The 54,824-nt window shown below is 54.1% G+C and carries 60 protein-coding genes and 1 other annotated feature; of the genes, 6 read left to right on the forward strand and 54 right to left on the reverse strand.

The window, feature by feature from the left end:
- From BRO54_RS08175 to BRO54_RS08340, 33 genes are all read right to left on the reverse strand, one after another.
- On the reverse strand, positions 1-577 hold a 577-nt coding region (locus tag BRO54_RS08175; RefSeq protein ID WP_139268050.1), incomplete at its 3' end, for a class I tRNA ligase family protein.
- A 41-nt stretch (positions 578-618) separates the two neighbouring features.
- Positions 619-839, reverse strand: a binding site (T-box leader).
- 97 nt (positions 840-936) lie between these two features.
- Positions 937-1,449 (reverse strand): DivIVA domain-containing protein, encoded by a 513-nt coding sequence (locus tag BRO54_RS08180; RefSeq protein WP_025949776.1) that lies wholly within the window; start codon positions 1,447-1,449, stop codon positions 937-939.
- A 77-nt stretch (positions 1,450-1,526) separates the two neighbouring features.
- Positions 1,527-2,300, reverse strand: coding sequence for a YlmH family RNA-binding protein (locus tag BRO54_RS08185; RefSeq protein ID WP_042380000.1), 774 nt, complete (start codon positions 2,298-2,300; stop codon positions 1,527-1,529).
- A gap of 120 nt (positions 2,301-2,420) precedes the next feature.
- Positions 2,421-2,693, reverse strand: a complete 273-nt coding sequence (locus BRO54_RS08190) for a YggT family protein (protein WP_042380003.1) — start codon at positions 2,691-2,693, stop codon at positions 2,421-2,423.
- Between the two features lie 3 nt (positions 2,694-2,696).
- Positions 2,697-3,125 (reverse strand): cell division protein SepF, encoded by a 429-nt coding sequence (locus tag BRO54_RS08195; protein ID WP_044731803.1) that lies wholly within the window; start codon positions 3,123-3,125, stop codon positions 2,697-2,699.
- A gap of 13 nt (positions 3,126-3,138) precedes the next feature.
- Positions 3,139-3,813 carry a YggS family pyridoxal phosphate-dependent enzyme gene (locus BRO54_RS08200; protein ID WP_074043655.1) on the reverse strand — a complete coding sequence of 225 codons (675 nt, stop codon included), beginning with the start codon at positions 3,811-3,813 and terminating at the stop codon, positions 3,139-3,141.
- Positions 3,810-4,634: a peptidoglycan editing factor PgeF gene (gene pgeF, locus BRO54_RS08205; protein ID WP_042380213.1), complete on the reverse strand. Its 825-nt coding sequence runs from the start codon at positions 4,632-4,634 to the stop codon at positions 3,810-3,812. The genes BRO54_RS08200 and pgeF overlap by 4 nt, the downstream gene beginning before the upstream one ends.
- Positions 4,635-4,770: 136 nt before the next feature.
- Positions 4,771-5,013, reverse strand: a complete 243-nt coding sequence (locus BRO54_RS08210; RefSeq protein ID WP_013145837.1) for a YlmC/YmxH family sporulation protein — start codon at positions 5,011-5,013, stop codon at positions 4,771-4,773.
- Positions 5,014-5,109: 96 nt separating this feature from the next.
- Complete coding sequence (sigG, locus tag BRO54_RS08215) at positions 5,110-5,889, reverse strand: RNA polymerase sporulation sigma factor SigG (RefSeq protein ID WP_011230628.1); 780 nt, start codon at positions 5,887-5,889, stop codon at positions 5,110-5,112.
- 119 nt (positions 5,890-6,008) lie between these two features.
- Positions 6,009-6,728: an RNA polymerase sporulation sigma factor SigE gene (gene sigE, locus BRO54_RS08220; RefSeq protein ID WP_025949771.1), complete on the reverse strand. Its 720-nt coding sequence runs from the start codon at positions 6,726-6,728 to the stop codon at positions 6,009-6,011.
- A 53-nt stretch (positions 6,729-6,781) separates the two neighbouring features.
- Complete coding sequence (spoIIGA, locus tag BRO54_RS08225) at positions 6,782-7,696, reverse strand: sigma-E processing peptidase SpoIIGA (RefSeq protein ID WP_042380020.1); 915 nt, start codon at positions 7,694-7,696, stop codon at positions 6,782-6,784.
- 273 nt (positions 7,697-7,969) lie between these two features.
- Entirely contained in the window at positions 7,970-9,103 is a 1,134-nt protein-coding gene (gene ftsZ, locus BRO54_RS08230; RefSeq protein ID WP_011230625.1) for a cell division protein FtsZ, read from the reverse strand.
- Between the two features lie 27 nt (positions 9,104-9,130).
- Positions 9,131-10,399, reverse strand: coding sequence for a cell division protein FtsA (ftsA, locus tag BRO54_RS08235; RefSeq protein ID WP_074043669.1), 1,269 nt, complete (start codon positions 10,397-10,399; stop codon positions 9,131-9,133).
- A 196-nt stretch (positions 10,400-10,595) separates the two neighbouring features.
- Positions 10,596-10,958 (reverse strand): small basic family protein, encoded by a 363-nt coding sequence (locus tag BRO54_RS08240; RefSeq protein WP_042380027.1) that lies wholly within the window; start codon positions 10,956-10,958, stop codon positions 10,596-10,598.
- Between the two features lies 1 nt (position 10,959).
- Positions 10,960-11,676, reverse strand: a complete 717-nt coding sequence (locus tag BRO54_RS08245) for a DUF881 domain-containing protein (RefSeq protein WP_074043656.1) — start codon at positions 11,674-11,676, stop codon at positions 10,960-10,962.
- Positions 11,677-11,704: 28 nt separating this feature from the next.
- Positions 11,705-12,409, reverse strand: coding sequence for a DUF881 domain-containing protein (locus BRO54_RS08250; protein WP_042380033.1), 705 nt, complete (start codon positions 12,407-12,409; stop codon positions 11,705-11,707).
- The gene (divIB, locus tag BRO54_RS08255; RefSeq protein WP_193408807.1) at positions 12,390-13,175 is read right to left on the reverse strand and encodes a cell division protein DivIB; all 786 of its coding nucleotides are present in this window, start codon (positions 13,173-13,175) and stop codon (positions 12,390-12,392) included. The genes BRO54_RS08250 and divIB overlap by 20 nt, the downstream gene beginning before the upstream one ends.
- A gap of 216 nt (positions 13,176-13,391) precedes the next feature.
- Positions 13,392-14,492, reverse strand: coding sequence for a stage V sporulation protein E (gene spoVE, locus BRO54_RS08265; RefSeq protein WP_042380039.1), 1,101 nt, complete (start codon positions 14,490-14,492; stop codon positions 13,392-13,394).
- A 53-nt stretch (positions 14,493-14,545) separates the two neighbouring features.
- A complete protein-coding gene (gene murD / locus BRO54_RS08270; RefSeq protein ID WP_042380041.1) occupies positions 14,546-15,901 on the reverse strand; it encodes a UDP-N-acetylmuramoyl-L-alanine--D-glutamate ligase in 1,356 nt (451 codons plus the stop codon).
- Positions 15,902-16,876: a phospho-N-acetylmuramoyl-pentapeptide-transferase gene (gene mraY / locus BRO54_RS08275; protein ID WP_042380044.1), complete on the reverse strand. Its 975-nt coding sequence runs from the start codon at positions 16,874-16,876 to the stop codon at positions 15,902-15,904.
- Positions 16,861-17,316, reverse strand: coding sequence for a hypothetical protein (locus tag BRO54_RS08280; RefSeq protein ID WP_042380048.1), 456 nt, complete (start codon positions 17,314-17,316; stop codon positions 16,861-16,863). The genes mraY and BRO54_RS08280 overlap by 16 nt, the downstream gene beginning before the upstream one ends.
- Positions 17,313-18,782 carry a UDP-N-acetylmuramoyl-L-alanyl-D-glutamate--2,6-diaminopimelate ligase gene (locus BRO54_RS08285; RefSeq protein ID WP_042380050.1) on the reverse strand — a complete coding sequence of 490 codons (1,470 nt, stop codon included), beginning with the start codon at positions 18,780-18,782 and terminating at the stop codon, positions 17,313-17,315. Before BRO54_RS08285 ends, BRO54_RS08280 begins: the two co-directional genes overlap by 4 nt.
- A gap of 112 nt (positions 18,783-18,894) precedes the next feature.
- A complete protein-coding gene (locus BRO54_RS08290; protein WP_074043658.1) occupies positions 18,895-20,829 on the reverse strand; it encodes a stage V sporulation protein D in 1,935 nt (644 codons plus the stop codon).
- Between the two features lie 71 nt (positions 20,830-20,900).
- The gene (locus BRO54_RS08295; RefSeq protein ID WP_074043659.1) at positions 20,901-23,111 is read right to left on the reverse strand and encodes a penicillin-binding protein; all 2,211 of its coding nucleotides are present in this window, start codon (positions 23,109-23,111) and stop codon (positions 20,901-20,903) included.
- 6 nt (positions 23,112-23,117) lie between these two features.
- Positions 23,118-23,474: a cell division protein FtsL gene (gene ftsL, locus BRO54_RS08300; RefSeq protein ID WP_042380219.1), complete on the reverse strand. Its 357-nt coding sequence runs from the start codon at positions 23,472-23,474 to the stop codon at positions 23,118-23,120.
- A gap of 97 nt (positions 23,475-23,571) precedes the next feature.
- A complete protein-coding gene (gene rsmH, locus BRO54_RS08305; protein WP_042380056.1) occupies positions 23,572-24,504 on the reverse strand; it encodes a 16S rRNA (cytosine(1402)-N(4))-methyltransferase RsmH in 933 nt (310 codons plus the stop codon).
- A 277-nt stretch (positions 24,505-24,781) separates the two neighbouring features.
- Positions 24,782-26,410 carry a bacillithiol biosynthesis cysteine-adding enzyme BshC gene (gene bshC, locus BRO54_RS08310; protein WP_042380058.1) on the reverse strand — a complete coding sequence of 543 codons (1,629 nt, stop codon included), beginning with the start codon at positions 26,408-26,410 and terminating at the stop codon, positions 24,782-24,784.
- 82 nt (positions 26,411-26,492) lie between these two features.
- Positions 26,493-26,879 carry a DUF3397 domain-containing protein gene (locus BRO54_RS08315; protein WP_042380060.1) on the reverse strand — a complete coding sequence of 129 codons (387 nt, stop codon included), beginning with the start codon at positions 26,877-26,879 and terminating at the stop codon, positions 26,493-26,495.
- A complete protein-coding gene (locus BRO54_RS08320) occupies positions 26,872-27,792 on the reverse strand; it encodes a 2-dehydropantoate 2-reductase (protein WP_042380061.1) in 921 nt (306 codons plus the stop codon). The genes BRO54_RS08315 and BRO54_RS08320 overlap by 8 nt, the downstream gene beginning before the upstream one ends.
- Positions 27,793-27,860: 68 nt before the next feature.
- Complete coding sequence (locus BRO54_RS08325; protein WP_042380063.1) at positions 27,861-28,439, reverse strand: RsfA family transcriptional regulator; 579 nt, start codon at positions 28,437-28,439, stop codon at positions 27,861-27,863.
- Between the two features lie 69 nt (positions 28,440-28,508).
- A complete protein-coding gene (locus tag BRO54_RS08330) occupies positions 28,509-29,264 on the reverse strand; it encodes an enoyl-CoA hydratase/isomerase family protein (protein ID WP_042380065.1) in 756 nt (251 codons plus the stop codon).
- A 161-nt stretch (positions 29,265-29,425) separates the two neighbouring features.
- Positions 29,426-29,599: a 50S ribosomal protein L32 gene (gene rpmF, locus BRO54_RS08335; protein WP_011230605.1), complete on the reverse strand. Its 174-nt coding sequence runs from the start codon at positions 29,597-29,599 to the stop codon at positions 29,426-29,428.
- 143 nt (positions 29,600-29,742) lie between these two features.
- On the reverse strand, positions 29,743-30,282 hold the full coding sequence (locus BRO54_RS08340) for a YceD family protein (protein WP_042380067.1): 540 nt from the start codon (positions 30,280-30,282) through the stop codon (positions 29,743-29,745).
- 309 nt (positions 30,283-30,591) lie between these two features.
- On the opposite strand from BRO54_RS08340, the gene BRO54_RS08345 reads away from it, so the two are divergent.
- A complete protein-coding gene (locus BRO54_RS08345) occupies positions 30,592-31,812 on the forward strand; it encodes a nucleotidyltransferase (RefSeq protein WP_042380069.1) in 1,221 nt (406 codons plus the stop codon).
- Here the strand turns inward: BRO54_RS08345 and BRO54_RS08350 are convergent.
- Positions 31,785-32,804 (reverse strand): SepM family pheromone-processing serine protease, encoded by a 1,020-nt coding sequence (locus tag BRO54_RS08350; protein ID WP_074043660.1) that lies wholly within the window; start codon positions 32,802-32,804, stop codon positions 31,785-31,787. The genes BRO54_RS08345 and BRO54_RS08350 overlap by 28 nt on opposite strands.
- Positions 32,801-33,589, reverse strand: a complete 789-nt coding sequence (locus tag BRO54_RS08355; protein ID WP_079935674.1) for a patatin-like phospholipase family protein — start codon at positions 33,587-33,589, stop codon at positions 32,801-32,803. The genes BRO54_RS08350 and BRO54_RS08355 overlap by 4 nt, the downstream gene beginning before the upstream one ends.
- A gap of 130 nt (positions 33,590-33,719) precedes the next feature.
- On the opposite strand from BRO54_RS08355, the gene ylbJ reads away from it, so the two are divergent.
- Positions 33,720-34,955 (forward strand): sporulation integral membrane protein YlbJ, encoded by a 1,236-nt coding sequence (ylbJ, locus tag BRO54_RS08360; protein WP_042380076.1) that lies wholly within the window; start codon positions 33,720-33,722, stop codon positions 34,953-34,955.
- 139 nt (positions 34,956-35,094) lie between these two features.
- Here ylbJ and coaD read toward each other — a convergent pair whose 3' ends face one another.
- Entirely contained in the window at positions 35,095-35,589 is a 495-nt protein-coding gene (coaD, locus tag BRO54_RS08365; protein ID WP_042380080.1) for a pantetheine-phosphate adenylyltransferase, read from the reverse strand.
- Positions 35,555-36,151, reverse strand: a complete 597-nt coding sequence (gene rsmD / locus BRO54_RS08370; RefSeq protein WP_042380222.1) for a 16S rRNA (guanine(966)-N(2))-methyltransferase RsmD — start codon at positions 36,149-36,151, stop codon at positions 35,555-35,557. The genes coaD and rsmD overlap by 35 nt, the downstream gene beginning before the upstream one ends.
- Before the next feature lie 396 nt (positions 36,152-36,547).
- On the opposite strand from rsmD, the gene BRO54_RS08375 reads away from it, so the two are divergent.
- The gene (locus BRO54_RS08375; protein ID WP_074043661.1) at positions 36,548-36,937 is read left to right on the forward strand and encodes a DUF7147 family protein; all 390 of its coding nucleotides are present in this window, start codon (positions 36,548-36,550) and stop codon (positions 36,935-36,937) included.
- A gap of 58 nt (positions 36,938-36,995) precedes the next feature.
- Here the strand turns inward: BRO54_RS08375 and BRO54_RS08380 are convergent, their stop codons facing one another.
- The 6 genes from BRO54_RS08380 to BRO54_RS08405 form a co-directional block, all read right to left on the reverse strand.
- Positions 36,996-37,265 carry a YlbG family protein gene (locus tag BRO54_RS08380; RefSeq protein WP_011230596.1) on the reverse strand — a complete coding sequence of 90 codons (270 nt, stop codon included), beginning with the start codon at positions 37,263-37,265 and terminating at the stop codon, positions 36,996-36,998.
- 17 nt (positions 37,266-37,282) lie between these two features.
- Positions 37,283-37,729, reverse strand: coding sequence for a YlbF/YmcA family competence regulator (locus tag BRO54_RS08385; protein WP_042380225.1), 447 nt, complete (start codon positions 37,727-37,729; stop codon positions 37,283-37,285).
- Between the two features lie 141 nt (positions 37,730-37,870).
- A complete protein-coding gene (locus BRO54_RS08390; protein WP_042380087.1) occupies positions 37,871-38,239 on the reverse strand; it encodes a hypothetical protein in 369 nt (122 codons plus the stop codon).
- A gap of 40 nt (positions 38,240-38,279) precedes the next feature.
- On the reverse strand, positions 38,280-38,513 hold the full coding sequence (locus BRO54_RS08395; protein ID WP_013145870.1) for a YlbE-like family protein: 234 nt from the start codon (positions 38,511-38,513) through the stop codon (positions 38,280-38,282).
- Between the two features lie 12 nt (positions 38,514-38,525).
- Positions 38,526-38,909 (reverse strand): YlbD family protein, encoded by a 384-nt coding sequence (locus tag BRO54_RS08400; protein WP_074043662.1) that lies wholly within the window; start codon positions 38,907-38,909, stop codon positions 38,526-38,528.
- Positions 38,910-38,989: 80 nt separating this feature from the next.
- Complete coding sequence (locus BRO54_RS08405) at positions 38,990-39,997, reverse strand: CAP domain-containing protein (RefSeq protein WP_074043663.1); 1,008 nt, start codon at positions 39,995-39,997, stop codon at positions 38,990-38,992.
- A gap of 187 nt (positions 39,998-40,184) precedes the next feature.
- On the opposite strand from BRO54_RS08405, the gene BRO54_RS08410 reads away from it, so the two are divergent.
- On the forward strand, positions 40,185-40,544 hold the full coding sequence (locus tag BRO54_RS08410) for a YugN family protein (RefSeq protein WP_013523323.1): 360 nt from the start codon (positions 40,185-40,187) through the stop codon (positions 40,542-40,544).
- A gap of 26 nt (positions 40,545-40,570) precedes the next feature.
- Here the strand turns inward: BRO54_RS08410 and BRO54_RS08415 are convergent, their stop codons facing one another.
- The 8 genes from BRO54_RS08415 to cyoE all read right to left on the reverse strand — a co-directional run bounded on the left by BRO54_RS08415 (position 40,571) and on the right by cyoE (position 47,613).
- Positions 40,571-40,876: an Asp23/Gls24 family envelope stress response protein gene (locus tag BRO54_RS08415; protein WP_074043664.1), complete on the reverse strand. Its 306-nt coding sequence runs from the start codon at positions 40,874-40,876 to the stop codon at positions 40,571-40,573.
- Positions 40,877-41,172: 296 nt separating this feature from the next.
- Complete coding sequence (locus tag BRO54_RS08420; protein WP_074043665.1) at positions 41,173-41,628, reverse strand: DUF420 domain-containing protein; 456 nt, start codon at positions 41,626-41,628, stop codon at positions 41,173-41,175.
- A 48-nt stretch (positions 41,629-41,676) separates the two neighbouring features.
- Positions 41,677-42,579: a cytochrome c oxidase assembly factor CtaG gene (ctaG, locus tag BRO54_RS08425; protein ID WP_074043666.1), complete on the reverse strand. Its 903-nt coding sequence runs from the start codon at positions 42,577-42,579 to the stop codon at positions 41,677-41,679.
- Positions 42,580-42,682: 103 nt separating this feature from the next.
- A complete protein-coding gene (gene ctaF / locus BRO54_RS08430; RefSeq protein ID WP_042380111.1) occupies positions 42,683-43,015 on the reverse strand; it encodes a cytochrome c oxidase subunit IVB in 333 nt (110 codons plus the stop codon).
- Positions 43,016-43,019: 4 nt separating this feature from the next.
- Complete coding sequence (ctaE, locus tag BRO54_RS08435; RefSeq protein WP_074043667.1) at positions 43,020-43,640, reverse strand: cytochrome c oxidase subunit III; 621 nt, start codon at positions 43,638-43,640, stop codon at positions 43,020-43,022.
- A complete protein-coding gene (ctaD, locus tag BRO54_RS08440) occupies positions 43,640-45,511 on the reverse strand; it encodes a cytochrome c oxidase subunit I (protein ID WP_042380117.1) in 1,872 nt (623 codons plus the stop codon). The genes ctaE and ctaD overlap by 1 nt, the downstream gene beginning before the upstream one ends.
- Positions 45,512-45,533: 22 nt before the next feature.
- Positions 45,534-46,607 carry a cytochrome c oxidase subunit II gene (gene coxB, locus BRO54_RS08445; RefSeq protein WP_042380122.1) on the reverse strand — a complete coding sequence of 358 codons (1,074 nt, stop codon included), beginning with the start codon at positions 46,605-46,607 and terminating at the stop codon, positions 45,534-45,536.
- A gap of 76 nt (positions 46,608-46,683) precedes the next feature.
- Positions 46,684-47,613, reverse strand: a complete 930-nt coding sequence (gene cyoE, locus BRO54_RS08450) for a heme o synthase (RefSeq protein ID WP_042380125.1) — start codon at positions 47,611-47,613, stop codon at positions 46,684-46,686.
- Between the two features lie 381 nt (positions 47,614-47,994).
- On the opposite strand from cyoE, the gene BRO54_RS08455 reads away from it, so the two are divergent.
- Positions 47,995-48,948, forward strand: a complete 954-nt coding sequence (locus BRO54_RS08455) for a COX15/CtaA family protein (protein ID WP_137088723.1) — start codon at positions 47,995-47,997, stop codon at positions 48,946-48,948.
- A gap of 73 nt (positions 48,949-49,021) precedes the next feature.
- Here BRO54_RS08455 and pyc read toward each other — a convergent pair whose 3' ends face one another.
- The 3 genes from pyc to BRO54_RS08470 all read right to left on the reverse strand — a co-directional run bounded on the left by pyc (position 49,022) and on the right by BRO54_RS08470 (position 54,149).
- Positions 49,022-52,465: a pyruvate carboxylase gene (gene pyc / locus BRO54_RS08460; RefSeq protein ID WP_074043670.1), complete on the reverse strand. Its 3,444-nt coding sequence runs from the start codon at positions 52,463-52,465 to the stop codon at positions 49,022-49,024.
- 62 nt (positions 52,466-52,527) lie between these two features.
- Positions 52,528-53,739: a putative lipid II flippase FtsW gene (gene ftsW, locus BRO54_RS08465; protein ID WP_074043668.1), complete on the reverse strand. Its 1,212-nt coding sequence runs from the start codon at positions 53,737-53,739 to the stop codon at positions 52,528-52,530.
- A 122-nt stretch (positions 53,740-53,861) separates the two neighbouring features.
- Positions 53,862-54,149: an Fpa/YlaN family protein gene (locus BRO54_RS08470; protein WP_013145884.1), complete on the reverse strand. Its 288-nt coding sequence runs from the start codon at positions 54,147-54,149 to the stop codon at positions 53,862-53,864.
- A gap of 162 nt (positions 54,150-54,311) precedes the next feature.
- Here BRO54_RS08470 and BRO54_RS08475 point away from each other — a divergent pair, with 162 nt between their 5' ends.
- A complete protein-coding gene (locus tag BRO54_RS08475; RefSeq protein WP_033025024.1) occupies positions 54,312-54,818 on the forward strand; it encodes a molybdopterin-binding protein in 507 nt (168 codons plus the stop codon).
- The last annotated feature ends 6 nt before the right edge of the window (positions 54,819-54,824 follow it).

Consider the following 54,824-nt stretch of genomic DNA (forward strand, 5'->3'; position numbering starts at 1 on the left):
GCGCCGATTCGCTTGACGGCGACCAATAGACCGGCTTCAACCCTTTGTAGATGAGCCCTTTTTTCGCCATTTCGCCAAACACTTTAATTTGCTGGGCTTCGTACTCCGGTTTGAGCGTAATGTACGGGTTGTCCCAGTCGCCGCGCACGCCGAGCCGCTTGAACTGCCGGCGTTGGTTGTCGATTTGTTCATACGCGTATTGCTCGCACAGCTTGCGGAACTCGGCGACGCTCATCGATTTGCGGTCGACGCCTTGCTTGGCAAGGGCCGTTTCGATCGGCAGGCCGTGCGTATCCCAGCCCGGCACGTACGGCGCGCAATAGCCGCTCATTGATTTGTAGCGGACGATGATATCTTTTAAAATTTTGTTCAGCGCATGCCCCATATGAATGTCGCCGTTGGCATACGGCGGGCCGTCATGCAGAACAAACAGCGGCCGTCCTTTCGTCCGCTCCTGCACTTTCCGGTAAATGTCCATTTCCTCCCATTTTTTTTGCATTTCCGGCTCCCGCTTCGGCAAATTGCCGCGCATCGGAAACTCGGTCTTCGGCATGAGCAGCGTTTCTTTGTAATCCATCTTTGCTCCCTCCTCTTCAAATAAAAAACCGTTCTCCCCCGGCAAGGGACGAGAACGGTCTCGCGGTACCACCCTTCTTGGCCATGCAAACGACGCACAGCCCACTTTTCATTCGTAACGGGAATGACGCGCCATGGCCTACTTGATGTTCGGCATGGAACTCCAGGGTGATGTTCACTCTTGCGCCGATGCCAGGCTTCCACCGCCCCTGGCTCGCTGCGACCGGTCGTACAAGAGCTACTGTCCCTTTCATCGTCGATGGCTATTTCGCTATTCATCCTGAAAAAAGCCAACCGCCTCCCACGGCGGCTGGTGCGGCGATTTTTGCCAATTATTATAACCGAAACGGCTTCGGTTCGTCAAGGCTGAGACAGCGGTTCTTTCGCCCCTTCTTCCAAATCCGGCGTCTCATACTCCATCAACTCGTCCCAATCGCGGCTGTTGATCATATCAAGCTGCGCCTCGACAAGCATGCGGAAACGGGCGCGGAACACTTTCGACTGCCGCTTCAGCTCCTCGATCTCGAGGGCGATTTTCCGCGATTTCGCCAATGCATCGCTGATGATGCGCTCGGCGTTTTTTTCCGCCTCTTTAATGATCAGCTTCGCCTCTTTTTGCGCATTCCGCTTCACTTCTTCCGCTGCTTCTTGAGCAACAAGAATCGACTTATTGAGCGTCTCTTCAATGTTCGCAAAGTAGTTCAGCTTTTCCGTCAGTTCCGCCACTTTTTCTTCCAGTTGCTTTTTTTCACGGATGAGCATTTCATAGTCTTTAATGACTTGATCGAGAAACTCGTTTACTTCGTCTTCATCATACCCGCGAAAGCCGCGGCTGAATTCCTTATTGTGAATATCTAATGGCGTCAACGGCACAACGGCCACCTCCGTCTCCATCATTCCTTTGCTTCACTTCATTCGACACGGTTTGCCGATTTCCTGCCGTCATTTGCTTATTTTTGTCGGCCGATCCGGACGAGCCAGCGCTCTTTTTTCGTCGGCCCTTCCACCGAAAACAGCTTGCAGCGGCCAAAGCCCCGCGCCGACAGCACATCACCCGGTCCACAGAGAAAATCAGGCTTGTCCACCACCTTCCAGTTGACTTTGACAAGCCCGCTTTCAACAAGCGCACGCGCTTTCTCGCGCGCAAGGCGAAACGCCTGAGCGAGCACAGCATCGAGCCTTAGAGAAGAAACCGTGACCGTTCCTTCCTCCCACGTTTCGGCAAGCGGCATGGCAGCCGACAACGGAAGCGGCTCAAGCGCAACCGGAGCTTTGCCGATCATTTCGACATGCAGGCGGACGTAGTCGGCGACTTCAGCGGCGGCGAAAAATTGAATCTCTTCATCTTGAACGAGAATATCGCCAAACTTGCCGCGCCGCAAGCCAAGCGACATCAGCGCCCCCAACACGTCGCGATGTTCAAGGGAAACGAATTTCGCCGGATAGCGGACGGCAAACAGTACAATGCCATAATCCTCTTCCTCAGGGTCGATATACGGCGGGGCGAGAAACACCCGCTTCCGCTCGACAAACGGGGCGCCGCCGAAAAAGAACGCGCGCACATCTTCCGCGCCGCCGACGATGCTTTGCACGATTTGCTGCTCACGCGGATCAAGAAAATCGGTCAGCTTCGGAGCGTACTGACGGCTCACCATCTCCTTCCACTCGAGCACTTGATCAATGAACGGATGTTCCTCTTTGCGAAAATGCTGATACAGCTCCACTTGACGTCACCTTGCTTTCATGGAAGAAAGGAACCCACAACGGATTCCTCCCTGCGAGTTCCGCCCATTGGCTTCTTGCCGTCCGACCATAGCGAACGCCGCCGGCGCACAAAACGGCAGCTAAAACTGCGACGCAAGAATGTCAAACAGGGCGTGAAGCCCTCTTGTCGCAAATTCAAGAACGATAAAAGCGACGATCGGGGAGACGTCAATGACGCCAAGCGGCGGAATGACGCGCCGAAACGGCTCCAAATACGGCTCGCAAATGGCGGCAAGCATTTGTCCGAACCGCGTTTCACGCGCATTGGGAAACCACGACATTAAAATATAAATGATCAGCGCATACGAGTACACTTGAATCAATGTCGTCAAAAACGTGAGTACATAATCCAACGGCTACCACCTCTTCATCGGTCTGTCATCCTCGCCGTCGAGCGAAATCGAGCCGCTGACGTCGACGTTTTCCGGGGTGCATAAAAAAATTTTCGTGCCGACTTGCTGAATGTCGCCGCCAATGGCGTACACCGTGCCGCTTAAAAAGTCGACGATCCGCTTCGCCTGCTCATGCTGGATGCGCTGCAAGTTGACGATGACCGCGCGCCGGCTTTTCAAATGGTCGGCGATCTCCTGCGCCTCCGCATACACCCGCGGCTCAGCAAGCACGACTTTCGCCGATTTTTGCACGCTTTGCAAGCTGACGACGTTCGCCTTGCCTGCCGTCTTCGGCGGCGCCTCCTCTTCCGGCTGCGGCGCTTCATATTCTTCTTCATAGTCTTCGTAATCTTCTTCTAAAAAATAATCGCGAAATTTTTTCATCAACCCCATCCGGTTTCACCTCCTACAATGATCCGACAAGCGCGCTGCCGATGCGCACAAACGTCGCTCCTTCCTCGATGGCGATCGTGTAGTCGTTTGACATGCCCATTGACAGTTCGGTGCATGGCGCATGGGCCATTCCCAACGCCTGAACGCGTTCCTTCAGCATCCGCAATTGGCGAAAGCAAGCGCGCAATATCGCTTCGTCGTCGGTGTGCGGCGCCATCGTCATCAATCCGACGACTTCGATGCGCGAAAAGGCGCGAAGTTGTTCAATAAACGGAATCGTTTCTTCGGGGGCGAGCCCGTGTTTGGTCGCCTCTCCTGAGACGTTCACCTGCACAAAACATTTCGCCGGCCTCGCCGCCCGCTTTTCAATTTCTTTCGCGAGCGACAAGCGGTCGAGCGAATGAATGTAATCGACTTTATCAATAATGTCTTTGACTTTGCGCGACTGAAGCGTCCCAATGAAATGCCACGTCGCTTGATTTCCGATCCGTTCATGCTTTTCAATCAATTGGTCAGAGCGGTTTTCGCCGAGATCGGCAATGCCGGCGTCAAGCACCTCGAGCGCCCGCTTTGCATCCACATATTTGGTGACCGCCACGATGCGCACGCCGGCCGGATCGCGGCCGACGCGAGCGCAGGCCGCCTCGATTTCTCGGCGAATGGCCGCCAAGTTGTCGCGCACCGTCATGTCGTTTCCTCCCTTCGGCCAATGAACGCCAACATCCTTCCGGTCGTTCCGCGGTCGCGGCGGTGGGAAAAAAACAACGCTTCCTCACAGCTTGTACAGCGTTCCGACACATAAATATGGCTGTTCGGAACGCCAGCCGCGAGCAACTGAAGCCGGTTGGCTTCCTTTAAGTCGAGCGCATATTGCCCTGGGCTCGTTTCCCGCCATGGCAACGGGCTTTCCGGAGGAAGCGTCGGGCGCAAACTGTCCACGACCCGGTCGTCAACCGTATAACAGCACGGACCGATGGCAGGTCCGATGGCAACATAGATGTCGCTCGGCGCGATGTGTTCGCGCGTTTGCCAAAGCCGCACCATGTGACCAGCGATGCCGCCGGCCGTTCCCCGCCATCCGGCATGAGCAAGGCCGACTAACCCAGCAGATGGCGCCACAAAATAAATGGGCACACAATCGGCAAAACAAAGCGCGAGCAACACCTCCGCTTCGTCTGTATACAACCCGTCGACTCCCGGAACCGCTGTGGCGAAGTCTTGCGCTCCATTCCCCCGTTCGTTTTTGGTCACTTTCCGAATGTCGGCACCGTGCACTTGCTCGCAACCCACCCATCGCTCAAGCGGGAATGCAAGCCATTCCGCCAAGCGCCGGCGGTTGTTGACGACATCCGTGCGATCATCGCCGACATGCAGTCCCATATTCAGCGAGGCGAACGGCCCTTTGCTCTCCCCGCCATGTTTCGTCGTCAATCCAGCGACGGCTCCAGCAAACGGAGGCGCCCCGCAGCGGAGCCAGCCGCGGGCTTCTTGTTGAAAAATGTCCGGCATTCGCGTCAACCTCACGCTGCTTTTTGTAGTTTTTTATCACTTTTTTTCCTATTTTATCATAGTTTGTTTGTCCATGATAACCTTTATTTGCGATTTTGTCGAAACATTGCTGTCAACCCTAGGCCATCCTCTGGATTCAATCCGTATCATGAAGGCGGACTAAAATAACATCGGCTCCGATTTTGACGATGTTCTGCCATGGAATGACGACCGCCTCTTCGCGGCCGAACAGCCCGAGCATCTTTCCGGCGCCTAAAATAATGAGCGAGCGGATTTTTCCAGTATCTAAATCAATATCAATGTCCCCAATATTGCCAAGCTTTTTCCCATTGGCTACATTGACGACATCTTTCGTCTGAAATTCGGAAATTCTCATCACGATTTCTTCCCCCGCCTTTCCTCTCCCTCTTTTTCATCTATATGACGCCGAATGGGCAGTTATGTGCCAAAGAAAAAGGCTGCAACCTGCAGCCTGTCACACTTGGATGTTTTTATTCATTTGCCGGATCGCCGCTTTTTCGAGCCTAGACACTTGCGCTTGGGAAATGCCGATTTCCTCGGCCACTTCCATTTGCGTCTTTCCTTGGAAAAAACGTTTGCGGATGATCATTTTTTCCCGCTCATTCAACCGCCGAAGCCCTTCCTTCAGGGCGATTTCTTCGATCCATTGGCTGTCGCGGTTGCGCTCATCACTCAGCTGGTCCATCACGTAAATCGGATCGCCGCCGTCGTTGTAAATCGGCTCAAACAACGAAACAGGATCTTGAATGGCATCGAGGGCAAAAACCACTTCCTCATGGGCGACGCCGAGTTCTTTGGCAATTTCCTCGGTTGACGGTTCTTTCGCCGTCTCGCTCATGAGCCGCTCTCGCACTTGCAACGCTTTGTAGGCGATGTCGCGCAGCGAGCGCGAAACGCGGATCGGGTTGTTGTCGCGCAAATAGCGGCGGATTTCGCCGATGATCATCGGCACGGCGTAAGTGGAAAACTTCACGTTTTGATTGAGGTCAAAATTATCAATCGATTTCATAAGTCCGATGCAGCCGACTTGAAACAAATCATCGACAAATTCGCCTCGGTTGTTGAAGCGCTGAATGACACTCAACACGAGGCGCAAGTTGCCGTTTACTAATTTCTCTCTCGCCTCCAAATCCCCCTCATGCATCCGTCGAAACAGTTCACGCATTTCCTCATTTTTGAGGACGGGAAGCTTCGAAGTGTCTACGCCGCAAATCTCAACTTTGTTCCTCGTCAAGTTGTTCCCTCCCATCAGGAGATGCTAAGTCGTCAGTTTTCAGTATCTCCTTGGAAGGGAAAAATATGCACAGCCTGTCCGACGCGGAAAAAGCGGCGGAATTTCGCTCCCGCCGCCCGCTACATCATTTTATTGAATTCTTTGCGCAACCGTTTAATGATCCGCTTCTCGAGCCGCGATATGTACGATTGCGAAATGCCGAGCAAATCAGCGACGTCTTTTTGCGTCTTTTCTTCGCCGCCGGAAAGACCAAAACGCAATTCCATAATTTGCTTCTCGCGGTCACTCAGCTGGCGCAAGGCGTTGAGCAGCAAGCGCCGGTCGACATCCGCTTCCAAATCTTTCGTAATCACGTCGTCTTCCGTGCCCAACACGTCGGAAAGCAACAGCTCGTTGCCATCCCAGTCGATATTGAGCGGTTCATCAAACGACACTTCCGCCCGCACTTTGTTGTTGCGGCGCAAATACATTAAAATTTCGTTTTCAATGCAGCGCGACGCGTATGTCGCCAGCTTGATCTTCTTCTCCGGGTTGAACGTGTTGACCGCCTTAATGAGGCCGATCGTTCCAATGCTGATCAAATCTTCAATGTGAATGCCGGTGTTTTCAAACTTGCGCGCAATGTAGACGACAAGACGCAAATTGCGTTCGATCAAAAGCGATCTCGCCGTGTCATCGCCGGCGGCGAGCCTGGCGATCAGCTGCTCCTCTTCTTCTTTTGTCAGCGGCGGCGGGAGCGCTTCGCTGCCTCCGATATAATAAATTTCATCCGCCTTCAAGCCGAGCTTGGCCAAAAGCTTATACAGCCAGTACATGAAGCGAAGTTTCCACTTTTTCATGAAAATCCCCCTTCTAAACGGATCAAAAGCGAGTATGATATACTAAACAAAACCTACGAAGCGGTCAGCTTTCTTCCCGCCTGCACCATTTTCGGATGGACGATGCAGTCGTACTCCCCATCCGTCGACAGCGGATCAGCGCTTAGCGCCACAAGCCCTTGCGCTACTTCCAACCATTCGTTTTCATACCGAAGCATAATGCGGTCTGGCTTGACCGCCGCCATCATTTGCGGACCGCTGCCGACCGCGCGGTACGGAATGAGACGGAGGAGATGGACCCACCGCTCCGGCGGGGAAGCAAGCATCATGTGAGCGCTGAGGCAACCCAATAGCTCTTCAGGAAGCACGGCCTTCGCTTTTTCCTGTTCGACTACCATCACCGGCGTTTTTGTCAACGGATCGACGAGCTGGTTGCCGCTGTCAATCAAGCCGCGCAGCATAAGCGGCCGCCCGTCCCATACGATCTTGACCTCAATGATATGTTCAAACCGCAGTTTTTTTTCGCGAATCGCCTCCACCCTTCGGCGGGAAAAAAACCATAAAACCGGAAACCCGATGACAACAAACATCCAGCTGACCGGATCGCCCGCCCCGGGATGATGCATGAGAAGCATGCCTTGGCGTACGGACAGTTGGTGCGCGAAAAAATAATGAACCGCCAGCATGCCGCCGCCGACGGCGAACGTGGCAAAGTAAAACGCAAGCATATTCTCAAGCAAATAGCGCGGGCGCTTAAAGCCGAAGGCGGCCCACACGATCAACACTGAAACGGCTACTTTTATCAACGGGTGCTGGGCGATGGCGGAAAATGGGGTAAACAGCAATATGACAAGCAACGAACCGATCAACGCCCCGGCCAACAGGCGCCACCAGACGATCGGCCGCTTGAGCATGAGCGCCGTCAGCCAAAGAAGCAACGCGTCAAAACAGACGTTCAACAGCCAAATGACATCGAGATAGACGACCAACCGTCAAGCCCCTCCCCCGCCCATATCGGCTTTGTCTGAAACAAGTATATAGCACCTTGCGAGGGAAAGTCTGTCAATCGGTGGCGGTGAAAAAGGAGATGTTTTGTCAAAACAGGGGGAACCACGGCGGATCAAATCGGCCGGCACGAAAGCCTAGCCCGCCTTCTCTTTTTCGCCCTTTCGTTGCGAGAGAGCGGGCGGCCAACGCGAGAGATTTTTTGGTCCTAATATGAAAAGCGGGCATGAACGTTTTGTTCATGCCCGTTTCGCCATCTAGCGGCGGCGGTTGCGGTTGCGCAAGAAAGCGGGAATGTCAAGCGGATCTTCTGCTTGCCCCGAGCGGAGCGCCGCATAGTCTTGTATCGGCTCTTCGCGCTTTTCCCGCTTTGGCGCCGGCGCCGCTTTCGGCACAGTGCCGATGCCAATGCGCGGCGGCCGCGGCTGCGAAGCGACGTTTTCGTTGAATCCGGTCGCAATGACCGTCACGATGATCTCGTCCTTTAAGTTCTCATTAATAACGGAGCCGAAGATCATGTTCACTTCTTGGTCGGCCGCCGAAGCGACGATGTCGGCAGCCTCCTGCACTTCGTACAAACTTAAGTTCATGCCGCCGGTGATGTTCATGAGCACCCCTTGCGCGCCGTCGATCGACGTCTCCAACAGCGGGCTGGAAATGGCTTTTTTTGCTGCCTCAGCAGCTCGGTTTTCGCCGCTGGCGATGCCAATACCCATCAATGCCGAACCTTTATTCGACATGATCGTCTTCACATCAGCGAAGTCAAGGTTGATCAACCCCGGCACGGCGATCAAATCGGAAATGCCTTGCACCCCTTGGCGCAATACGTTATCCGCTTCACGGAACGCCTCAAGCATCGGCGTATTTTTGTCGACAATCTCAAGCAATCGATCGTTCGGAATGACGATGAGCGTATCGACCGCCTCTTTCATGGCGGCGATGCCGCTTGCGGCCTGCGTCGCCCGCTTGCGCCCCTCAAACGTAAACGGGCGCGTAACAACGCCGACCGTAAGCGCCCCTAACTCGCGCGCAATTTGGGCGATGACCGGGGCAGCGCCAGTTCCCGTGCCGCCGCCCATGCCAGCGGTGACAAACACCATATCGGCGCCGCGAAGCGCTTCTTCAATTTGCTCTTTGCTCTCCTCAGCTGCTTTTTTTCCAACTTCTGGGTTCGCCCCCGCGCCCAAGCCGCGTGTCAGCTTCGCCCCGATTTGCAGCTTGATCGGCGCCTTCGACAAGTTGAGCGCCTGTGCATCCGTATTGACCGCAATAAACTCTACACCTTGCACCCCATGCTCAATCATCCGATTGACGGCGTTGTTGCCGCCGCCCCCGACTCCAATCACCTTGATCGTTGCCAACTGATCGACTGTTGTCTCAAACTCCAACATGGCCAAATCCTCCTAAAATTTCAATCTCTATTCAAAGAAAGAACCAAAAAATCTCTTGACCTTCTTCCCAAAATGGTCTTCTTTCTTTTTCGGTTTCGACTGCTGTTTTGGCGAGGAGCGCTCGACCGGCTCCACCGCAGCGGCAGCCGGGACCGTTTTCCCTTGCAGCTGCGCCTGCCGGTAGGCGAACTTGAGCAAGCCAACGCCGATCGTATACTGCGGGTCACGCACTCCGATATAATCCGGCATGGCAATGCGGACGCTCGTCCCTAAAACGACGTGGGCCAGCTCAAGCAACCCTGGCATATTGGCGACGCCGCCGGTCAGCACATAGCCGCCGGGAAGATCGCGAAACCCGAGACGGCGCACTTCCTGCTGAACCATTTGCAAAATTTCTTCCAGCCTCGCCTCAATAATATCGGCGATCTCCAGCTGGCTGAACTGCTGGTGTTGATCGGTGCCCATAATCGGCACGCTGAACACTTCTTCCTCCGAAGCGTAGTCGTAAAACGCATGTCCGTGCTTCAGTTTGATTTTTTCGGCATCGTCCGTTGTCGTCCGCAATCCAATGGCCAAGTCTTTCGTAATGTGCTCCCCGCCGACCGGCAGCGAAGAGACAGCTTGCAACGCCCCTTGCTCGAAGACAGCGATCGTTGTCGAGCCGCCTCCTAGGTCAACGAGCGCCGCCCCTAGATGCCGCTCGTCATCGGACAGCACGAGCGAACCGGCCGCCAGCGGCTGAAGACAAATGTCGCTGATTTCCAAGCCTGCCCGCTCCACACAGCGAAGGAGATTATGTAATACCGTCTTCGCACCGGTCACCATAGTGCCTTCCATTTCCAAGCGGACGCCAAGCATGCCGCGCGGATCATGAATGCCGTCCAATCCGTCGACGATGAACTGGCGCGGAACGACGCCGATGATTTCCCGATCGGGAGGAATGGAGACGACTTGCGCGGCATCGATGACGCGGGCGACATCTTCATCGCTGATTTCCCGGTTTTCGCTCGCGACGGCGACGATGCCGTGGCAGTCATGGAGCTGAATATGGCTGCCGGCCACCCCGACGATCACGCGGCGGATCGATAAGCCGACCATCCGCTCCGCTTGCTCGACGGCCCGTCTGATCGACTGCACCGTTTTATCTATATCAACAATCGCCCCTTTTTTGAGCCCTTCCGCTTTGACATTGCCCACCCCGATAATGTTGATGGAGCTGCCTAGCATTTCCCCGATGATGACTTTCACGCTCGATGTTCCGACATCCAGGCTAACGACGATCTCATTGCTGCTCATTTTTTGGCATCTGCCTACTAAAAACGCGCCGGTGCCGGCCGGCGTTTCAGTAAGCAGCGACACCTCCTTTTTTGGCTGAAATTTCCCATCTCTTTGTCTATTTGGTCTATGTCTAGTTTGCGAGTTTCGCAACAACACTATATTTTGTTTTACCCCATATAATTCAACACGCGAAAAGACTTTCCCTGTCTTTCGCCTAACTTTTTTCGCGATTTTGCCGCCGCTTGGCCCACTCGGCAAGCCAAAGGCGGCGGATGATGGCGATGTTTTGAAACAAGCGGACGCCGAAGGCGAACACAGCCGCTAAATACAAGTCTACACCAAGATGCACCCCAAGAAAAGTTAAAGTTGCGGCCAGAACAATGTTGAAAAAAAACCCGGTTATAAATACGGTTTCGTCGTACGTCCGCTGCAGGTGGGCGCGCCATCCTCCTATTAATGTATCAAAGGCGGCTAAAATGGCAATCGACAAATAATTGGAATATTCATCGGGAACTTCCCAGCCGGCGAGAACGCCGATGGCAAACCCAAGAAGCAATCCAAAAAGCGGGAGCCACATGCTATTTCTCCTCCTTGCCGCCGTTCGCTGTCTCCATGTATTTCACATCAGGGCGGCTAGCCGCGGGCGGAATGACAACGAGCGGTTGAGGCTTGGATATTGACAGCTCCAAGTTTTCCACGGCGAAATCATCGCGAATCGGCGAAACGGCGAGCCCACTGTATAGCTTGTCCGCATCATCGGCGATTGCTCTCACTTCGACTGGCAGCCTCATTGAGCGGCTCCCGACTTTCGTTGCACCATTGACCTCGCGAATGGCCGTCCGATTCGTCAGCCGCTCACCGTCGATGGCGATTTCTTTCGCCCCGTATTTGTTCAACTCATTCACTAACCGTTGCAATAGCTCAGGCGATACGGTAGCAACGGCCGGACCGACGTAGCCGGCCGACGAAAGCGGAGCGATCGTCAACACGAGACCGCTTCCTCTCACTTCTGTCAGCCCGGCTTCTTCCCTCAGCTCCGCGACCGTCGCCTCAAGCTCCGTGGCGCCGCCCGCCTCGTATTCCTGCCGGTAGCGGCGCAATATTTCCTCGTAACTCTCTAGCTCCTCAAGCAGCCGCTGTTCAAGCTTCTGCTCTTTCGTCAAATCGGCGCGCAGCTCCCAAATGTCGCGCGTGTCGCGCCCTTCCGGGGATAGCGTCGTCCGCAGTCCGACGGCCAGCATCACGCCGAATATGGCAGCTACGCCGGCAAAATAGAATTGACTTCTCCGTTCCAATGCGCTTCACCGCCCTTTCCCGCCCGTTTTACGGCTGGGGCGCAAACACCGGATCCAACACGATAGCTCCTTGCTTTTCCACTTTTACGTCGATATGGTCTTCGACAAGTTCGTCGACGATGCCGCCGGGAAGCTCTAGAGCGGACATGAGCACGTCCGGATTGCCAATGGCCGAAATGACAAACGGGGCGGCATGCTGCGTCCCATCGACCTCAATGACTGGGCCGTTGCAGACGATATATGAACGGTGGGAAATGCGCTGTCCATTAATGGCGACCGCTTCGGCGCCGGAAATGAGCAGCTCGTGAACAACTTTCCATACGTGCTGTTCATGAACGATATAATCGGTAGCGCTCGCTTCAGAGGGGATATAAGAGGAATCGGAAAGGGTGACTGCTACACCTTTCCCTTTCACCCTCGCTTTTCCGACATGCATGCGCAGCTGTTCCGCTTCTTTTGCCAATCCGGCCTCGTTCGCCTGCTCCTCAGCCAGCTTCTTCTCCCATGCGGCCAGCTCCTCCTGCTTTTTGACAAGCTGCTGCTTGAGCGACCGGTTTTCTTTTTGCAAAGCAAGAAGCGCCGAGCGATATTCGTACTCTTTTTTCCACTCGCTGTCGCTCCATTCGCGGCGAGATGCTTCGTTTTTCGCATGTTGGTACGAAAACCCGAGCATGGCGCCGAAGATCAAGCAGATCAACGTCAGCAGGAGGCGGCTACGGGCTTGTCGTTTCATCGCCATCCTCCTTTTTCGGGGGGGTGTAAGGAACAAAATAGTTGCCGACTTCCAAATGAATGACTCCTTTGACGTTTCGGTCAAGCGCGGCGGCAATCGCCGGATAATGCGACAGCTTGTCCGCAAATTGCCGGATTGTCGCGCTTACTTCATAACCGTCATTCATGTAGACGATGACGCGGTCTTCATATTCCCTAGTCGGCTTGTAGTGAATTTCCGACATGGCGCCCAGCACCGCCGCTGGCAGTTCGGCGAGCTGCCCCGTCATTTCAGCAATGGCGTCGCCGTCTTTCCAGCCGACTAACACTGGCGCATCGCTCGGAGCCGTCTTCGTCCCTTCCTGCTTTAACAGCCGCCCATTTTCTAGCAGCGGAAAAAACGTTTGCCGGTCATACACATAAGCGATTCGCCGCCATTCGCGGACGTGGATGGCGATCGTGTTCGGCAGCTGTTTTTCCACTGTGGCCTCCTTAATTTCTGGATGGCGAGTGAGCTTTGCTTCCACGTTTTGTTCATTCACTTTCCAAAAGCTTGTCCGCTTTGTAATGCCGCTTAAACTGATGATGCGCTCCGCTGAGAGATGGCGGTTGCCGCTCACTTCCACATGCCTTACCGCACTGAGCGGCGATTGAAAGTAAAGGACGCACAAGATAAACAGAAAAAAGAAGAACAAGTACGCAATGAGCCGGCGGTTCGCTTTCTGGCGTCGCCGCTCCTTCAGTTTCGGCACGCGGTCCTCCAGGACGACGACTTTTCCTTTTTCCATCGCATTCCCCGCTTTCTTCTTCAACGCCCGCGCTGAAACGATCGGTATAAAAACAAACGGCATCCACTGCCGTTTCTTTGTTTTTTGCACTTGTTTTCATTATATCACAAATAGAATGCAAGAGAGAGCCTGTTTTTATCGCATTTGCCGGCACCGTTCGACGATGGGCTGCGTTCGAGAGACGCCAAGAAAAAATGGCGGACATCCGCCGCTTGCCTAATAGCGGGCATGCCTGCTGATGTTAAGCAGCACGCCGATGGCCATAAGCATCAATGTCAGCGACGATCCGCCGTAGCTTAAAAACGGGAGGGTGATGCCGGTGACGGGCATCAATCCCGTCACAACGCCGATATTGATCATCACTTGAATGGCGATCATCGAAATAATGCCAAGCGCCAAAAAGCTTCCGTACAAGTCAGGGGCGCCAAGGGCGATGCGCACGCCGCGCCAAAGAAGAAGGGCAAAGAGCAGGAGGACGAGCGAACCGCCGATAAAGCCGAGCTCCTCAGCTAAAATGGCGAAAATAAAGTCGGTTTGCGGCTCCGGCAAGTAAAAAAACTTTTGTCGGCTCTGCCCGAGCCCAAGGCCGAACAAGCCGCCCGGCCCAATGGCGTACAGCGACTGGATGATTTGAAATCCGCTTCCGAGCGGATCTTCCCACGGGTTTAAAAACGATGTAATCCGCTTGATTCGATATGGAGCCGACAGGATCAGGGCGGCAAGCCCAGCGAGCCCCAATACGCCAAGCCCGGCAAAATGGCTGAGACGGGCGCCGGCGACGAAAATCATCGTCACGCACGTACCGACCATGACGGTGCCCGTCCCTAAGTCCGGCTGCAGCATAATCATGCCGAACGCAGCAAACACAAGCGCCAGCGCCGGCAACAACCCTTGTTTAAACGACGTAATTTTTTTTTGGTTTTCCGATAAATATTTGGCCAAAAAAGCGATCATGGCCAGCTTCATAAACTCGGACGGCTGGATCGAAAACGCCCCGACGCCGATCCAGCTGCGTGACCCGTTGCGAACCATGCCGATGCCGGGGATGAGCACAAGAACGAGCAACACAAAACAGACGCCAAGCAGCACTTTCGACCAGTCGCGCCACACCCAATAATCGATATTCATGACAAAAAACATAGCGATAATGCCGACACCCGCAAACAATAGTTGGCGCTTGGCGAAGAAAAACGAATCATTGAATTTGTATTCCGCCCAAATGGCGCTCGCGCTGTACACCATAATGAGTCCGATGGCCAAGAGCGAAAACGTCAAAATAATGAGCAAAAAATCCGGCGCAGACTTTTTCCGCGGCAATGCCCAACACCTCTATTTTCGTAAACTAGAGGGAAAGGGCTGTCCCTTTCCCTCTATTTCAACTTATGCACGGCGTTGATAAAAATGTCCCCTCTCTCCTCGAAAGTTTTGTATTGATCCCAGCTGGCGCATGCTGGAGAGAGCAAAATGACGTCGCCCGGCTCGGAAAGCTCGAAAGCAACCGGGACGGCTTTTTCCACATTATCGACATATCGGATCGTTTCTATTCCCGCTTTTTGGGCGATGCGGCCGATTTTGTCCGCCGTCTGGCCGAACAGCACGACCGCCTTCACCTGTTGCAAATACGGGAGGAGATCATCAAACTCATTGCCGCGGTCAAGCCCGCCGGCCAACAAAATGACCGGCTCGCCGGCAAACGCCGAAAGCGCCTTTTGCGTCGCTAAGATGTTCGTCGCCTTCGAATCGTTGTAAAACCGCCGGCCGTCAATTTCCGCCACATACTGAAGCCGATGTTTCACGCCGGAAAACGTCGCCAGCACTTGGCGGATCGCCTCATCACTGGCGCCGGCCAGCTTGGCGGCCGCCACCGCCGCTAAAATGTTTTCCAAATTGTGCTGGCCAGGAAGAACGATGTCAGCGATTCTCATAACTAGATCACCGCTCCAATAGATGGCGCCGTCTTGAACGTACGCCCCTTCGCCGAGAGGCTTCGTCGCCGAAAACAGCACTTTTTGCGATCGAACCGATGAGGCAATGTCCATCACGAGCGGATCGTCGGCATTGACGACGGCATAATCGCGCTCCGTTTGGTTGCGGAAAATGTTCGCCTTTGCCGCTGCATACGCCTCTTTCGTTCCGTGGTAGTCCAAGTGGGCGTCGAAAATATTGAGCAAAACAGCAATGGCCGGGCGAAACTTGTCAATGCCGGCAAGCTGGAACGAAGACAGTTCCGTGACAAGCCATTGCCCCATCTTCGCTTCCCTCGCCACCTCGCAGGCGACAAGGCCGATGTTGCCGGCAAGCAGCGGATCTTGGCCGTCCGCTTTTAACATTTCATAAATGAGCGTCGTCGTCGTCGTTTTTCCGTTGGACCCGGTGATGCCGATAAACGGCCCTTCGGAAATGTGATAAGCAAGCTCCACTTCGGTCACGACCGGAAGCCCCTTCTCAAGCGCCTTTTTCACCATCGGGTTCGTGTACGGAATGCCCGGGTTTTTCACGACAAGGTCAAACGGCTCATCAAGCAGTTCAAGCGGATGGCCGCCGCAAACGACGCGAATGCCGAGCGGTTCAAGCTGCTTGGCCTCCATGTTTTCCGAAAGCGGCTTTTGATCATTGACGACGACCCTAGCGCCTAACTCCGCAAGAAGCCGAGCTGCCGCCGCTCCGCTTTTCGCCAATCCAATGACAAGCACACGACGATGTTGGTAAAAACGAGTCGGTTTCAATTACATCCACACCTCGATATAAATTCCTAGCATCGCAAATAAAAGGCCGACGGCCCAAAACGTCACAACGATCCGCCATTCCGACCAGCCGACAAGCTCATAATGATGATGAAGCGGACTCATGCGGAACACGCGCCGTCCTGTCGTTTTGAACGAAGCCACTTGAATGATGACCGACAGCGTCTCGATGACAAACACACCGCCGATGATGACAAGCAACAGCTCAAGCTTCGTCAGGACAGCGACAGCGGCGATCGCCCCGCCAAGCGCGAGCGAGCCGGTGTCGCCCATAAACACTTTCGCCGGGTGGGCGTTAAACACTAAAAAGCCAAGCACGGCGCCAACAACGGCGACGCAAAATACGGCGACATCGTACTGGCCTTGATTCCAAGCCAAGACGGCATAAGCGCCAAAGGCGATCGCTGCCGTTCCAGCAAGCAGCCCGTCAAGACCGTCGGTCAAGTTGACGGCGTTCGAGCCGCCGACAAGCATGAACAACAAGAGCACGCCGTACGCCCAACCGAGGTCGACCGACCAATCGGCGCCGGGAATATGTAACGCCGTCGAAAAGCCGCTTTGGCGGTAGACGGCAAAAAAGATGGCTGCGATAAGGAGCTGGCCGATAAATTTTTGCCGGCTTGTCAAGCCGAGATTTCGCTTCATCACGACTTTGATCATATCGTCGAGGAAGCCGAGCACCCCATAGCCGACGGTGACCAACAGCAGCAAATACGTCCTCGTCGACAAGTCGGCGATTTTCGGCGTGATCCATAAGGTCGTCGCCACAATCGCCAACAAAATCATGATGCCGCCCATCGTCGGCGTGCCTGATTTTTTTTGATGCGACTTCGGTCCTTCCTCGCGGATGCTTTGTCCGAATTTCAGCCGCCGCAAAAACGGGATGAACAGCGGGGACAACATGACGGTGATCAAAAAGGAAACCACCATCGCAATCACGATCACTCGTTCTGGCATGCATCATCACATCCTTTGGCCGGCCGGGCATCCATCCACCGATTCTTCAATTCGATGAGCCGGCGGCGCACGGCCGCATCAGCAAGGGAGCTGCCTTCGGGGAGCGCGAAGAAAAACTGCGCGTCCCCCTCGCCGCCTTGCTCTAAATACCGCTCAAGCAATGCCGCTGCCGCCTCGAGCGGCGACGGAACGAAAAAGATCGGAAATTGATTTGGAATGTAGCGCGGCAACGGCTCGCCCAGACGCCAAAATGAAGCGATCGCTCCGTGTTCAATCGCCGTTTTCAATGTTTCCGCCCCGTTTTCGAGCGGAACGAACAACCCTTTTTTCACTTGTTTGGCTGGGTTGACGAACACGGCGTGAAAGCGGATCGTTTCATCAACAATGCCGCGCACCTCCACCGCAATCGATTGCACCATCCTGTATGCGATCATCGTCATCCTCTCTCCTTCACCGCTCTCCGGGCGACGGCGCGATCATCAAAGTCGATCACGTCATCGCCGATGATTTGATACGTTTCATGCCCTTTGCCGGCAATCAACACAACATCGCCTTCCTGCGCCTGGCCAATGGCGTAGCGGATCGCCTCTTCACGGTCAGGAATCGTCACATGCATCCCTATCTCAGTTCTTACTCCCGCTTCCATGTCGCACAAAATTTGCTTCGGATCTTCCGAACGCGGATTGTCGGAGGTAAAAACGGCGACATCCGCATACCGCACCGCCACCTGCGCCATGAGCGGCCGTTTCGACCGGTCGCGGTCGCCGCCGCAGCCGATGACGACATACACGTTTCGCTTCGCCAATTGGCGCACCGTTTTTAAGGCGTTTTCTAAACTGTCCGGCGTGTGGGCGTAATCGACGATGATCGTAAAGTTTTGCCCTTCATCGACCGTTTCAAACCGCCCCGGCACCGGCTCGACATCCGCAAGCGCCGCGGCGATCATTTCAAGCGAAAAGCCAGAGGCAAGACAGGCCGCGACAGCAGCGAGAATGTTATAGACATTGAACGAGCCGACAAGTTTCGTTTCGACCGCCGCCGACCCGTGCGGCGTGCAAAGCCGAAACGCCATGCCGCCTGCGGTCATGCGGATCTGTTCCGCCATCACATCGCTTTTTTCCTTCATGCCGTATGTGACGATCGGCGCGGCCGTCATATGTTTATAATATTGCGAAACCGGATCGTCATGATTGAGAACGGCGAATTTCGGCCGCCGTTTGTCGTAGCGGTTGCCGAGCTGGGCAAACAAAAGCCCTTTGGCGTTCCGGTATTCTTCCATTGTCCCGTGATAATCCAAATGGTCTTGCGTTAAGTTCGTAAAGACGGCCACATCGTAATCGCAGCCATGCACCCGACCTTGGTGCAGCGCATGCGACGACACTTCCATGGCGACAAACTCCACTCCTTCATCGACCATCTGTTTAAACGTGCGCTGCAAAATGAGCGACTCCGGCGTCGTATTGGCCGCCGGATAGGAGCGGTCGCCGACCTTGATGTGAACCGTGCCAATGAGCCCTGTTTTCTTGCCGGCTTTTCTCGCGATTTGTTCAATGATCGACGTTGTCGTCGTCTTGCCGTTTGTGCCCGTTACTCCGATTAAATGAAGGCGGTGGGTCGGTTGCCCGTAAAACGCGTCCGCTAAAATCGCCATCGCCCGCCGGCTGTCCGGCACGAGAACGACTGGAACATCGACGGAAAGCGGACGCTCGGCCACGACCGCCGCCGCTCCGCGCGCCACCGCTTCCTCGGCAAAGTCGTGTCCGTCTACTGTAAACCCTTTAAGGCAAAAAAAGAGAGAACCGGGGGCAACGCGGCGCGAGTCCATTTCGAGCGCCACGATATCGGGATTGCCTCCATCGTGCACCCAAAAACCGGGCAAGTGTGACAGCAGCGTCAGCAGTTTCATGTTCGTTCATCCCTTTCGCTTCGAAATCGTCCGCTCCGTTAGGCAGACAGCGGAAAAAGGGGCACAACCAACCCGATGTGTCATCGCATCGGTCGCCCCTTGCACGTTCGTCTTACCGTTCTTCCGCCGCTTCGCGTTTCGCCAAATAAATGCGGACCGTTGAGCCTTCTTTCACTTTCGCCCCTGGCTTCGGGGATTGTTCAACAACGACATCTCCCTCGCCACTAACATCTAATTTTAAGTCAAAAAGCTGCTCTTGCAAATCATTTTTTGTCAATCCGATCAAGTTCGGCACCTCAATCACTTTCGGCTCATTCCAGTCACGCTCTTTCGCAAGCTGGTCTTGGCGCGGTTTCACGCCCATAATCCGCAAGCTGTCTTCCATAATTTTCCCAACGATCGGCGCAGCGACCGTGCCGCCGAACTGAACCGTTCCTTTCGGGTTGTCGACGGCGACGTACACGACAAGCTTCGGATCATCCGCCGGAGCGAAGCCGATGAACGAAACGATATGGTTGTTTTGCAAATAGCGGCCGCCTTGCGCCTTTTGCGCCGTTCCCGTTTTTCCGCCGACACGGTACCCTTCGACATACGCCTTTTTCCCTGTTCCTTGAGCGACGACGCTCTCAAGTGCGTAGCGGACTTGTTTCGATGTTTCCTCGGAAATGACGCGCCGTTTCGCCTTTGGCGTGTTGCGGCGGACGATCTCTCCTGTTTCCGGGTCGACCCACTGCTTGGCAATGTACGGAGTATACAAAATGCCGCCATTGATTGCCGCCGACACGGCAGCGACTTGCTGGATCGGCGTCACCGACACCCCTTGGCCAAACGCCGTCGTTGCCAGTTCCACCGGCCCGACCCGTTTCAAATCAAACAAAATGCCTGTTCCTTCGCCTTGCAAGTCGATGCCCGTTTTCTCACCAAAACCGAATTGCTTAATGTAACGAAACAACGTCTCCTTTCCAAGCCGCTCGCCAAGTTCGACAAACCCCGGGTTGCACGAGTTTTGCACGACTTCCAAAAACGTCTGATCGCCGTGGCCGCCTTTTTTCCAGCAGCGAAGCGTAGCGCCGGCTACTTTGGCGTAGCCCGGGTCAAAGAAATGGTCTTTCAGCAAATTCACCTTATGTTCCTCAAGCGCCGCGGCCAGCGTAATGATTTTAAACGTCGATCCCGGTTCGTACGTGCTCCAAATCGGCAAGTTGCGGTTGTAAATTTCCGGAGGAACGCTCCGGTAATCCGCTGGATTGAACGTCGGCCGGCTCGCCATCGCCAAAATTTCACCCGTGTTCGGGTCCATGGCGATAGCGATGATGCCCTCCGGATTGTATTTCGCCTCTGCGATGTCAAGTTCGCGCTCAATGATCGTCTGAATGCGCGAATCGATCGTCAACACCAAATTCAAGCCGTCAGTCGGCGGCGTATAGTCATCAGCTATATCGGGCATGCGCCGCCCTTTCGCATCGGAATAAAACTGCACGGAGCCGCGCTCGCCCCTCAGTTCCTTGTCATAATACAGCTCCAACCCGGTGAGCCCTTGGTTGTCAATGCCGGTGAAGCCGAGCACGTGCGACAAATAGCTGCCAAACGGATAGTAGCGCTTCGTATCTTCAGCGATATACACCCCATCCAAGTTGAGGGCGCGCACATTCACCGCTTTTTCATCGGAAATTTTCCGCCCTTCTTTCAGGCGGACGATCGACGTTTTTTGCGTGATTTGTTTATAGATGGATTCGACCGAACCGCCCAACACCCCGGCCAGCTTTTTCGCCGCCTCTGCCGGGTTTTTGACTTGCCGCGGAATGACATACACCGTCGGCGCGCTCATGTTCGTCGCCAGCGGGACGCCGTTGCGGTCCAAAATTTCGCCTCGCTTCGGCTCAAACGGAATGTTCCGGCCCCATAGCCCTTTCGCCCGTTCCGCTAACATATCGCCGAGCCAAAATTGGACGTAGCCGAGACGGAGATCGATAATGGCAAAGATCAAAATCCCGATCAAAAACACGATCGTCAACCGCTTGCGCACGGTAACGTACGATACGCGCATATGGCGGAACCTCCTTCATGGTGGGCTCGTTCCACTATATGCTTGTACGCCCCGTTATAGAACGGCAAAAATCATTCGTGCGGCTCGGCTTCTTTCCGCTCGGCCGCCTCTTTCTTCTTCTCCGCCGCCGCTTTCTCCCATTGGCGCGGCGGAGCCAATTCAACGATTAAATAATCGCCTTTGCGCACCTCCGCTCCCGGACGAATGTTTTGGCTGACGACATAGCCGCTCCCTTTCGTGCTCGGCCGCAAGCCGAGAACGTTGGCCACTTTCATAGCGTCGCGCAGCGAGAAGCCGCGCAAATCTGGCATCGTTGCCGCCCCGTCCGTTTTCAACACGACCCGTTCGCCCAAAAGAACGTGATCGCCGCCTTGCGGAAGCTGCTGCTCAACATACTTGCCGCGGCCGATCACGACCGGCACATATCCTTTTTCCTTCAGCTGCTCTGCTGCCGAAGCCGCCGGCTGGCCGATCCATGAATCAAGCGCCTGCGGTTCCGCAGTCTTTGCTTTCATTCGTTTTTCCCCGTTCGGTTCAATATGCAAATATTGCAAACTGCTTTTCATCACCGTCGTAAAAATTTGCGACACCGGCGCCGCTCCGGTTTCGGTCACATCGAGGTGCGGCTGTTGGACAGCGACATACATGAGAAGCTTCGGATCATCCGTCGGCGCCATGCCTAAAAACGAAAAAATGTAGTTTTCCCGTCCGGTCAAATAGCCCCCGGAAGCCGACGGAATTTGCGCCGTCCCCGTTTTGCCGGCGACGCGGTAGCCGTTGATTTGGTACGGACGGCCGGTGCCGTGCTCGGACGTGACGACCGTCTCTAAAATGGCGCGCACTTTGCGCGCGGTTTCCGCCGTAATCGGCTCGCCGACCACGGTCGGCTCATGATCGAGCACGACTTTGCCGCTGTCTGGGTCGACGACTTTCTCGATGACATACGGCTTCATCATTTTCCCATCGTTGGCGATCGCCGTCGCCGCTTGGATTTGCTGGATCGGCGTCACCGATGTCCCTTGGCCGAATCCGGTCGTAATCCGTTCAATCGGATAACGGTAGCGGATTTGCCCGACCGCTTCGTTCGGCAAATCGATGTCCGTTTTCCGGTCGAAATGGAAACGGTGCAAATATTGCAAAAACCGATCTTCGCCAAGCTTTTCTTTCACTAAAATCGAAAAGGCGACGTTTGAGGAGCGTTGCACCCCTTCATTAAACGTGATCGTCCCCCAGCCGACATCGTTATGGTCGCGAATCGTATTCGGCCCCACTTTGTAGGAACCAGAGCGATACGTTTCGTTGCCGTTATACACCCCTTCATTGATGGCCGCCGCGAGCGTGAACACTTTCATCGTCGATCCCGGCTCATACGGATAGGAAATAGCGTCATTTAAAAAGTTCGTAATATCGCGCTTGTTTGGGTCGAAGCTCGGACGCGTCGCCATCGCCAAAATCTTCCCTGTTTTTGGATCGGCGACGATGGCGATCATTTTTTTCGGCTTGTATTGCTTCTCGACACTGTTCATCGCATCTTCCAAAAATGATTGAATCTTTCCGTCAATCGTCAGATAGACGTTTGCCCCATTGTCCGGCTTAACAATGCGCTCCTTTCCCCCCGGAAGGCGGAAGCCGTTTATGTCGCCGGCAAACGACACATAGCCGTCTTCTTCGCGCAAATACCGGTCAAGCTCTTTTTCCACTCCCATTTTGCCGACCGTTTCGTTGGCTGCATCTTTTTGCGCATAGCCGATGACGTGCGACGCAAACATGCCGTTCGGATAAAACCGGCTCGTGTCGCGGATGAAGGCGATGCCTGGCAAATGGAGCGCTTCGATTTTTCGCTTCAGCTCAAAACTGATGTTGCGGCCGTAGGAACCGAACTCGACTTGCTTCGCTTTTTTGGTCAAAATGCGTTCCATCGCCTCGACGTCCATGCCAAGCAACGGGGCGAGTTGTTCCGCTGTTTTTTTCGGATCGACCACATGGCGCGGATGATCCGGATCGGTTGTCATCTTCGGATCCAAAATGGCCACAACCGTATAGGATGGCACATCTTCAGCCAAAATGGAGCCGTTGCGGTCGAAAATCGTTCCGCGCTTCGCCTCGATCGTTCGCGTTTGTTGATGCTGCCGCTCCGCGATCACAGCCAGTGTTTGGCCGTCCGCTTTGCCGGTCCATCCAAGCTGCACAAAGCGGACGAACAACAGAGAAAAGAGGAAGCCGAACAGGCAAAACAGGATGAACGCTCCCTGATGGGTGTTGCGATGCTTTCTTGCCTCCATCGCCGATCATTCCTGCACAACTTTCACATGGTTTTCGTTGAGCGACAAACCAAGCTCTTTCGCCTTTTGCAAAATGCGCTCGTACGCGCTCAGCCGTTGCACCTCGACATATAAGTCATTGTTCTCCTTTTTCTGCTCGTCAATCGACGCCTCGAGCTTTTGCACCCCTTTGTTCAGTTCGTAAATGCGCACTTGGTTCGAGACGATGTGAACCGCCGCATAGAAGACAAACAGGAAAAACAACATAAACAGCAGCTTTTCAGCCAGCGACGGGCGAAAGCGCTGCTTCCGCCGCGGCTTCGGGCTTGGCGGTGCCGCCGGATGTCGTTGTTCACGCGCGGCTTTGACTGCTGCATCATTCACAGCTTTCCCCTCCTGTTTCTCCATTCATTCGTTTTTCGCCGCAATGGGCGGCTCCTGCATGAAAATCGGTTGTGTTTCTCCGCTGTTTTTGTCGTTACTACAGCTTTTCAGCAATGCGGAGTTTGGCCGAACGGGCGCGATGGTTTCGTTCGAGCTCTTCCTCGGAAGGAACGATCGGTTTTTTTGTAATGATTTTCAGCACGGGGCGGTAGTCGTCGGGGAGAACCGGAAGCCCCGGAGGCCATGGCGGGCTTTCGCTCGCCTTTTTAAACATTTCTTTGCAAATGCGGTCTTCAAGCGAATGAAACGTAATGACGCTCACCCGTCCACCGGGTGCAAGCAGTTCGATCGCCTGCTCGAGCGCCTCGCGAAACGCCTCGAGCTCATCGTTGACCGCGATGCGGAGCGCCTGAAAAATGCGTTTGGCCGGGTGTCCGCCGCTGCGGCGCGCCGGTGCCGGGATCGCCTCTTTAATCACCTCAACGAGCTCCCCCGTCGTTTTAATCGACCTCGTGCGGCGCACTTCCTCGATTTTGCGCGCCACTTGCTTCGAAAACTTCTCTTCGCCGTAACGGAAAAAGATGCGGACGAGCTCCTCGTATGGCCAGCGGTTGACAATCTCCGCCGCCGTCAGCCGCTGCTTGCGGTCCATCCGCATATCAAGCGGCGCATCGTGCTGATAGCTGAAGCCGCGCTCGGGTTCGTCGAGCTGCGGCGAAGAAACACCCAAATCAAACAAGACGCCGTCGACGGACTTGACGCCAAGCGCTGAAAGCTCCTCTTGCAAAAACCGGAAGTTCCGGTGCACAAACTGCACTTGCCGGCCGTAGCGGGCGAGCCGTTCGCGCGCATGCATGATGGCGGCTTCGTCTTGGTCAAAGGCAAACAGCTTCCCATGTTCCGACAAACGGGAGAGCAAATATTCGCTATGGCCGCCGCCGCCCAGCGTACAATCGACGTAAATGCCGTCCGGGCGGATGTTCAGCCCATCGACTGCCTCTTTCAGCAACACTGTTGTATGTTGAAACACATGTCCACCACCTTCGTTGCTTCCAACCACACTCACATCGGCCAGTGGCCGCCTCCTTATTATATCGCAAAGATGGACAAAATTTTAGCTTTTTTTGTAAAAAAACGTCCTTTTTTGTTTCTTTTTGTCGGACGGGCCAATCACGGCCATCCTGGCGGCTTCACCCCTTTACTTTTATTTCCATTTAATGAATGTTGTTTTTTACAATTCATTTCACAAAAAAGAAAATCCTGCTCAAAGCAGGATGTTTCTTTTCGACTTTTTCTTTGAAAAAGCCTCACATATATACAATTTTATGCATTCCATTGCCAGGACTAGGAATCGCCAAAAGTTTTTCTACAAAATCAAATCCGTAGCGGTTGATGTAATAAAACACGTTCCAAACCCGCTCCTGGAGCGCGCCGTTCGGCCGAAGCGACGTCTCTATGCGCCAAAATTTCCGCCACTCCGTCTCATGTTTGCGCAACAGCGCCCGCTCGAGCGCGTGCTGAAGAAACTCGATTTGCTCCTGAATGATGGCGGCATTTTTCGCCACCAATCCCTCCAATCCGCGGTCAATCGCCACTCCAAGCTCACGGAGCGGCCGGTGCGCCGCGTCAATGTCCGCCTTCGCTTGGGCAAACACCGAAGCAAGCGGCGCTTGAGCGGTCGCCTCCCGCCACTCCCGCTTTGCTTCATCGAGCCGCCCGGACAATACATCAGCCACCTCAAGGCCGATATCGGACAGGTCGGTTTGCAGCGAACGGCTGACGATCGTCGCCTGCAGACGCGGCACGACCGGAGGCATTTCTAGGTCGAAAAGCGGAAACGCCTCTTTCAATTCCGCCCAATAAGCGATCTCCCCCGGTCCGGCAACGAAAGCGAGCGTCGGCAGCAAATACTCTTGCATGAGCGGACGGGTGACGACATTGTTGCTTAAACGGGCCGGATTCGTTTCGGCCAGCTCAAGCAGCTCTTCTCTTGTCCAAACGAGAGTTCCCGCTTTATTGCGAAACAGGCCGCTCTCCTCGTCATACTGCAAAAGCGAACGTTCACGGCCGTCGTAATAAAACAAGTTGGCCGCGTCACGACCGATTTCAATCAGCGGCGCATATCCGAGCGCGCGCAGCGCCTCTTGCTGAGCAAGCACCGCGGCCGTCACGTCGCGATGGCGTTCAATGAGCGCAGCGAAAAAGCGGCGCTCAAGCGGCCGCACCGCCGCATCGCCAGCGTTAAAGACCACTAAGCCGTGATCAGCGAACAACCGGAGCACAATAACGGCAAAAAAGTCGACAAACGTGCGCGCCTCATCGAGACACGATGACAAAAAGGAGAGCAGCTCATTCGTCACGTCCGTTTCCCCATACGTTTTGACGACGCGCTCGACCCACTCTTTCGCAGCCATCCGGTCCAGCAGCACATCGGCAGCCATCCGCTTTTCGTTCGTTTTGTGCGGGTACGCCGCTTTTTTTACTTCTCCTTCTTCAACAACATAGACATGATCGATTTCCGCGATGTCATGGTCTTCGCCGGCGATCCAAAACAGCGGCACGACCGGCACGCCCAGTTTTCGTTCCTGCTCTTTGGCAAGCTGGATGATGGTGATGATCTTATAAATCGTATACAGCGGCCCAGTCAACAGCCCGGCTTGCTGCCCGCTGACAATGACGACGCTTCGCTCGTCGCGCAGTTTCTCAATTTTTGCCATCGTGGCCGCGCTCGCCGAGAAGCGCCGGTGATAAGCACGCAAATAGTCGGCAAGCCCTTCTCGGTCATAGGTTCTTCCTTGCAAATAGGCCAACCGCCGACAAAACGCTTCATCGTCCGCCTGGGCATAAGCGAAGCCGCTCTCTGCTGGAAACGCGCCGGTTATGTAATCAGCCGCCAATTTCGTCGCCGCTGGCAGCGGAATTTCGCGAACTTCCATGGCTAAAAACTCCCTTTCTTATGTATTCTTTCATGAGTATAGCACGTTTATTGCCAAGAGAAAAAAGGCTTGCTCGGCCGAGCTAAAGGCTCATAGCAACGCGCATGGCCATGCCGTATACAAGCAGCCCGGCGTAAAGGGAGGCAAAAATGAGAAAACTCGCCCGCCAAAAGACGCGGAACACCGTCCGCAAACGAAAGTCCGCCTTTTTCCGCCAATAGCCAAGCGCAATCACCGCGTGCAGACCAACCAAAAAGAGAAGCAGAGGAACGAAGTACGATTTCCCAAACAGCACTGCTAGCAAAAAATAGACAGCGGCGATGAAAAAAGCAGTCGCGGCGTTGACCGCGGCGTAAAACGCTGCCCGCTTCCGCCTGCCGACCAAGCGTGCTCCGAAGTAGACGAGCAAAAACAGCAGAAGCGGCGCGGTCACAAACGTCGCCAGCGTCGAAGCGAGCCAATCATCCATCCGCCTCTCCCCCTTCCTTCCCTTTCACCGCGCAAAAGATAAAGCGAACGACCGGCAGCGCAACGCCGCGCGCCTCCCCTTGTTTCAACACATAGCCCAAAATTGCGTCAATCTCCGTCCGACGCCCGGTCGCCAAGTCCATATACATCGACGAATAGTTGTCCGCCGTTTTTCGGCATATGCGGACGACGCGCTCCCATGCCCGATTGGCATCATCAAGCGGCAGCACTTTCTGCACCTCATCAAACAGCTGCCTCATCATATCGCGGTACGGAGCCGTTTCTAGCAGCGCCCCGTTTTTCACTTGCAATAGAGCGGTGAGCGGATTGATGACTGCGTTGACGACAAGCTTGTCCACAAGAATGCGCTCCCAATCGTCCGCCCATTCGATCGGAAAGCCGCACTCCCCTTCCCGAAGCTCCCGGGCGTCGCCAAGTGAACCGTAGCGGGAAGCGAGCGTCAGCTTTCCGGCGCCCGTATGCGCCACCGTCCGGTCATCTAGCTTCATTGCGCCATGCTCCACGACACCGACGAGAACATTTTTGTCGGCAAACATAGCCAATTGCTCGAGATGCCCCATGCCGTTTTGCAAAAAAACGAGCGTGCGAACGCGGCGAAACGCGTCGATTTGCGCACAGACGGAAGCGAGATCGTACTGTTTGACGGTCACAAACACGAGCGGCTCGTCCAGCTCCACCCCGGCAAACGGCTGCGCGCGCACCGCCACGACCGATGTCTCGCCATCTTTTTTCAGCGCCACACCATGCTCGGCAAGCTGCCTTGCTTGGGACGGACGCCTCGTATAGACCGTCACCCCATGGCGCCGCCCAAGGTAAGCGGCGAGCAGCAATCCGACTGCTCCGCCGCCGACAATCCCGATGTTCAACCCTTCTCCCCCGCTTTCTTGCAACATGGCGTTAGCCTTATTTTAGCAGAGATCTTCTTTTTCCGTTAAGAAAAAAGCCGGCGAAAAGCCAGCCTTTACCCTTCGCCGACGCCCTCAGCCGCTGCATTCGGCGCCGGTTTCCCGCTGTCTGCTACCATTTTGCGCGCCCGCTCCATAATGGAAAGTAGCGTTTTATACTCCTCCTGGATAGCGGCCAGTTGTTTTTGCAGCGCTTCTTTTTCCATTTGCAACTTCGTCACCATTTGCTGCAGCTGCTCCATATCGTTTTTGAGCGCGCGGTTTTCATCGGCCGTCCGTCGGGCGTCGCGCGCCTTTTGCTCCTCAGCTTGCAAAAAGGCCAGCACTTCCGCCCATGACAAATGGCTTTTGACTGCCGTTTCCACCTTCGCCTGCCCCTCGCTTTCCTTTGCCGATGCGGTTTCTTTTTTTCGCATCTTCCGTTCTTGCTTGGCTTGCTCGATCTCCTCCTTGTACTGCTTGCGAACGCACGAATTCCAGCGAAATCCGCACGCCGCGGCTGTCCGCGACAAGCGCCGCCCGACTTCGGCAAACGCCTCAAGCTGGGTGCCGCCTTCGCGAATATACTGAAGCACAACATTCGCTAACAGCTCATCCTCTTCTTTCGTCCATGCATCTTGGCGTACCCCCGTCATCCCCTTCCCCCCTTATCGCCGCTTTGTCATTATATGTATGCGGCTAGTAGAAACGGTAGAAGGAAAAAATTAATTCTTGCGCAAAAAAGGACGCAATGCCTGTTCATGTTCGTCCGACCCCCACAGCTCGGCGCAACGGGCGATCTCGGCGAAAAACTGCTCGCGAAACCAAGTTGTTCGCCATTTTTCGCCGGCGGCGGCTTTATACGCCTGCAAGACGGAAAGCGACCGCGCCGCATAAGGCGCCAGCCGTTCGCGCCATTGTTCATGCCAACGTTCGGCTGATAGGATGGCGTCAATCCAACCGCACGCTTCCATCGCCTCGGCCGTCATCGGCTCGGCGCGCAGCAGTAAGTCAAGCGCCCGCCCGTACGGAAGTTTGGCAAACAGCATCGACGCTCCTCCCCAGCCGGTCGTAATGCCAAGTCGACCTTGCACAAATCCGATCCGGCTTCCTTCTTTGGCAAAGCGAAAATCGCAAGCGGTCGCCAGCTCGCAGCCGCCCCCCATCGCTGTTCCGTTGACAAGGGCGACCGTCGGCTTCGGAAACGTCAGCAGCCTGTACAGCAGCTCTCCCATGCGCATGAGCATCTGTCTTGCCTCCGTGCCGCGCAAATGCCCAAACTCGCTCAAATCGCCGCCGGAACAAAACGCCTCGCTGCCGGCTCCAGTAATGGCGAACACTTTCACTTGCCTATCGGCCGCCGCCTGTTCCATCGCCTCCTCAAGCGCCTCCATCACGGCGAAATTGATCGCATTCCGTTTCTCTGGACGACAAATCGTAAACAGCGCAATACCGTCATGATGCTCCAACATTGCTTCCATCAGCGCGTCTCTCCTTTCTTCATCAATGAATTGGGCGCGTCCTCTTCGATTTCCTGCTTCCCGACGAAAAAAACCGCCGCCTGGACAAACGGCGTCGATTTTTTGCAGACAATCAAAAAGGCTGTCCTGTTTTCGGACAGCCTGTCGTTCGATGTCGGCCATTATTTGTTGACGACATCTCTTCCTTTGTATGTTCCGCATGCTTTGCAGACGCGGTGCGCCAATTTCCATTCGCCGCAGTTCGGGCATTGCACCATACCTGGCACTTGCAGTTTAAAGTGCGTGCGGCGCAGCCGTTTTCTCGTTTTCGATGTTCTTCTAAAAGGTACTGCCATCGTTCCCACCTCCTTGTCGGCGCATTGAGCATATCCATGCCGGCGGATCAGTCAGCCCCGAGGCCGCCGTTCGCCGGCACACAAGGCGGCTGCCGGACGGTGCGCAATATTCGGCGCCATCGGCCGGCAACGCCGACTCACGATCAGTCCTCTCGTGTTTCCTCGAAAAACTTGGCCAGTCCTGCAAGGCGAGGATCTACTTTCTTTTCCCGCTCTTGCATCGCTTTCTCCCATTCTTCTTCCGACAGAACGTCCCATCCTTCCCCGTGTTGCGGTGCTCCGTCAGCAACCGGTCCTTCGGCAATAAGCTGCAACGGGATTTCAAGCAAAATCAGCTCGCGGATGATGGGGTTCAAATCAATCGTGTCCCCCGCCACCATATGGGTGTCCTCATCGGTCTCCACGATGCCGCTGCCATCCGCAAAAAACGTCTCCGTCGTCTGAATGGAAAACGGATACGTCACATCGACAAGCGTCCGCGAACAAGGCAACACCATCGTCCCGGACAACGTCAAATGAAACGTGAATTTTGTCGACCCGACATCCGCTTTTCCTCGGACGTGCACCGGCGAAATATCGCGGATCAACGTGTCAATTTGTTTTAAATCGGACACATCGACCGTCTCATCAATCGCCATTTCCTTATGTTGAAAACGGCGAAGCTGTTGGACCGTCCATTTCATATCATCACCTCAAGGCAACGAATAAAATTATACGTTTCGTTTCTAGTTTTGTCAATGTTTTTTCTTTACAACTGCTCATTCCTTGGGAAAAGAACGGCATACTCCCATCATTTCCAAATGCCGCTCCGAACATGCACGGTCGGCGCGCGGACAGCGGAAAACGGACGGCCGCTTCGTTTCTTTTGATGTTCTCACCGCATGTCGCCGTTGATCTTCGCCGTCGTATATTCCATACTAAGTTCAGATAGAATAGACAGCCATTTCTTTGCGGCCAAGCCGCGCGAATCGCCATGAAAGGAGCGAAAAAAGGTGAAAGCCGTCGGCGTGATCGTGGAATACAACCCGTTTCACAACGGTCATTTCCACCATTTGAACGAAACGAGGCAAAAGACAGGAGCGGACTGTTTGATCGCCGTCATGAGCGGAAACTTCTTGCAGCGCGGTGAGCCGGCCATCGTCTCCAAATGGGCGCGGGCGAAAATGGCGCTAGCCGCCGGCGTAGATGTGGTCATCGAGCTGCCGTACGCCTTCGCTGTGCAAGCGGCTGAACAGTTCGCGCATGGGGCGGTGCAGCTGCTTGCGGCGATCGGCTGTCAAGAGCTTTGCTTTGGCAGCGAATCGGGGGAAATTTCCGCTTTTTTATCCGCGGCGGAAACATGGCTCGAACAGAAGGAAACGTTCGATTCCCTCATCCGCACCGGGCTGGCGCGCGGACAAAGCTTTCCGAAAGCCGCCGCTGAAGCGTGGCAAAAGCTCGGCGCCGCTCCGCTTGATTTGTCGCAGCCAAATAACGTGCTTGGTTTTGCGTATGTGAAAGCCATTCGGCAAAACAGGCTGGCGATTGCCCCGCACACGATTCCGCGGCTGGCCGCCGGCTATCATGACGAATCATTTTCCCACCCGTCGATCGCGAGCGCCACCAGCCTGCGGAAAGCATTGCGACAAACCGGGCAGCTCGAGTCGATCGCGGCGTACGTTCCGCCCGCTGCGCTCGAACAACTCCGCCAATACCGGGAGACATACGGGCGCTTTCACGATTGGGAATTGTATTTTCCGCTCCTAAAATACCGGCTGTTGACCGCCACAGAGGCCGACTTGCGCCGCATCGCCGGCGTGGAGGAAGGGATCGAACACCGGCTGAAGCAACACATCGCCCACGCCGAAACGTTCGCTGCCTTCATCGCCGCCGTCAAAACGAAGCGATACACCTGGACAAGACTGCAACGCCTATGCGCGCATGTGTTGACGAATTTCACAAAGGAAGAGCAAGCCAAAGCGGCCAACCCGACCTATATCCGGCTGCTCGGCATGAGTGAAACCGGCCGCCGCTATTTAAAGCAGGCGAAAAAAAGCGCCGCGCTCCCGCTCGTCGCCAAAGCGGCCAAACTCAACGGCGACCCTCTTTATGAGCAAGAAAAAAGAGCGGCAGCTGTGTACGCCGCCGCTTTTCCGGAGCCGCTCTACAGCGCCGCGCTGAAAGAAGAATACGCCACGGCGCCGATTTACGTTTCCGGCATAGAGCGCAAATAACGGACCGCCTCGTCGAACGTATCGACCGGGACGATTTTCATATGCGTCCCGATTTTTTTCGCCGTCCGCACCGCCTCGCGATAGTTCGACGTCGGCGCACCATGTTCGTTCGGCGCGAAAAACACCTCGGCTCCTTCGCGGTCAGCGGCCACGACTTTTTGCGAAACACCGCCGATCGGCCCGACGTTTCCGTCAAGATCAATCGTTCCGGTGCCGGCGATTTTATGACCTTTTGTAATATCTTCATCGACAAGTTGGTTGTAAATTTCAAGTGAAAACATGAGCCCAGCCGACGGTCCGCCGATTTGTTCCGACTCGACGTCAACCGGCGGGTCGGTGCGGACGTCATAATCGGTCATGAGTGTCACCCCAAGGCCGACTTGGTTCGGGTGCTGTCGAAACGGCTTCAGCTCGAGCTCTGTTTCCTGCCGCTTCCGGCCGCGAATGAATGCGACGCGGACGCGATCACCCGCTTGTTTTCCGCGAATGTAGTTGACCATCTGCTCCGATGTGCCGAGCGGCTTTCCGTCGATCGCGACGATGCGATCGCCGGTCTCTAGACGGCCGGCGGCCGGCATATCAGGGAGGACGCTCATGACATAAACGCCATGAGGTTCATACGACACCGGCTTTCCGGCGTGGCGATAAGCGACGACGATCGCCGCTTCCTTCGACTGTTCCATAAGCTCAAGCTGGCGCATCGTATATTCCTTGTCGCTCTCTCCTTCCTGCTTGATTTCCTCGACCGGATGAAGCTCATAAAACGGGCGGATATGGGCCAACAAATACGCCATCACATTCGCCCGCCCCATCCGCACCGTCGTAAGCATAAACGTTCCCTCATCGCGGTCTCCGCGCTCCACGTGAACGAGCGGCTTTAAACTTTGCGCACTTCCCGGCATCGTCACGTAATACGGCAGCTTCATAAAAATGAGCAAAAAGGTGAGGGCGGCGCCAAAGAAAAACAGCGCAATATACGTCCGTTTCTTCATTCGTGTGATGGCTCCTTCCACTGTTCAATCGCTTGACGGATCGCTCCCACTTGCTTCCGCGCTTCCTCTTCCCCACAAGCGATGATTTCCTCAATATCCGTGAACGCCCGCGAGCTATACTGTTCGACTCGCGGCCGGATCATAACGTCTGAGGCGAGCTGACGGTGAGCTACCAGTTCCGCTTGCAAAATATCGAGGCTCTGCCAAATGACATCGGCGATCGACGCAATTTCCGCCTTCGTGTTGAGCGGAGAGACATCGACGGCGATGACAATATCCGCTCCCATCGCCCGGACGACCGACACTGGCACCCGGTCGACGACGCCACCGTCGACAAGCAGCCTGCCATTCACTTCCGCCGGCACAAAAATGCCGGGAATCGAGATGCTCGCCCGCACCGCCTCGGCTGCTTCCCCTTGCCGAAACACGACTTTCTCCCCCGTCTGCAAATCAGCAGCGACAACGGCCACAGGCGGGGACATCTCCTCGATTCGTTTCCCTTTCGTCAACAAGCGAATGAACTGCGTGATGCGCTCGCCAGCGATCAGCCCCATTTTCGGCACCGTCCAGTCAAGAAAATCGTTGCGTCGAAACGATTGAGCCAACCGATAGAGACGATGGAGGCCATGGCCGCTTGCGTAAAGGACGGCGACGAGCGCGCCGATGCTGCTGCCGGCCAAATAGGAAATCGGAATATGCTCCTCCTCGAGCACTTTCAATACCCCAAGATGGGCGAACCCGCGCGCTCCTCCCGACCCGAGCGCCAATCCGACTTTTGGCGGCACGCCTCCTCCCCCCTTTGTCGCAGCGTTCTCCGCTTTCATCTTATGGTCTAAAACGCCCCCCTATGCTCGTATATTAGGTTATATGAGGTTGTACCACGCGAAGCCGCACGGCAAAAAAGGGGGGAAAAAAGTGAAACAAAATTGGGGAGCGAAATGGAAAACCGTATTGCTCGCTTCCGCCGCCACCTTGTTTGCGTTTTCGCTCATTTGCTATCCAAAACAGTCGCTTGAAGCGTCCATTCGCGGTTTAAATATGTGGTGGGAGGTCGTCTTTCCATCGCTTTTGCCGTTTTTCATCGTCTCGGAGCTGCTCATCAGCTTCGGCGTCGTCAGCTTCCTTGGCGTCTTGCTCGAGCCGCTCATGCGCCCGTTGTTTCGCGTCCCGGGCGTCGGCGGATTCGCCTGGGCCATGGGAATGGCGTCCGGCTACCCGTCTGGAGCCAAGCTGACCGCCCGCCTGTACCAGGAAAAACAGCTGACGACGATTGAAGCCGAACGGCTCTCGTCGTTCACCAATTCATCCAACCCACTTTTTATTTTTGGAGCTGTATCAGCGGGATTTTTCAACAACCCGCAACTCGGCCTTGTGCTGGCCGTTTCCCACTATTTAGGAAACATTAGCGTTGGGCTGATCATGCGCTTTCACGGCATCCGAAAAGAACAGAGGCAATCGAAGCGGCAGCCACGCTCATTTTCGCTCCCGTATGCGTTGCGCACACTGCACCGCACGCGACTGAAAAACGAACAGCCGCTTGGCAAACTTCTTGGCGACGCCGTGCGCTCTTCTGTCCAAACGCTGTTAATGATCGGCGGTTTTATTATTCTCTTTTCGGTCATGAATAAACTGCTGTATATGATGCATTTGACCGAACAGCTTGCCCCGTTGCTGCGCCATCTGCTCCGCCTTGCCCAGCTGCCGGAGCAGCTTGACATCCCAGTGTTTTCCGGCTTGTTTGAAATTACGCTCGGCAGCCAAATGATCAGCCAGACCGATGAGGCGATGCTGATGGAAAAAGCGGTGGCAACAAGCTTCGTCCTCGCTTTCGGCGGCTTTTCCGTCCAAGCGCAAGTCGCCAGCATTCTCGCCGAAGCGAACATCCGCTTTCAGCCGTTTTTCATCGCGCGCTTGCTGCACGGAGTGTTTGCCGCTTCCTTTACATACTTGCTTTGGAAACCGTTGTACATCAAAACAGCCGACGGGATGCCAACCAACATTCCGGCGTTTCTTCACGCCGCCCCGGGCAACGCTTGGAATGAAGGCTGGCGGCTGTTGCAGCAATACGGGCCGCTCCTGACACTGTTTTTCCTTTGCCTTTATATATGGCTCGTCATCAAGGCGGCCAGTGAATCGCGCGGGCGCTCATAAGCCGCTTGAGCGCCCAGCTTCTTGGCAGCATCCAGCCATCGGGGCGGTTTGCGTCGTCTCGGCCGTGAGCCGCCCTTGACGACAAAACCGGGCCGGCGCCGACTGCAGCGTTCGCTTAAGCTGCTTCGATAAGGAAGCGTCAATCAGCGGCTATGGACGCAAATTTCCGCCTGAGCGCCTGCTCAACGACCGGGGGCACGAGCTCGGAAATATCGCCGTTGTATTTCGCCACTTCTTTGACGATGCTCGAGCTTAAAAACGCATACTGGCTGTTCGTCATCATAAAAAACGTTTCAATGTTTTCATCGAGGACGCGGTTCATCGACGTAATTTGCATTTCGTATTCGAAATCGGACACAGCGCGCAAGCCGCGCAAAATGGCATTCGCTTTTTTGCTGCGGGCGTAATCAACAAGCAGGCCGTGAAACGCTTCGACATGGACGTTCTTAAGCGTCCGCGTTACCTCACGCAGCAGCTCGATCCGCTCCTCGACAGTAAACAGCGGCTTTTTCGACGAGTTGTTCAACACCGCCACATACACTTGGTCAAACACTTTCGCCCCCCGTTTAATAATATCCAAATGCCCGTACGTCACAGGGTCAAAGCTCCCCGGGCAAACCGCAATGCTCGCCATCGCTTCCATCCCCTTCCCATCTATAAATCGTCACACCGGTGATACCGTATGTTTCCCGCTTCCATCGTATCAGGCCGCCAACCTCCTCCGGCAGCTCCGCCTCCGCCGAGTGTTCAGCGACGACGACGCCGTCCGGTTCCAGCAACTGACGCTCGGCGATCGACGACAGCAACGTCGGCCACTGTTTCTCTTTGTACGGCGGATCGAGGAAAATAACCGCAAAGCGGAGGCCGCGCTTCGCTACCGCCTTCAGCGCCCGCTCGGCGTCGTTGCAGTAAATTTCCACCCGCTTTTCAAGCCCGCAGGCCGCCACGTTTTTTCGAACCGTCTGTACCGCTTTCCTGTCATGATCGACGAAAATGACGCGCTCAATTCCGCGGCTGAGCGCCTCGATGCCCAAGCCGCCGCTGCCAGCAAACAAATCAAGGCCGATGCCGCCTGAGAAATATGGCCCGATCATATTAAATATCGCTTCTTTGACTTTATCGGTCGTCGGCCGCGTCGACATCCCTGGAACCGCTTGCAGATGCCGTCCTTTGCATGTTCCGGAAATGACTCTCATCATCTTCACCCAATTCACCGTTTCAAGGTGGCCTTGTCAGCCATTTGATTCGTCGTTTTCATGGTAATCTTACCATAAAGTTGATGATCGTCAAACTAGGGAATTTTTTCGCCATTCATGTATAGAAATCGGCAAACGGTCCATAATGAGTAATGGCAACACGCTTGACGCGTTGTTGCCAGTGACGGAGAAGACTTACGTTTCCCCATAAGTTCTTCCTCCGGTTTCTCCTCTCCCTTTTCTTTATTCTTTCCGCTCCTTGTTCCGCCCTGCGCGGTGGCAAGGAACTGGAAAGGACCTTGCGGGTTCGTTTCCGCAAGGTTTTTTTTTGATTGCAATTCGCGAGGATGGCCGGTAAAGTTAAGGGTGGACGATGCTTGCAAGGGGGAGCTATTCATGATCCAACGGTTCATCGAACTTGGCGAAGGGTATTCCGATATATATGAGCTAATTGAATTGGCGAAGGCCAACCGCCACCGTTTGTCCGGCTTCTTTGCCTTCCATACGGTGAAAAAAGGCCAGGCGGTCGTCTCCTTGGCCGTTGTCCTTCATCCGACGGACCCCGGCGATTTCCAGCCGCTTTACATTTGCCGCGAAGGCATTCCCGATCCGTTCGTCAAGCCGAACAAACGGTACGAACTGTTTATGGAAACCGCAAAGGAGCTGGACATGGACGTCATTCACCTTGATGTCAAGCCATCAACGATGTTCGCCGAACTTGACTTATATTACCAGTATTTGATCGGCATTATGCGGATGAATCGCTTCATCCCGCCGCTTCAGTAAACAAAGAAACAGCGGGCCGAAAAGCCGGCGCCGGCTTTTTTCGACCCGCTGTTTTCTTTCATCCAAGCGGATACGGGGAGTCTTTTTCCTTCTCCCCTTTCGATTCAAATTCCAGTTTTAAAAATGGGCGGTACGACGGCTCGACCCGCTTGACGAATGGAAGCGAGGCGAGCTTTTTCATTACATGGTCGACTTGCTCCATATCACAATACAGAACAGCATACTTCAGCCGTTTGGAAATGTAATGAATGTTGCCGAACTTGCGCAACTGTTTCCCATATTTCAGCGAATGAAGCCAAACGATAATCCCTTGCCGTTTTGGAAACATAGTCCCTTCCCCTTTTTTTATGTGCGGCAGCCGCAGCTTCCGCCCGCCCCGCAGCCGCCGGAACAGCCCGCCGACAAAAAGTACGGATTTCCGGTCGGCACTTTCACATGTTCCGATACCGCTTTGCCGATCAGCACGCTGATCTCATCAAGCAGCTCTTGCATCGCCTTCTCCGCCTCCTTAAAGGCGGCGACCGTCTCATGCAAATCGAGCTCCCGCTTCGCTTCGCGCACTTCTTTCATCACGTCGCGGTAATCAGGATGGTATTTTCCGAAGCGCTGCACTTCTTCGTAGCGCTCCTTCAGCTTGACAAAGCGAGCGATCAGCTGCTGGGCGCAGCGGTCTTGCTTCAGCCGCCAAAAGGCGCGGCGGTATTCGTCCGCCACGTCCGACTCGACGATCATTTTGGCCAACGCTTCTGCTTTATCTAAAATCTCGATGCGCTCGAGAGTCGCAATCCTCACCAAATGGCACCTCCATTATCCATCATACCATGAACGAAAAGAAAATGGAAAGGAAAGAGATAGCAAAGAAGCAAACAAAAAAAGGCGATCCAGGCTGTGCTGAATCGCCCCCGTTCATCTTTTAAACGATCGTCGTCATCTCTATCGGATGGCGACGTCAAATTCGTGCGTCATGCCGGTTGCTTTCCCATCATTGTAGACGAGCTCAAGACGGATGGTATGCTTCCCACTCGGCAAGCCGCGCACGATAAAGGCGGCCGTGTATACTTCAGTCATTTTTTGCCCGTTGACATAGACATTAATGTGTCCGCCGCCGCTCCCTTTGCGGAACGGAAAGTGGACGGCAACACATTCAATGAATACGTCACTTCCTTTCACTTCATGCTTCACCTGCAGCGTGCCGCCCACCGCTTCGGCGTTAGCGGAGGACGACGGCGCCGGCTCAAAGAAGGCATACGCCGCAAGCAACATGACGCCCGCAAGCCATGCGAACCACTTTGGCAAAGACATCACTCCCTTTCAAAACTAGTCTTTGCCGTTGGCCGCCCGATTAGTCGCGCATGGCTTTAAACATTTGCCACATGAGCGACGCCATTTGCAACGATTGGGAGATTTTTTCCACTTTATCGGGGATCGTCAGCTCATAGTGGCGCAAGGCGGCCAATTGGAACGTCGACAGCTCATGCGGACGGCGGGCAAGAAGCCGGTACCAGCGCGGCTGTTCACGCAAAAACGCGCGTAGCATCGGTGTTCCTTGCACATATTGCCATACATCTTTCCTCATCGCCACCACCCTTTAATCTTTGCGGAACGAAAACGGATGCGCTTCTTTGTTTCTTTGTTCTTGATCGCCCCCTTGAAATTCGGAAAGAATGCTTTGGATCGCCGCGATCGCCTGCTGGACGTTCGCCAAATGTTTTTGCACCTCGGCTGCATCGATCTGTCCAAGCATAGCCGCGAGCTTATCGAGCCATTTGTTCGTTCCTTTTTCCTCCTCTTTTGTTGCGCCGTTTGCTTCCCGATACGGCTCCCATATGTCATCGTCTTCCCCGAACAAATACCAATCCTCATACACTTGTTTCCACGTCTTTTTGCCACTGCGCACCTCTTGAATGATTTTTGGATGTTTTTTGACAAACTGTTTAAACTGTTCAACGGAAGGATGCAGAGGCTTGGCCATGGCGGTTCTCATCCCTTTCATCCACTCATGCCTATCTGCCATATCATATCGCATCCAGCACGCAGAGGTGCGCCCAATTTTTAGAGCGGCGTAAAGAAGTTTTGCGTATAATAATCGGCGTAGACGCCAACGCCCAAGCGAGTGAACTCTTCGTTCAACATAATTTTCCGATGGTTTTGGCTGTTCAGCCATCCGATGGTCGCCTCGACGCCATCGACTTGATGGGCGGCGATATTTTCCCCGGCAAGCTGGAACGGAATGTGAAGCGCGCCAAGCCGCTTCGATAAATCGCCGTACTGCGGCGACTCGTGGGAGAAAAACCGGTGATCATGCATATCTCGGCTATGTTTGGCGGCAGCGGCGGCGGCCTTGTCATCCCACATGAGAGGAGAAAGTCCGTGGCGGCGGCGGATCAAATTCGTCCAGTCAAAAATTTGCTTCGCGTTGGCTGCATCAACAGTCTGTCGCTTTTCTTCCGACAGCGGCGCGGCCGCCGGCAGGCTGCCGCGGTAAACGAGCTCGTACGGCCGCAACTTGACGAACGTTTCCGCATCCATCAAGCGGACGGCCGCCACCTCACCGGTAAAGCGGTCAACGTACAGCTGGGCGTAGACGCTGCCGACTTTGACGACCGGCCTTGACGAGTAATCTTGTTCAGACAGCTCAAACCGGTATGTCCCGCTGCCTAGCTTAATCTCAATGTTCGATAGCACCGGCATCGTTTGAAAAATCGTCTGCAACCGCTGGCCGATCGCAAACGGCTCAACGTTCACCTTTTCTCCGCCAACAAGGGCGGTGACGACCCGGCCGCGCAAGACACCAATCTGCACGTACGACTCCGAGCGACGGCTGTACACCCACCAGTCATACCCGTAAGCTGACGGGTCGATCCGGTCTGGAGCGCCAAGCAGTTGTTTCGCCTCTTGCGCCGATTGCCCGAGCAACGCAACCATGCCGGCCGTCGCCTTCGGCTCTTTCAACATGTATCTATTCGTCTCTGGCTGCTCCGGGGGGCTCGGGGGTGGCGGGCTCGGCACAAAATAATACAATCCGATCAAGAAAAACAAAAAAAGGAAAAACCATTTCACACAGCAACTCCCGCTTTCTGCCCAATCTCCTTATTGTCATTATAGCTGTTTTTTAGAGGCAAAAAAAAGAGGACGCCCAAAAAGACAAACAATTCGTTGAAAAGCAAACCGTTTTCGTACTATTATAAATGAGGGGATGATTTCCTGTTTGGCGCTTTTACATACTGTGTTGTTAGGAGGAAGAAAGATGAAGTTTGAAAATACCGGACTGGAAAATCAGACGGTCGAACTGTCCCGCCTTGATGACATTATGGAGCGCCTCGGCTTTGTGCGCGCGGCGCAATGGGATTATGAACGGGTCACATACGACCGGAAATACGTCGTGAAAGAAGGCACCTACTATTTGCGCGTTCAAGGATACGCCATCGAGGGAGACGTCGATTCGCGCTATGCACTCATTAAGTTGCTCACGCCGATTTTAGGGAAACATTACTATCCACACGGCGTCGAATACGGCGATGATGAACATTTTCCGTCCTCTCTTGTCAGCCAATGCCAAAACGTGTTGGCGCAGGTCAAAAGCGAGCTTGAAAAAATCAAAGAATAATCAAAAAACGCATGAGAGCACGGTTCTCATGCGTTTTTTTCTGGCATGACAAGCCGTTTGACGACAATGTCGACCGCCTCGGCGACATATGGCGTCATCGCGGCGATCTCCTCGGCGATGTGCTGCTGCAGCTGGCGGCAAACCGCCATCACCGGCGCCCCATATCGAATGGACATCCTTACCGTGACGCGGCACCGCTCGCCTTGGGCAACGGTGATGAACACCTCACAATCGTCAAGGGCGACCGCCGCTTGGTCGCGCACACACATCATGACAATCGTCAACAGCGTCGCTTCCACGGCGCTCCGTTTCCGATAGCGGAACGTGTTCACCGCCTTCTCCCCCCGCTGCACAAAATCACGTCTATATAGATGCAACGAAAAAGTTTAACATATCCTTGATGAAAAAGTCGCTTGCCTATTTTTCGACTGTCGGAGGCAAGCCACAAGCTTGCCTTCGCCACGCCTTAGCGTGACGGAAGACCGAACAACTACCCGGAAGCGGCGTTGTTCGGTCGCCCGACAGTCGATCAAATCGCTCTGTAAAAGCTGCAAACGTTAAATCTTCAAATTGCATCTATATATTCTATGCTATGCAACCACCGCTTCCCTTGCTCCTTGCCCGCGGGTTAAAAACCGAGCACCGCCTTGATGAGCGACGTCGTTTGGCCCCCTGGATAGAGGACATAAAGCAGCCAATAGACGACCACCCCGGTTGAGGCGCTGCCAAACCAAATGATGCTTGTGATCGGCCCGAGCCGACGGTGGCGGGCCCGCTTGTCTTTTAATCCCGTCCAAATCGTGACAAGGCCAAACACTGCCCCGACCGTCGCTAAAATAATATGGAAAATGAGAAACAGCGTATAATACACTTTGACGTTCTCCGGTCCACCAAAGCTCGTATTGCCGATAAACAACGTCCGTGACATGTAAATGATGAAAAACAGCAACGCAAACGCCGCTGCCGTCAGCATCACCTTTTTATGCGCTTCGATCCGCCTGCGGCTGATCAAATACCACCCATAAGCAACAAGCAAAGCGCTGATCACGATGCAGCTCGTGCTGATTGTCGGTAAAACGGCCATCGCTTCTCTCCCTTTCTTCTTTGTTCATCGTTGGCGGCCAACCACGCTTTACAGTTTGGTCGGCCGCGGCTCCATATCCATGCTTGGCTCTTTCTCCCGCTCCTTCCGATACCATTCGGTGAAGATGAAGAACAGCATCGTCCCGTACACGATTTCCTGGATGATTTTCATCAACACTCCGCCGAGCTGCTGGTCATGGAGCGGCGACATCGATAAAAACATTTGCGGCCCGGTCAAATCAAGCGAAGCCAACGTTCCTTGAGGAACGCATAGAGCCAGCGCGGTCATCCATGCTTTCGGGTCAGTATACGTCGCATAAAGCGGCGTATCGGTAAAAATGATGAGCGCGCAAGCCGGGGTCAACAGCATGCCGTCAGCGAAAATGTAACCCATTTTTTTTAAGCCGGACAGCGTTTGCCAATCGGGCAGCTTATTGACAAGCGGCCACCACATGCAAAACGCGGCAACGAAAATGACCGAGGTAACAAACGCATGCAGCCACATATTCATTTTCACGGCGTCAAAAATGAATGGAACGTGATAAAGCGAAAACAAACCGTTAAACAGCAGCAACGCCACAATCGGCTTTGTCAACAGCCGAAACACGCGGCGCACCGCTGCGATGCGGAACGCACGCTCATAAAGCGGCGCCGGAATGCCTAAAATAAAACATTGCGGCACGATCAAATACAGCACTGCCATTTGCACCATATGGGCAGTGAACGTCAAATGGCCCATCAAATCCACCGGAGACCCTTTGCATATATAAAGAAGCACGATCCCTGTCAAAAAATACGCCTTCTGCTTCCCCGAAACCGCATCACCGAGGCCGAAACGCTGCCGCCATGGCCCAGTTATCCCAATGTACAGCAACGCAACCGCCGCTAACACAAGCAAAAAAAACGGACTCCAAAGGGCAACAGGGCCAAACATTTGCAGCGATTGAAACATACGAATCCCCTCCTGATTTGTCCTTTCCCATTATACTACACGACGCCGCGCCAGGGCTATTGAAAAAAGGGGAAACCGGCGCAAAACCGATTCCCCCTTTTGCCTACCACCAAACGACCGTCGTAAACGCCCAAACAAGTAGAAGCATGACCGCCACGCCGCCGTAAATAAACATCGCCGGAAATTCGTGGCCTTTATGGCTCATGTGCATGAAATAATAAAGCTGGAATGCGACCTGCACGGCGGCCAAAAGCAAAATAAACGGAACGACAAACCAATGGGAAAACTCTTCGTAACCAACGGCGGCGAAAGCGATGAGCGTCAGCAAAATCATCAAGACGAATGCAATCATTTGATGGCGCATCTCTTCCGCGTTTTTCCGCCGGCGATACGCCAAATCGACGCGTTCATTTCCAGAGTTCGTTTGGTTCGCCATACGTTCACCCCACCATTCCCATCAAGTATACAACCGTAAAAATGAACACCCAGACGACGTCGATGAAGTGCCAGTAAAGGCTCGCGACGTAAAATTTCGGGGCGTTGTATAAATTCAACCCACGCTTAGCGTTGCGGATCATGAGCGTCAGAATCCAAAGCAATCCGAACGCGACGTGGCTTCCGTGCGTGCCAACGAGCGTGTAAAACGCTGAAGAGAAAGCGCTGGTCGTAAACTTATGGCCTTCATGGACATACTCATAAAACTCGTAAATCTCAAGGGCCAAAAAGCCGGCGCCAAGCAAAACGGTAATGCCAAACCAGAGCTGCATCTTTTTAAAATCAAAGTTTTTCATATGATAAATGGCATACACGCTCGTCAAACTGCTTGTTAGCAGCAACATTGTCGCCATGAACACGATCGGCATTTGGAACAGCTCTTCGGCCGAAGGGCCGCCGTTCGTTTTATCTTTCAGCGCCAAATAGGTGGCGAAGAGAGAGGCGAACAGCACCGTCTCTCCGCCTAAAAAGAGCCAGAAGCCGAGAAACTTATTTTTCCCCTCAAGGGTGGCGCGTTCCGGCGCGGCCGGAAACGTCTCGGCCGTCAGTTTTTCCTCTGCATGCATCAGGCGTTCGCCCCCTTCTTCTCAAGTTCAAGCACTTCTTCTTTATGGATGTGGAAACCGTGATCATCGATCACTGAACGCAAGAACATCGAACCGAACGTAATGAGCAGCCCGAGAATGCCGACCGGCAAGCCCCATCCAGCATCGTTATGATACGTAAAGCCGAAGGCGGCGACAAACAGGCCGAACGAAATAATAAACGGCAGGAATGACGAGTTCGGCATATGAATGTCGCCAAGCGGCTCCGCCGGCGTCAATTCTTTTTTGCCTTCCATTTTTTCAAGCCAGAAGGCGTCCAAGCCGCGGACAAGCGGGGTTTGCGCAAAGTTGTACACCGGCGGCGGCGAAGCGATCGCCCATTCGAGCGTGCGGCCGTCGCCCCAGGCATCGCCTGGCACTTTTTCCCCTTTTACCGTCGTAATCACAATGTTAATGAGCAAAATGACCGTTGCGATGGCCATAAAGAACGCCCCGACCGTGCTGACGAAGTTCCCCGTCTCCCATCCTTGGTTCGGCAAGTACGTGAACACGCGGCGCGGCATCCCCGTCAAACCGAGGAAGTGCTGAATAAAGAACGTCAAATGGAAGCCGATAAAGAACAACCAGAATGTAATTTTGCCAAGCGTTTCGTTCAACATGCGGCCAAACATTTTCGGCCACCAGTAATGCGTGCCGGCAAGCAGAGCGAACACAACCCCGCCGACAATGACGTAATGGAAGTGAGCGACGACGAAATAGCTGTCATGGTATTGGTAATCCGCTGCAGCCGCCGACAGCATAACCCCGGTCACCCCGCCCATGACGAACGACGGAATGAAGGCGACCGCATAATACATCGGCGTCGTAAACTTGATGCTTCCGCCCCACATGGTAAACAACCAGTTGAAAATTTTGACTCCTGTCGGAACGGCGATCGCCATCGTCGCAACAGCAAAGATGGCGTTCGCAATCGGTCCCATACCAACCGTAAACATATGATGCGCCCATACCATGAACCCGAAAAAGGCAATAAGCACAGTTGCAAACACCATCGACGAATAGCCGAACAGCCGCTTGCGCGAGAACGTCGCAAAGATTTCCGAGAAAATACCGAACGATGGCAGGATTAAAATATATACTTCCGGATGACCAAACACCCAGAACAAGTGCTCCCAAATGATCGTGTTGCCGCCGGCAGCCGGATTAAAGAAGTTGCCGCCAAACAATCGATCCATCATCATGAAAATCAAGCCGACCGTCAACGGCGGAAACGCAAACAAGATGAGCGCCGATGTCACAAACGTCGCCCAAGTGAACATCGGCATGCGCATAAATGTCATGCCCGGAGCGCGCATGTTGATGATCGTCACAAGAAAGTTAATGGCACCCATGATCGTTCCGAAGCCGGAAATTTGCAAGCCAAGCGTATAGAAATCAATGCCATGATGGGCTTTTGAATCAAGCGCCAACGACGCATACGACGTCCACCCAGCATCAGGCGCGCCGCCTAAAAACCACGAACAGTTTAAAAACAGCCCGCCAAAGAAAAACATCCAAAACCCAAGCGCGTTCAAAAACGGGAACGCGACGTCGCGCGCGCCGATCTGCAGCGGCACGACCGCGTTCATAAACGCGAAAAGAAGCGGCATCGCAGCCAAGAAAATCATCGTCGTCCCGTGCATCGTCAGCACTTCATTGTACAGCCCGCCGACAAGAAAATCATTGTTTGGCTTCACGAGCTGAATGCGGATGAGCAACGCCTCGAGACCGCCGAGCAAGAAGAAAAACCCGCCAGCAATTAAGTACAAATGGGCGATTTTTTTATGGTCGACCGTCGTCAGGTAATCCCATAAAACGGCGCCAACACCCTTTTTGCGAGCGATCGTACTCACAGTGAAACCTCCCTTTTATGCCTTATTCCACTTTTAAGCTCATCAAATATTTCGCCAATGCATCAATTTGTTCTTCTGACAGTTTGCCATATGTACCTGTCATTTTATTTCCAGGTTTGACGCTTTCAGGATCTCTAAGCCATTTTTTCAAGTTTTCTTCATTATGCTCCAAAATGCCGGCAATCCGTTGGCGATCGCCAAAGTTCGCCAAGTTCGGCGCCGTACGCGCTTGCTCCGGACGCTTGTCGAGCGGTGTTACCGCATGGCAGCCAATACAGCTTTTGTTGAAAATGGCTTCCCCTTGTTTGGCGACCGGATCGGTGACAACCGGTTTTTTCGCGTTTTGCATCTTTTTCACCCACGCGTCAAACTGATCACGCGGCAGCGGCCGAACTTTAAAGTCCATCAATGCATGCGATGGACCGCAAAGCTCCGCACATTTGCCGTAAAAGACGCCGCCGGCTTTATCGGTCGCTTTTTGGTCAAAAACAAGCCAAAATTGGTTTTTGTTATCGGTGTTCGTATCCATTTTGCCGCCGACCGCCGGAATCCAGAACGAGTGTTTGACATCCGACGCGATCAAGTTGAAATACACTTTTTCATTCGTCGGCACAACCAAATCTTGACTTGTAATAATGCCGTAGTCCGGATATTCAAACTCCCACCAGTACAAGTTGGCGCGCACATTGACAACGACCGTGCCTTTTTTATCGCGGTCTTTGTCATTCATCGCCTTCACATCAGCCAGTTTAAACGTTGTCAATACCGTCGGAACGGCTAAAATGAGCAAGAGGATGATCGGAATGACAGTCCAGATAATTTCCAGCTTATGGCTCCCTTCCACTTGCTTCGGGATTTTATTTTCTTCCCCCTTGCGCCGCCGGAAGCGGATGACAACGTAAACAAAGATAATCGCTACGACGACAATGACGAGCACCATGATCGATGTGCTCAACAGCATGAGCGAATACTGCATGTCCGCTACTTCACCGGCTGGCTGGAGCGTCGATAAAAACGGCTTGCCGCAGCCGGCGAGCAGCAGCGCCATCATCCCGAACAGGGAAAATAAGCGCCAGTTACGCAGCCCTTTCTTCATAGCCTAATCAAACCCCTCTTTCTTTGATGGATAAATGTATATAAATTCTTTCACAAAGAAAGAATTTTACCTTAATTCACCAAAGCGTAGCGATGACCATCGCCACGAACAAAATCGTCAAGTAGTTGAGCGAATAGACGAACATCCACTTCGCCCATTTGATGTCATCTTTCATTTTCAAGCCCGCCAATCCCAACAGCAACCAGCCGACATTGAGCAGCGTGGCCACCGTTAAAAACGGCACGCCGAGCGAGAACAAGTAAAACGGCAACGGCAACAAACACGCCACCCAAACGATGATTTGCCGCTTCGTCATGGCAAACCCGTGGACGACCGGCAACATCGGAATGCCGGCAGCGCGGTATTCTTCGCATCGCTTCATCGCCAACGCCAAAAAGTGCGGCGGCTGCCATAAAAACATGATTAAAAACAGGATGAGCGGAACAATATGGAAATCCGGATCGACCGCCGTCCAGCCGATTACCGGCGGCACAGCGCCGGAAATGCTGCCGACAACGGTGTTGATCGTGTAATGGCGCTTCGTCCAAAGCGTGTATAAGAAGACGTATGTCACCACACCGATCAATCCAACGACCGCAGCCGTAACCGTTGTCATAAGCAAGCTCATCTCACCGATCACGACAAGCGCCGCCCCAAGCCAAAGCACCCGCCGTGGATCCATCGTCCCCGTGACGGTCGGGCGCGCTTTCGTCCGCTCCATATACCGGTCGATGTCACGGTCAATGAAGTTGTTGATGCTGCACGAACCGGCGATGACAAGCGCCGCTCCGAACAGCGTGAAAAAGACAAGATGCAAGTTCTCCAAAAAATGTTCCCCAGTAAAATAAAACGCCAGCCACATTCCGGCGAATGTTGTAATCAAATTGGAATTGACAATTCCGATTTTCACAACAGACGACCATTCTTTCCAAAGCGCCTTGACGCCAGCCTGCGGACGATGCCCCGCATCGGCCGCGGCTTGATGCACCGCTTTCAAATCAGCCATTTCTCCTGTTCCTCCTCGCTGCGCCGCCCCATCCTATAGACAGCGCCATCATAGTGCCTGAAATTCCTTCCAATGAGAAATAACAAAAATGGGCTGTTTTCTCTTTATATTAAATCACATTTTTTTCTCAGCATGTGAACTTTTTTTGAATAATTTGTGTCAAATTTTTGAATCCGCATGCCCAAAACGGCTCATTCGCTTGTCCCATTAATATTTCTAGCAAACTTAATCGACTTATTCAATATGCAAACGTCATTTTGTGTTTCCCGACGCCATCGTGTAAAATAGACTTGGCTTGGCAACACGGTTGGCTGCAATAAAATCCATCACTTTACTAATATGGACAAAATCACAATTTCTCAATACAAGAAGGTGAAGATTTTGCAACGTTCACTGAAATGGTTTGCCTCGGCAACCACGTTGGCGATGCTGTTTGTCCTGATCGGCGGGGCGCTCGTGACAAAAACCGGCTCCGGCATGGGGTGCGGCCGATCATGGCCGCTGTGCAACGGCCAATGGGTGCCGGATCACATTACGCCCGAGCTCATCATCGAGCTGAGCCATCGACTCGTTTCCGGCCTTGCCGGCATCATGGTGCTCATCCTTTCCATCTGGGCGTGGCGAGCCATTGGCCATGTGCGGGAGACGAAATTTTTAGCTGTCATATCGTTCGTCTTTCTCGTCTTGCAAGGGCTGATCGGCGCCGCCGCGGTCGTGTGGGGGCAGTCCGATTTCGTCCTCGCCTTGCATTTTGGCATTTCGCTCATTTCGTTTGCCGCTGTGCTGCTGTTGACGCTATTGATTTTTGAAATCGACAAAACGTTTTCCGCCGCTTCGCTTTCCCTTGACGGCAAAATGCAGTTTCATATTTACGGCATCACCATATACTCGTACATCGTCGTCTACACCGGGGCGCTCGTGCGCCATACGAACGCCAGCCTCGCCTGTCCGAGCTGGCCGCTTTGCGCGAAAACGCGCCTCCTCCCGGTTCAGTTTCATGAATGGGTGCAGATGGGCCATCGATTGGCGGCTGCTGTCATCATCATTTGGATCGCCGCCGCCGCGATACATGCCGTCCGCCATTACCGCCGGCAGCCGGTCATCTACTACGGATGGCTCATCGCCCTTTTTCTCGTGCTCGCGCAAATGACGACTGGAGCGCTTGTCGTTTTTACGCAGCTGAATTTATACATTGCCTTGGCGCACGCCTTTTTCATTTCCTGCCTGTTCGGTGTGCTCAGCTATTTATTGCTTTTGGCGCTCCGCACCCGCCGCGCGCCGGTAAAAGCCGCCGGCCATTCAGCTGGGGAAGCGGCGCCGGCCACGTTGAAATGACGGCCATCCGTCCGCAAACAAACAGGGATGCCCGCAAACTTGGGCATCCCTTTTTTGTGCGGTATAGACCGTTTCATTTGGACAGCTCGATCAGCAGATCGCCCGCTTGAATGGCGTCGCCGCTTTTGACGTAAATGTCTTTGACAATGCCGGCAAACGGCGCCTGCACCGTTGTTTCCATCTTCATCGCTTCCGTAACCATCAAATGGTCGCCTTTGTCAACTTTTTCTCCTTTCTCCACGAGCACTTTCACCACCGTGCCCGGCATCGTCGCCGCAATGTGGTTCGGGTTCGTCCGGTCAGCCTTGATGCGCTCAGCGACAGCCGCTTTGATGCTTTCATCGCGGATGATGACTTCGCGCGGCTGGCCGTTCAGCTCAAAGTAGACGACGCGTGTACCGTCCGCCTGCGGCTGGCCGATCGACACAAGCTTGACGATGAGCGTTTTTCCGCGCTCGATCTCCACTTCGATCTCCTCGCCAAGGCGCATGCCATACAGGAACGTCGGTGTATCGAGCACCGAAATGTCGCCGTATTTTTCGACCGTTTCGGCATATTCCAAAAACACTTTCGGATAAAGCGCATAGGCAATGGCGTCAAAGTCGGTCACTTCGCGGCCAAGCTTGTCGTACAGCTCCCGCTTGATTTGCTCGAAATCGACCGGCTCGAGCAACTCGCCCGGACGAACGGTGATCGGTTCGCGCCCTTTCAAAATAATGCGCTGCAACTCTTTCGGGAACCCGCCATGCGGCTGGCCTAAATAGCCTTCGAAAAACTCCACGACCGAGTCCGGGAAATTGAGCGTTTCACCGCGTTCAAAAATGTCTTGCTCCGTCAAATTGTTTTGCACCATGTAAAGCGCCATGTCGCCGACAACTTTCGATGATGGCGTCACTTTGACGATGTCGCCGAACAAGTCGTTGACGCGGCGGTACATTTCTTTCACTTCATCCCACCGATCGCCGAGGCCGACCGCTTTTGCCTGCTGCTGCAGGTTGCTGTACTGGCCGCCTGGCATCTCATGCATGTATACTTCCGTATGCGGCGCGTTCATGCCGCTTTCAAACTCCTGATAAAATTTGCGCACATCTTCCCAATAGCGGGCCAACTGCTCAAGGCCGTAAATATCGACCTCCGGCGCTCGCTCCGTTCCTTCAAGTGCATAGTAGAGCGTATTGGCGCTTGGCTGCGACGTCAAGCCGGCCATCGAGCTGACGGCGACATCGACGATATCGACGCCGGCTTCGATCGCTTTGGCGTACGTGTAAATGCCGTTGCCGCTCGTATCGTGCGTATGCAAATGGATCGGAATGTCGACCGTTTCCTTGAGCGCGGAGATGAGCACGTACGCCGCCTGCGGCTTCAACAGACCAGCCATATCCTTAATGCCCAAAATGTGCGCTCCGGCTTGCTCGAGCTCTTTCGCCAAGGCTTTGTAATAATCCAAATTGTACTTCGGCCGGTTCGGGTCAAAAATATCGCCCGTATAGCAAATAGCCGCCTCGGCGATTTTGCCGCTTTGCCGGACGGCATCGATCGCTACCGTCATCCCTTTCACCCAGTTTAGGCTGTCGAAAATGCGGAAGACATCAATGCCGGCTTGCGCCGATTTTTCAACGAACTCGCGGATGACGTTGTCGGGATAGTTTTTATACCCCACGGCGTTGGCCGAGCGAAGAAGCATCTGGAACAGCACGTTCGGGATGCGCTCGCGCAGCTTCAACAGCCGGTCCCACGGATCTTCTTTCAAAAAGCGGTACGCCACGTCAAACGTCGCCCCGCCCCACATCTCAAGCGAGAACAAGTTGGGCAGCAAACGCGCCGTCGGCTCAGCGATCCGCAACAAGTCGATCGTGCGGACGCGCGTCGCCAACAACGACTGATGGGCGTCACGGAACGTCGTATCGGTCAAGAGCACGCGCGGCTGCTCTTGGATCCAGCGAACAAGCCCTTCAGGTCCGCGTTCATCCAAAATTTGCTTCGTTCCCGCTGGGATCGGTTCCGTTTGGCTCACCTTCGGCACGCGCGGTTTGTCAAACACTGGCTTTTTCTTTTTGCCGATGCCAGGGAAGCCGTTGACCGTCACGGTGCCGATGTACGTAAGCATTTTCGTCCCGCGGTCTTTTCGGCGCGGGAATACAAACAATTCCGGCGTCGTATCGATAAATGACGTATCGTATTCCCCCGACAAAAATTTCGGATGCTGAACGACGTTTTCCAAAAACGGAATGTTCGTTTTAATGCCGCGGATGCGGAATTCGCGCAAGTTGCGCAGCATTTTTCTTGCCGCCTGTTCAAACGTCAACGCCCATGTCGACACTTTCACGAGCAGCGAATCGTAATACGGCGTAATGACCGCCCCTTGGAAGCCATTGCCGGCGTCCAAGCGCACGCCAAAACCGCCGCCGGAACGGTACGCCATAATTTTTCCCGTATCCGGCATAAAGTTGTTGAGCGGGTCTTCCGTCGTCACCCGCGACTGAATGGCGTAGCCGTTGATGCGGATGTCCTCCTGCTTTGGAATGCCGACTTCCGGGCTGTGGAGCGAAAATCCGTCGGCGATTAAAATTTGCGACTGGACGATGTCAATCCCGGTGATCATTTCGGTGATCGTATGCTCAACTTGAATGCGCGGATTGACTTCGATGAAATAAAACTCATCCCCGGAGACGAGAAACTCAACCGTGCCAGCGTTGACGTAGCCGACGCTTCTCATGAGCCGGACCGCCGCCTCGCAAATGCGCTCGCGCAGCTCGTCCGACAACGAGACGCTCGGCGCGACTTCAACAACTTTTTGATGGCGGCGCTGCACCGAGCAATCTCGTTCATACAAATGGACGATGTTTCCTTCATGGTCGCCCAAAATTTGCACTTCGATATGCTTCGGCTTTTCGATCAGCTTTTCGACATAGACATCGTCGCTGCCAAACGCCGCTTTCGCTTCCGACTTGGCGCGCTCGAACGCTTCTTTCACTTCCGACTTCGAGCGGACGATGCGCATGCCGCGGCCGCCGCCGCCCAGCGCCGCCTTGATAATGATCGGATAACCGTGCGTTTCGGCAAAGCGGACGACCTCTTCAAGGCCGCTGACCGGACCGTCGCTGCCCGGAATGACGGGAATGCCCGCCTTCATGGCCGCATGGCGCGCTTTCACTTTATCGCCGAACATATCCAAATGGTCTTCGTTCGGACCGATGAAAATGATCCCCTCTTCGCGGCACCGTTTGGCAAATTGGATGTTTTCCGACAAAAACCCATATCCCGGGTGGATGGCATCGACATCGTGGGCTTTGGCGATCTCAATGATGCCTTCGATGTCCAAGTAGGCTTCGATCGGCTTTTTCCCCTCACCGACCAAATACGCCTCATCCGCTTTATAGCGGTGATACGAGCCGGCATCTTCCTTTGAGTAAATCGCCACCGTACGGATGTCAAGCTCTGTGCAGGCGCGGAAGACGCGAATGGCGATCTCCCCGCGGTTGGCTACTAGCACTTTGCGAATTCGTCTTGTCCTCATCATGTCCCTCCTCCTTTATTTAATAAAAGTATAAAAGTTTTGGCGATTTGTAAATACACTTTCTAAAAAGTCAGACCTCTTTTCTGCCCGCTGACCATCGTTTTTTCACCCTTTTTATACCGTTGCTCGTACTTTGCAAACATGGAAATGTTCACAAGCAGACCGAGCGAAGCCATGGTCAGGACAAGCGACGTTCCCCCATAGCTGACGAGCGGCAGCGGCACCCCTGTAATCGGAATAAGGCCAACGACCCCACCAACGTTAATGAACGTTTGAAAGCCGATCATGACGGAGATGCCGATCGCAAGCAGGCTCCCAAACGGATCGTGGGAGCGGCGGGCAATCCAAAGCCCGCGCAGCACAATAAACGAAAGCAACCCGAGCGTAAACGTCACGCCAAACAAACCGAGCTCCTCGGCGATGACCGCCATAATAAAATCGGTGTGCGACTCCGGCAGGTAGCCGTATTTTTGAATGCCTTTGCCAAGTCCCACACCTTTCAGCCCGCCAAGCCCGATCGCCAAATACGAATTAACGAGCTGGTAGCCATCGCCGTTTGCGTATTGAAATGGATCCAAAAAGCTGTAAAGGCGCGACATCCGCTCGGGAGAAAAGATGTGTTTGCCGATCAACGGAAGCCAAAGCGGCGACGACACCGCCCCAACGAGAATAAAAAAGCATAGCTGCTTTAAGAGTAACATGAGGCGCAACCCAGACGAGACAATGACGCATATGGCAATGGCAAAAACGATCGCTGCCGTGCCGAAGTCCGGCTGAATGGCGATCAAAAAGCAAATAAAAAGCGTATAATAAATGGGGAACAAATTGCTTTTCACCGGCTCGGCCAGCCGCTTCCGCTTGTTGGCGAACGCTGCGGCCAAGTATAAAATCAGGCCGAGCTTCGCGAGCTCCGCCGGTTGGATCGAAAGCGCCCCGACGCGAAACCAGCTTGTTGCGTTGTTGGCCGTATGGCCGAGAAAGGCGACGGCGATAAGCATCAATGGAGAAGCAAAAAAGACGAGTTTCACCCATCGCTCCGCCCGCCACACTTTATACGGAATCGCCATCATGATGGCGAACGCGATGAATCCGGCAATCAGCCACAGTTTTTGCCGCTCGTAAAAATAGTCGCTTGGCACTTCAAAGCGGATGACAGCGGTGACCATGCTCGAGCTGTACACCATAATCAATCCGAACAACGACAGCATGGCGACCGCGGCGATCAGCGGATAATCGTAGCACTTCAATACTTTTTTCCATAATTGTCGTTCCATCGTTCCTCTTCCCTGTGAACATGTATGTACTTAAAATCATTCGCAGCGGCGCGCCGTTTTCCTGCCGAAAAACAGAAAAACTCAAACGATGGTGTGCCAATCGTTTGAGTTGCCTTATATTCTTATCGTACGCGCTTTTTGGCCACGGCCTCGTGCAACGCGGAAAGTTCGCGCTCAAGCCGGTCAAGGAGCGCCTTTCCGTCTTTCGCCTCCACAAGCCCGAGGCGCACCGCAAAATCAATTTCCCGTGACAACCCGAACATTTGCGTGTCAAGCACTTCTTCATACACCGGACATTGCGGCATCGTCAAATGGTCCATTTGCACGCGGATGAGTTGGATGATTTTCTCTGCATCCGCTTGTAAAAGCGCGTACGCCTTCTCCCGATAGCTCATCGATTCGTCCGTCACATCGATCCCTCCGTTCTCTCCCCTATCCTTCTTTACATCTTAACGTGAAACAAGCCATTTTGCAAGTTGAAACCGTTGACAGCAACCCGGCCTGGAACATGACAAGCTCTTTCGTTATTATTATACTAAAAACGGTGGGAACATGCAGAGGAGAGGTGTTTCATGAACGATATTATTGTGCTGACAGGAAAGGTGAAGTTTACGATCACGCTTGACCCCGGCGTCTGGATTTTCGACGACCGGAAAGTAGACATGGATGCGTATTTTTCGGAGCCGGCTCCACAGCCGACGGAAGCGGAGCAAGAGGACGAGGAAATCAAAAAGCTGTCGGCATTTTGGGACCGAGAAATTCAAGAGGGCGCCGTTTTTCCGCCGACGTTGAAAACGGAGCGGCGCTTTTTGAAGGAGAAAATCATCACCGGCTCGTTCGGCATGCCGTTTGCCCCATTTTTGCGAAACGCTGAGCCGCATGAAGACGCGTCTGAACTTGTCATTGAGACGGAACATGGAGAAACAGTGATCCCTCTGGAAAAGGCGTACGACCTGATTTTCGCTTTTTCCAAAAACGGAAAACCGTTGCGCGACGACGGTCCGGTGCACATTTATTTTGGCGACGGTTCCAACCGCGAGGCGCCGATTACTCATGTGCGTCGGCTCGTCGTCCGATGACCGGGG

The organism is Geobacillus proteiniphilus, from assembly GCF_001908025.1.
Classification (GTDB): Bacteria; Bacillota; Bacilli; order Bacillales; family Anoxybacillaceae; genus Geobacillus; species Geobacillus proteiniphilus.

Excerpts from the sequence above, each read along its gene's own strand:
- BRO54_RS08195 (WP_044731803.1), bottom strand. The coding sequence starts at position 3,125 with ATGGGGTTGATGAAAAAATTTCGCGATTATTTTTTAGAAGAAGATTAC.
- BRO54_RS08200 (WP_074043655.1), bottom strand. The coding sequence starts at position 3,813 with ATGACGGTGCGCGACAACTTGGCGGCCATTCGCCGAGAAATCGAGGCG.
- pgeF (WP_042380213.1), bottom strand. The coding sequence starts at position 4,634 with ATGCCGGACATTTTTCAACAAGAAGCCCGCGGCTGGCTCCGCTGCGGG.
- sigE (WP_025949771.1), bottom strand. The coding sequence starts at position 6,728 with ATGAAAAAGTGGAAACTTCGCTTCATGTACTGGCTGTATAAGCTTTTG.
- ftsZ (WP_011230625.1), bottom strand. The coding sequence starts at position 9,103 with ATGTTGGAGTTTGAGACAACAGTCGATCAGTTGGCAACGATCAAGGTG.
- ftsA (WP_074043669.1), bottom strand. The coding sequence starts at position 10,399 with ATGAGCAGCAATGAGATCGTCGTTAGCCTGGATGTCGGAACATCGAGC.
- BRO54_RS08240 (WP_042380027.1), bottom strand. The coding sequence starts at position 10,958 with ATGTGGCTCCCGCTTTTTGGATTGCTTCTTGGGTTTGCCATCGGCGTT.
- BRO54_RS08250 (WP_042380033.1), bottom strand. The coding sequence starts at position 12,409 with ATGAAACGACAAGCCCGTAGCCGCCTCCTGCTGACGTTGATCTGCTTG.
- divIB (WP_193408807.1), bottom strand. The coding sequence starts at position 13,175 with ATGGAAAAAGGAAAAGTCGTCGTCCTGGAGGACCGCGTGCCGAAACTG.
- mraY (WP_042380044.1), bottom strand. The coding sequence starts at position 16,876 with ATGCCAGAACGAGTGATCGTGATTGCGATGGTGGTTTCCTTTTTGATC.
- BRO54_RS08280 (WP_042380048.1), bottom strand. The coding sequence starts at position 17,316 with ATGACGATGATCGCATACAGGATGGTGCAATCGATTGCGGTGGAGGTG.
- BRO54_RS08285 (WP_042380050.1), bottom strand. The coding sequence starts at position 18,782 with ATGAAACTGCTGACGCTGCTGTCACACTTGCCCGGTTTTTGGGTGCAC.
- BRO54_RS08290 (WP_074043658.1), bottom strand. The coding sequence starts at position 20,829 with ATGCGCGTATCGTACGTTACCGTGCGCAAGCGGTTGACGATCGTGTTT.
- BRO54_RS08295 (WP_074043659.1), bottom strand. The coding sequence starts at position 23,111 with ATGGAGGCAAGAAAGCATCGCAACACCCATCAGGGAGCGTTCATCCTG.
- bshC (WP_042380058.1), bottom strand. The coding sequence starts at position 26,410 with ATGGAAGTTCGCGAAATTCCGCTGCCAGCGGCGACGAAATTGGCGGCT.
- BRO54_RS08315 (WP_042380060.1), bottom strand. The coding sequence starts at position 26,879 with ATGGATGATTGGCTCGCTTCGACGCTGGCGACGTTTGTGACCGCGCCG.
- BRO54_RS08320 (WP_042380061.1), bottom strand. The coding sequence starts at position 27,792 with ATGTTGCAAGAAAGCGGGGGAGAAGGGTTGAACATCGGGATTGTCGGC.
- BRO54_RS08325 (WP_042380063.1), bottom strand. The coding sequence starts at position 28,439 with ATGACGGGGGTACGCCAAGATGCATGGACGAAAGAAGAGGATGAGCTG.
- BRO54_RS08330 (WP_042380065.1), bottom strand. The coding sequence starts at position 29,264 with ATGGAAGCAATGTTGGAGCATCATGACGGTATTGCGCTGTTTACGATT.
- rpmF (WP_011230605.1), bottom strand. The coding sequence starts at position 29,599 with ATGGCAGTACCTTTTAGAAGAACATCGAAAACGAGAAAACGGCTGCGC.
- BRO54_RS08340 (WP_042380067.1), bottom strand. The coding sequence starts at position 30,282 with ATGAAATGGACGGTCCAACAGCTTCGCCGTTTTCAACATAAGGAAATG.
- BRO54_RS08350 (WP_074043660.1), bottom strand. The coding sequence starts at position 32,804 with ATGAAGAAACGGACGTATATTGCGCTGTTTTTCTTTGGCGCCGCCCTC.
- coaD (WP_042380080.1), bottom strand. The coding sequence starts at position 35,589 with ATGGCGAGCATTGCGGTTTGCCCGGGGAGCTTTGACCCTGTGACGTAC.
- rsmD (WP_042380222.1), bottom strand. The coding sequence starts at position 36,151 with ATGAGAGTCATTTCCGGAACATGCAAAGGACGGCATCTGCAAGCGGTT.
- BRO54_RS08375 (WP_074043661.1), top strand. The coding sequence starts at position 36,548 with ATGATCCAACGGTTCATCGAACTTGGCGAAGGGTATTCCGATATATAT.
- BRO54_RS08380 (WP_011230596.1), bottom strand. The coding sequence starts at position 37,265 with ATGTTTCCAAAACGGCAAGGGATTATCGTTTGGCTTCATTCGCTGAAA.
- BRO54_RS08390 (WP_042380087.1), bottom strand. The coding sequence starts at position 38,239 with ATGTCTTTGCCAAAGTGGTTCGCATGGCTTGCGGGCGTCATGTTGCTT.
- BRO54_RS08395 (WP_013145870.1), bottom strand. The coding sequence starts at position 38,513 with ATGAGGAAAGATGTATGGCAATATGTGCAAGGAACACCGATGCTACGC.
- BRO54_RS08400 (WP_074043662.1), bottom strand. The coding sequence starts at position 38,909 with ATGGCCAAGCCTCTGCATCCTTCCGTTGAACAGTTTAAACAGTTTGTC.
- BRO54_RS08410 (WP_013523323.1), top strand. The coding sequence starts at position 40,185 with ATGAAGTTTGAAAATACCGGACTGGAAAATCAGACGGTCGAACTGTCC.
- BRO54_RS08420 (WP_074043665.1), bottom strand. The coding sequence starts at position 41,628 with ATGGCCGTTTTACCGACAATCAGCACGAGCTGCATCGTGATCAGCGCT.
- ctaG (WP_074043666.1), bottom strand. The coding sequence starts at position 42,579 with ATGTTTCAATCGCTGCAAATGTTTGGCCCTGTTGCCCTTTGGAGTCCG.
- ctaF (WP_042380111.1), bottom strand. The coding sequence starts at position 43,015 with ATGGCGAACCAAACGAACTCTGGAAATGAACGCGTCGATTTGGCGTAT.
- ctaE (WP_074043667.1), bottom strand. The coding sequence starts at position 43,640 with ATGCATGCAGAGGAAAAACTGACGGCCGAGACGTTTCCGGCCGCGCCG.
- coxB (WP_042380122.1), bottom strand. The coding sequence starts at position 46,607 with ATGAAGAAAGGGCTGCGTAACTGGCGCTTATTTTCCCTGTTCGGGATG.
- cyoE (WP_042380125.1), bottom strand. The coding sequence starts at position 47,613 with ATGGCTGATTTGAAAGCGGTGCATCAAGCCGCGGCCGATGCGGGGCAT.
- pyc (WP_074043670.1), bottom strand. The coding sequence starts at position 52,465 with ATGAGGACAAGACGAATTCGCAAAGTGCTAGTAGCCAACCGCGGGGAG.
- ftsW (WP_074043668.1), bottom strand. The coding sequence starts at position 53,739 with ATGGAACGACAATTATGGAAAAAAGTATTGAAGTGCTACGATTATCCG.
- BRO54_RS08475 (WP_033025024.1), top strand. The coding sequence starts at position 54,312 with ATGAACGATATTATTGTGCTGACAGGAAAGGTGAAGTTTACGATCACG.